Origin of the sequence: Acinetobacter sp. 1294243, assembly GCF_000588015.1 — a bacterium.
In the GTDB taxonomy this organism is placed as follows: Bacteria; Pseudomonadota; Gammaproteobacteria; order Pseudomonadales; family Moraxellaceae; genus Acinetobacter; species Acinetobacter pittii.
This window is the reverse complement of the sequence record NZ_JFXG01000014.1, coordinates 1-57,671: the sequence shown is the minus strand read 5'-3', so window position 1 is coordinate 57,671 and position 57,671 is coordinate 1. Positions and strand designations below refer to the sequence as shown.

General features: G+C 38.6%; 51 protein-coding genes and 2 pseudogenes. 41 read left to right on the top strand and 12 right to left on the bottom strand.

Features of this window, described 5'->3' with window-relative positions; translation table 11 throughout:
* Positions 1–50 precede the first annotated feature (50 nt).
* Positions 51–668, top strand: coding sequence for a thiol:disulfide interchange protein DsbA/DsbL (locus J655_RS19380; RefSeq protein ID WP_005804825.1), 618 nt, complete (start codon positions 51–53; stop codon positions 666–668).
* Positions 669–757: 89 nt separating this feature from the next.
* On the opposite strand, the gene J655_RS19375 is transcribed toward J655_RS19380, so the two are convergent.
* Together J655_RS19375 and J655_RS19370 are read right to left on the bottom strand one after the other, a co-directional pair.
* Complete coding sequence (locus tag J655_RS19375; protein WP_002120773.1) at positions 758–1,405, bottom strand: TetR/AcrR family transcriptional regulator; 648 nt, start codon at positions 1,403–1,405, stop codon at positions 758–760.
* Between the two features lie 138 nt (positions 1,406–1,543).
* A complete protein-coding gene (locus J655_RS19370; protein ID WP_000027531.1) occupies positions 1,544–2,182 on the bottom strand; it encodes a TetR family transcriptional regulator in 639 nt (212 codons plus the stop codon).
* A gap of 173 nt (positions 2,183–2,355) precedes the next feature.
* Here J655_RS19370 and J655_RS19365 point away from each other — a divergent pair, with 173 nt between their 5' ends.
* The 6 genes from J655_RS19365 (at position 2,356) to J655_RS24760 (ending at position 8,490) form a co-directional block, all read left to right on the top strand.
* Positions 2,356–3,381, top strand: coding sequence for a ferredoxin reductase (locus tag J655_RS19365; protein ID WP_032052798.1), 1,026 nt, complete (start codon positions 2,356–2,358; stop codon positions 3,379–3,381).
* A 30-nt stretch (positions 3,382–3,411) separates the two neighbouring features.
* Positions 3,412–4,554: a fatty acid desaturase family protein gene (locus tag J655_RS19360; protein ID WP_081035525.1), complete on the top strand. Its 1,143-nt coding sequence runs from the start codon at positions 3,412–3,414 to the stop codon at positions 4,552–4,554.
* Positions 4,555–4,713: 159 nt separating this feature from the next.
* Complete coding sequence (gene rph, locus J655_RS19355; RefSeq protein ID WP_002120794.1) at positions 4,714–5,430, top strand: ribonuclease PH; 717 nt, start codon at positions 4,714–4,716, stop codon at positions 5,428–5,430.
* A 133-nt stretch (positions 5,431–5,563) separates the two neighbouring features.
* On the top strand, positions 5,564–5,698 hold the full coding sequence (locus J655_RS25670) for a hypothetical protein (RefSeq protein WP_255787789.1): 135 nt from the start codon (positions 5,564–5,566) through the stop codon (positions 5,696–5,698).
* Between the two features lie 21 nt (positions 5,699–5,719).
* A complete protein-coding gene (locus J655_RS19350; protein ID WP_031968841.1) occupies positions 5,720–7,888 on the top strand; it encodes a phosphocholine-specific phospholipase C in 2,169 nt (722 codons plus the stop codon).
* A gap of 434 nt (positions 7,889–8,322) precedes the next feature.
* A complete protein-coding gene (locus J655_RS24760) occupies positions 8,323–8,490 on the top strand; it encodes a hypothetical protein (protein ID WP_000938938.1) in 168 nt (55 codons plus the stop codon).
* Here the strand turns inward: J655_RS24760 and nadC are convergent.
* Positions 8,487–9,332, bottom strand: coding sequence for a carboxylating nicotinate-nucleotide diphosphorylase (gene nadC / locus J655_RS19340; RefSeq protein ID WP_017400303.1), 846 nt, complete (start codon positions 9,330–9,332; stop codon positions 8,487–8,489). The two genes, J655_RS24760 and nadC, sit on opposite strands and share 4 nt — an antisense overlap.
* A 171-nt stretch (positions 9,333–9,503) precedes the next feature.
* Here nadC and ampD point away from each other — a divergent pair, with 171 nt between their 5' ends.
* Positions 9,504–10,073: a 1,6-anhydro-N-acetylmuramyl-L-alanine amidase AmpD gene (gene ampD / locus J655_RS19335; RefSeq protein WP_032052796.1), complete on the top strand. Its 570-nt coding sequence runs from the start codon at positions 9,504–9,506 to the stop codon at positions 10,071–10,073.
* A 72-nt stretch (positions 10,074–10,145) separates the two neighbouring features.
* The gene (murJ, locus tag J655_RS19330) at positions 10,146–11,696 is read left to right on the top strand and encodes a murein biosynthesis integral membrane protein MurJ (protein WP_005804817.1); all 1,551 of its coding nucleotides are present in this window, start codon (positions 10,146–10,148) and stop codon (positions 11,694–11,696) included.
* A gap of 48 nt (positions 11,697–11,744) precedes the next feature.
* On the opposite strand, the gene J655_RS19325 is transcribed toward murJ, so the two are convergent.
* The 5 genes from J655_RS19325 to J655_RS19305 form a co-directional block, all read right to left on the bottom strand.
* Positions 11,745–12,440, bottom strand: a complete 696-nt coding sequence (locus tag J655_RS19325; RefSeq protein WP_032052795.1) for an FKBP-type peptidyl-prolyl cis-trans isomerase — start codon at positions 12,438–12,440, stop codon at positions 11,745–11,747.
* Between the two features lie 49 nt (positions 12,441–12,489).
* A complete protein-coding gene (locus tag J655_RS19320; protein ID WP_032052794.1) occupies positions 12,490–13,215 on the bottom strand; it encodes an FKBP-type peptidyl-prolyl cis-trans isomerase in 726 nt (241 codons plus the stop codon).
* A gap of 191 nt (positions 13,216–13,406) precedes the next feature.
* Positions 13,407–15,596, bottom strand: coding sequence for a polysaccharide biosynthesis tyrosine autokinase (locus J655_RS19315; RefSeq protein WP_032052792.1), 2,190 nt, complete (start codon positions 15,594–15,596; stop codon positions 13,407–13,409).
* A gap of 18 nt (positions 15,597–15,614) precedes the next feature.
* Positions 15,615–16,043, bottom strand: coding sequence for a low molecular weight protein-tyrosine-phosphatase (locus tag J655_RS19310; protein WP_032012578.1), 429 nt, complete (start codon positions 16,041–16,043; stop codon positions 15,615–15,617).
* Positions 16,044–16,047: 4 nt separating this feature from the next.
* Complete coding sequence (locus J655_RS19305) at positions 16,048–17,148, bottom strand: polysaccharide biosynthesis/export family protein (protein ID WP_032052791.1); 1,101 nt, start codon at positions 17,146–17,148, stop codon at positions 16,048–16,050.
* Between the two features lie 355 nt (positions 17,149–17,503).
* On the opposite strand from J655_RS19305, the gene tviB reads away from it, so the two are divergent.
* From tviB to pgi, 18 genes are all read left to right on the top strand, one after another.
* Positions 17,504–18,778 carry a Vi polysaccharide biosynthesis UDP-N-acetylglucosamine C-6 dehydrogenase TviB gene (gene tviB / locus J655_RS19300; protein ID WP_032052790.1) on the top strand — a complete coding sequence of 425 codons (1,275 nt, stop codon included), beginning with the start codon at positions 17,504–17,506 and terminating at the stop codon, positions 18,776–18,778.
* A gap of 197 nt (positions 18,779–18,975) precedes the next feature.
* The gene (locus tag J655_RS19295; protein ID WP_050675393.1) at positions 18,976–20,079 is read left to right on the top strand and encodes a DegT/DnrJ/EryC1/StrS family aminotransferase; all 1,104 of its coding nucleotides are present in this window, start codon (positions 18,976–18,978) and stop codon (positions 20,077–20,079) included.
* Between the two features lie 8 nt (positions 20,080–20,087).
* Positions 20,088–20,717, top strand: a complete 630-nt coding sequence (locus tag J655_RS19290; RefSeq protein WP_032052788.1) for an acetyltransferase — start codon at positions 20,088–20,090, stop codon at positions 20,715–20,717.
* A 46-nt stretch (positions 20,718–20,763) separates the two neighbouring features.
* On the top strand, positions 20,764–21,912 hold the full coding sequence (locus J655_RS19285; protein ID WP_050675392.1) for a TDP-N-acetylfucosamine:lipid II N-acetylfucosaminyltransferase: 1,149 nt from the start codon (positions 20,764–20,766) through the stop codon (positions 21,910–21,912).
* Entirely contained in the window at positions 21,909–23,300 is a 1,392-nt protein-coding gene (locus J655_RS19280) for an oligosaccharide flippase family protein (RefSeq protein WP_032052786.1), read from the top strand. The genes J655_RS19285 and J655_RS19280 overlap by 4 nt, the downstream gene beginning before the upstream one ends.
* Before the next feature lie 52 nt (positions 23,301–23,352).
* Positions 23,353–24,516 (top strand): nucleotide sugar dehydrogenase, encoded by a 1,164-nt coding sequence (locus J655_RS19275; RefSeq protein WP_032052785.1) that lies wholly within the window; start codon positions 23,353–23,355, stop codon positions 24,514–24,516.
* Between the two features lie 18 nt (positions 24,517–24,534).
* Positions 24,535–25,602 (top strand): dTDP-glucose 4,6-dehydratase, encoded by a 1,068-nt coding sequence (rfbB, locus tag J655_RS19270; protein WP_005079630.1) that lies wholly within the window; start codon positions 24,535–24,537, stop codon positions 25,600–25,602.
* A 2-nt stretch (positions 25,603–25,604) separates the two neighbouring features.
* A complete protein-coding gene (gene rfbD, locus J655_RS19265) occupies positions 25,605–26,498 on the top strand; it encodes a dTDP-4-dehydrorhamnose reductase (protein WP_032052784.1) in 894 nt (297 codons plus the stop codon).
* Positions 26,495–27,385 carry a glucose-1-phosphate thymidylyltransferase RfbA gene (gene rfbA / locus J655_RS19260; protein WP_005079624.1) on the top strand — a complete coding sequence of 297 codons (891 nt, stop codon included), beginning with the start codon at positions 26,495–26,497 and terminating at the stop codon, positions 27,383–27,385. Before rfbD ends, rfbA begins: the two co-directional genes overlap by 4 nt.
* Positions 27,375–27,926 carry a dTDP-4-dehydrorhamnose 3,5-epimerase gene (gene rfbC / locus J655_RS19255; protein WP_005079622.1) on the top strand — a complete coding sequence of 184 codons (552 nt, stop codon included), beginning with the start codon at positions 27,375–27,377 and terminating at the stop codon, positions 27,924–27,926. Before rfbA ends, rfbC begins: the two co-directional genes overlap by 11 nt.
* Positions 27,927–27,929: 3 nt before the next feature.
* Positions 27,930–29,015 (top strand): glycosyltransferase, encoded by a 1,086-nt coding sequence (locus J655_RS19250; protein WP_032052783.1) that lies wholly within the window; start codon positions 27,930–27,932, stop codon positions 29,013–29,015.
* Between the two features lie 29 nt (positions 29,016–29,044).
* Positions 29,045–30,283 carry an EpsG family protein gene (locus J655_RS19245; RefSeq protein WP_032052782.1) on the top strand — a complete coding sequence of 413 codons (1,239 nt, stop codon included), beginning with the start codon at positions 29,045–29,047 and terminating at the stop codon, positions 30,281–30,283.
* A 42-nt stretch (positions 30,284–30,325) separates the two neighbouring features.
* Positions 30,326–31,225: a glycosyltransferase family 2 protein gene (locus J655_RS19240; RefSeq protein WP_032007150.1), complete on the top strand. Its 900-nt coding sequence runs from the start codon at positions 30,326–30,328 to the stop codon at positions 31,223–31,225.
* Positions 31,225–32,040 carry a glycosyltransferase gene (locus tag J655_RS19235; RefSeq protein ID WP_005079614.1) on the top strand — a complete coding sequence of 272 codons (816 nt, stop codon included), beginning with the start codon at positions 31,225–31,227 and terminating at the stop codon, positions 32,038–32,040. Before J655_RS19240 ends, J655_RS19235 begins: the two co-directional genes overlap by 1 nt.
* Before the next feature lie 36 nt (positions 32,041–32,076).
* Positions 32,077–32,679, top strand: coding sequence for a sugar transferase (locus J655_RS19230; RefSeq protein ID WP_032052780.1), 603 nt, complete (start codon positions 32,077–32,079; stop codon positions 32,677–32,679).
* 34 nt (positions 32,680–32,713) lie between these two features.
* Complete coding sequence (gene galU, locus J655_RS19225; protein ID WP_005079612.1) at positions 32,714–33,589, top strand: UTP--glucose-1-phosphate uridylyltransferase GalU; 876 nt, start codon at positions 32,714–32,716, stop codon at positions 33,587–33,589.
* A gap of 17 nt (positions 33,590–33,606) precedes the next feature.
* On the top strand, positions 33,607–34,869 hold the full coding sequence (locus J655_RS19220; protein ID WP_002120822.1) for a nucleotide sugar dehydrogenase: 1,263 nt from the start codon (positions 33,607–33,609) through the stop codon (positions 34,867–34,869).
* Entirely contained in the window at positions 34,866–36,542 is a 1,677-nt protein-coding gene (pgi, locus tag J655_RS19215) for a glucose-6-phosphate isomerase (RefSeq protein WP_005071823.1), read from the top strand. Before J655_RS19220 ends, pgi begins: the two co-directional genes overlap by 4 nt.
* A gap of 241 nt (positions 36,543–36,783) precedes the next feature.
* Here pgi and J655_RS19210 read toward each other — a convergent pair whose 3' ends face one another.
* Positions 36,784–38,154 (bottom strand): phosphomannomutase/phosphoglucomutase, encoded by a 1,371-nt coding sequence (locus tag J655_RS19210; RefSeq protein ID WP_016802479.1) that lies wholly within the window; start codon positions 38,152–38,154, stop codon positions 36,784–36,786.
* A gap of 374 nt (positions 38,155–38,528) precedes the next feature.
* On the opposite strand from J655_RS19210, the gene lldP reads away from it, so the two are divergent.
* The 4 genes from lldP (at position 38,529) to dld (ending at position 44,120) form a co-directional block, all read left to right on the top strand.
* A complete protein-coding gene (gene lldP / locus J655_RS19205) occupies positions 38,529–40,196 on the top strand; it encodes an L-lactate permease (RefSeq protein WP_171073670.1) in 1,668 nt (555 codons plus the stop codon).
* Between the two features lie 19 nt (positions 40,197–40,215).
* Positions 40,216–40,968, top strand: a complete 753-nt coding sequence (gene lldR, locus J655_RS19200; RefSeq protein ID WP_002120807.1) for a transcriptional regulator LldR — start codon at positions 40,216–40,218, stop codon at positions 40,966–40,968.
* On the top strand, positions 40,965–42,116 hold the full coding sequence (gene lldD, locus J655_RS19195; RefSeq protein WP_032052778.1) for an FMN-dependent L-lactate dehydrogenase LldD: 1,152 nt from the start codon (positions 40,965–40,967) through the stop codon (positions 42,114–42,116). The genes lldR and lldD overlap by 4 nt, the downstream gene beginning before the upstream one ends.
* 297 nt (positions 42,117–42,413) lie before the next feature.
* Positions 42,414–44,120 carry a D-lactate dehydrogenase gene (gene dld, locus J655_RS19190; RefSeq protein ID WP_032052777.1) on the top strand — a complete coding sequence of 569 codons (1,707 nt, stop codon included), beginning with the start codon at positions 42,414–42,416 and terminating at the stop codon, positions 44,118–44,120.
* A gap of 48 nt (positions 44,121–44,168) precedes the next feature.
* Here dld and J655_RS19185 read toward each other — a convergent pair whose 3' ends face one another.
* Positions 44,169–45,383, bottom strand: coding sequence for an aromatic amino acid transaminase (locus J655_RS19185; RefSeq protein ID WP_005079597.1), 1,215 nt, complete (start codon positions 45,381–45,383; stop codon positions 44,169–44,171).
* Between the two features lie 335 nt (positions 45,384–45,718).
* A pseudogene (locus J655_RS24755) lies at positions 45,719–45,853 on the bottom strand (hypothetical protein).
* Positions 45,854–45,898: 45 nt separating this feature from the next.
* On the opposite strand from J655_RS24755, the gene J655_RS19180 reads away from it, so the two are divergent.
* From J655_RS19180 to J655_RS19150, 8 genes are all read left to right on the top strand, one after another.
* A complete protein-coding gene (locus tag J655_RS19180; protein WP_002050495.1) occupies positions 45,899–46,609 on the top strand; it encodes a GntR family transcriptional regulator in 711 nt (236 codons plus the stop codon).
* Positions 46,602–47,486, top strand: a complete 885-nt coding sequence (prpB, locus tag J655_RS19175) for a methylisocitrate lyase (protein WP_005071840.1) — start codon at positions 46,602–46,604, stop codon at positions 47,484–47,486. The genes J655_RS19180 and prpB overlap by 8 nt, the downstream gene beginning before the upstream one ends.
* A gap of 269 nt (positions 47,487–47,755) precedes the next feature.
* Complete coding sequence (gene prpC / locus J655_RS19170; protein ID WP_005079594.1) at positions 47,756–48,913, top strand: 2-methylcitrate synthase; 1,158 nt, start codon at positions 47,756–47,758, stop codon at positions 48,911–48,913.
* Positions 48,913–51,519: a Fe/S-dependent 2-methylisocitrate dehydratase AcnD gene (acnD, locus tag J655_RS19165; RefSeq protein WP_005804797.1), complete on the top strand. Its 2,607-nt coding sequence runs from the start codon at positions 48,913–48,915 to the stop codon at positions 51,517–51,519. The genes prpC and acnD overlap by 1 nt, the downstream gene beginning before the upstream one ends.
* A gap of 83 nt (positions 51,520–51,602) precedes the next feature.
* Complete coding sequence (locus tag J655_RS19160) at positions 51,603–53,162, top strand: DUF4365 domain-containing protein (RefSeq protein ID WP_005804796.1); 1,560 nt, start codon at positions 51,603–51,605, stop codon at positions 53,160–53,162.
* A 327-nt stretch (positions 53,163–53,489) separates the two neighbouring features.
* Entirely contained in the window at positions 53,490–53,624 is a 135-nt protein-coding gene (locus tag J655_RS25420) for a zinc ribbon-containing protein (protein WP_001983336.1), read from the top strand.
* Positions 53,625–53,747: 123 nt separating this feature from the next.
* Entirely contained in the window at positions 53,748–54,323 is a 576-nt protein-coding gene (locus J655_RS19155) for a DUF4126 domain-containing protein (RefSeq protein ID WP_032052776.1), read from the top strand.
* Positions 54,324–54,716: 393 nt separating this feature from the next.
* Complete coding sequence (locus J655_RS19150; protein WP_005079583.1) at positions 54,717–55,226, top strand: GNAT family N-acetyltransferase; 510 nt, start codon at positions 54,717–54,719, stop codon at positions 55,224–55,226.
* A 365-nt stretch (positions 55,227–55,591) separates the two neighbouring features.
* Here J655_RS19150 and J655_RS19145 read toward each other — a convergent pair whose 3' ends face one another.
* On the bottom strand, positions 55,592–55,876 hold the full coding sequence (locus tag J655_RS19145) for a hypothetical protein (RefSeq protein WP_005079581.1): 285 nt from the start codon (positions 55,874–55,876) through the stop codon (positions 55,592–55,594).
* A 410-nt stretch (positions 55,877–56,286) separates the two neighbouring features.
* Here J655_RS19145 and J655_RS0104695 point away from each other — a divergent pair.
* A pseudogene (locus J655_RS0104695) lies at positions 56,287–56,795 on the top strand (transposase).
* A gap of 5 nt (positions 56,796–56,800) precedes the next feature.
* On the top strand, positions 56,801–57,670 hold the full coding sequence (locus tag J655_RS19140; RefSeq protein ID WP_106405999.1) for an IS3 family transposase: 870 nt from the start codon (positions 56,801–56,803) through the stop codon (positions 57,668–57,670).
* The last annotated feature ends 1 nt before the right edge of the window (position 57,671 follow it).

Sequence of the window (57,671 nt, the reverse complement as noted above, 5' to 3'; positions counted from 1 at the left end):
TATTTAGGGCATAAGCTAATGCATAACAACTTAGAGGAAAAGCTGTAGCAATGAAAAAATTGGTTTTGGGTGGTTTGAGTGCAGCAATTATGGCCGTATCGGGTGGTGCAATGGCAGCAGATTTTGTTGCTGGTAAAGACTACACCGTGATTGCCAATCCAGGCAAAGTGGAAGTTCCGGGGAAAATCGAAGTTCGAGAGTTCTTTTGGTATGGATGCCCACACTGTTTTAAACTTGAACCGCATATGCAAACGTGGTTAAAACAGATTCCTAAAGATGTACGTTTTGTACGTACACCTGCTGCAATGAATAAAATGTGGGAACAAGGGGCGCGTACGTATTATACATCTGAGGCATTAGGTGTACGTAAACGTACGCATTTACCACTATTCCATGCGATTCAAGTAAACGGTCAACAAATTTTTGATCAGGCTTCTGCTGCGAAATTCTTTACTCGTTATGGCGTACCTGAGCAGAAATTTAATAGTACTTACAACTCGTTTGCTGTGACTGCAAAAGTTGCCGAGTCAAATAAACTTGCTCAACAGTACCAATTAACAGGCGTACCTGCAGTTGTCGTGAATGGTAAATATGTTGTGCAGGGTGAAGATGGTAAAGTCACTCAAGTTCTTAATTATTTAATTGAGAAAGAACGTAAAGCAAAATAAGTTGTTTAGGCTTTACTTCAAAAAAATGGGCTTCATGTGAAGCCCATTTTTATATTTAATTTATCGTTAATTATCACGAAATAATTCAATTAATTTTGCTGATTTTCATCTTCAATCTGAAAATTTAAAACATCAAAATTAGCTGTTTGAGTCGGCAGTGATAATGCCTGATTAATATATAAATTAATTAATTTTTGGCGAGAACCAATCGAACGTTGGTAATAAGTAGAATTTAAAAGCAGTGATGCACCGTAAGTCAGTGACCAGATATAAGACAAATAATCACGAATCGACATATCATAATTCAATGATTTTAAATAATTTTCAGTAATATCTTTAATTGCCAAAATACGCTGTTGGCGAATTTCATAAAGCTCTTCGAAAAGATGCTTCAACTTAGACTCTGTCATCGTCAGATTTTCTTCAAGTTGATGCAATAGAATCGTTTTCCCTGGTGCAAGTAAATGATGAAGCATGTAATGAGGAGCATATTCTTTGAAATCTGTATTATATTTTTTAGAAATTTCTAAAATTTGCTTTTCATTTTGAATAATGAGCTCAAGTAGAAGCTCATTTTTACTTCTAAAATGCTTATAAAGTGTGCCTTTAGCAATATCTAGCTCGGCCACTAACTCATCTAGAGTAATTTCCTGATTGTTTTCTAATAACAACTTTTCTGCCACGCTCAGAATTTTTTCTTTACGCATCAAAAACTGTGTATGACGATCAAGATTCATAGGTATTCCCACACCAGTTTGGCCTAACTAATAGTTTACTTCCTGTAAAAAAGAAAAAGACTTTTCTCGAAATTTTTAGCCTTTTTCTTTCTCTCTTTACGTATTACCACATAACCTGTTTTTTGTCATTTGCCGCTTCTATCGTTCCCAGTTTGCAATGCCTCTAAAGAGTAAGCGAACTTGTGTAGAAGCATTTTCAATAAAGGCTATTTGTTGCAGCTTGAGCTGTTCACCTTGATATTGTTTCGATAGGTTGAGCCACGTCATTGCCCATGTAAATGACATATTAGTCAAAATGGTAGATAAAACATTTAAGTCTTGAGGATTTTGAATATGTTTAAAATTTTCGAGTTTAGTAAGATCAGTTGTTAGATCTTCAATCAGGAATTCAATTTCTCTGGCAATTGCTGCACGAACCGTTTCTGAGCCTCCCCAACGTTCAGCAATCATAAATTGCCATTGCTTAGGGCTATGATTCACCGCCTGCACAAATAGCTCAATACTGGTTTGGGTTTTAGCAGATTTATGTTGTAAATAACTTTGACCTAATTGATGTAAAACGCTTTTTAAATGTAGGGCAACTTGGTCAACCAGTTCTTTGCCGAGTTCATCCATGTCCTGAAAATGACGGTAGAACGCTGTCGGTACTAAACCTACTTCACGTGCAACTTCACGCAAACTGATACTACTGAACGAACGCCCAGACGTGCTTAGATGCAAGGCTGCATCGAGAAGTGCCTGACGACTTTGCTGTTTTCGTTCATCCCGTATCGACATTAAAAGAACCTATTTAAACCGTGAGCCAAAGTCTAACAAAAAAGAGCAAACTTTCATAAAAAAAATAGTGAACAAGTGTTGACTGAGTGAACAGTTATAAATATAGTGTACATATGTTCACTATACGAACATGTGTTCACTCAAATAAATAGCCAGATACAAAAGAGGAACGTATGAACGCAACACTTAGTTATCAGCCACATTGGGTTCGAGAAGATTTCGTTGATTTTGTCTTGCAGAAAATTAACGTGACTTGGGCGTGGAAAAGGGTACTTGCAGAAGTTACTGCAGTTCAGCCACTGCATACCGATATGGTGCTCATTAGACTTAAACCGAATCGTAATTTTAATTTCGATCAGGTCCGCGCAGGTCAAAGTATTTTGCTGACTTTGCTTATCGATGGCGTTTACCAACAACGTAGTTACTCGATTATTGAAGTGACAACGCAAGGTGAAATTGCTTTAGGCATTAAAGTACAAGGTTTGGTGTCTCGTGCAGCTCAACTATTACATGTGGGCGAGTGTGTTGAGATTTCACAGCCACAAGGTGATTTTATTTTGCACCAAGGTCAGCATCCTGCAATTTTGATTGCGTCAGGAAGCGGTATAACTGCAATTTATTCACTCTTGCAGCAAGCTTTGAAACAGCAGCTTGAACAAATTCATGTCATTTATTTTAATCGTGCGGAAATTTTTCATGCTGAATTAAAAGCTTTGGCAGAGCAGTACCCACAGCTTCAATATCATTTTTTTAATACCACCGAGCAAAAGCAGCATTTAACTGAAAGCTTACTGCAAAAGCTGGTTCCAGATTTTGAGCAGACAGCAACTTATGTTTGTGGTCATCATGGCATGATGCAGAAAGCCAATGAAATTTATGCACAAAAAGGTGCTCAGTCGCAGCTTCATCAAGAGTATTTTCAGCCACTTCAAGTGACTGGTACACATGCAGCACAGCCTGTTATTTTCCGCCGTGCTCAACACGAGTTTTTAGCTGAAACAAATTTACTGAGCAGTGCAGAGCAAGCTGGTTTACGCCCACAACATGGTTGCCGTATGGGTGTCTGCAATAAATGCAGCTGTACCAAGGTAAGCGGAGTTACTCAAAACCTATTAACTGGTGAAATTGAAGATCAACCGAACCGCCCAATTAAACTATGCGTGAGCCAGGCATTAAGCCCAGTCACAATTGATCTATAAAAAGAATTAAAGAGGATTAACCCTATGAATATGGCATTAGAACTTTCTACTGTTTCTAAATCTGCTCATTTAACACCTGAACAGACTGAAGAGTTTGGTCGCCGTGTTGAGCAGATTCGCCAAGACGTGATGCAAAGCCTTGGTGAACAAGACGCGAAATATATCTACAAAGTGCGTAATTTTGTTCGCTACACCGAAATCGCTTCACGTGGTATGTTGATGTTTGGTGGTTGGATTCCGCCAGTCTGGCTACTAGGCACAGGCTTATTAGGTATTTCTAAAATTGTAGAAAATATGGAACTTGGTCATAACGTCATGCACGGTCAGTTTGACTGGTTAAATGAACCAAGCCTGAACGGTAATACTTACGATTGGGATACCATTGCCTCTGGTGATGACTGGCGTGAAACACATAACTATGTGCACCACACCTATACCAATATTGTCGGTAAAGACCATGATGTCGGTTATGGTCTTTTGCGAGTAAGTGATCAACAGAAGTGGGAACCTCGCCACCTGTTTAATATTCCACTTGGTCTACAGTTAATGTTTTTCTTTGAGTGGTATGTAGGCGTGCAAAACTTACATCTTGAAGATGCATTAGTTTATAAAACCAAGAGCTGGAAACAGGTGTGGAAAGATTCGGCTAAAGTCCGTAAAAAAGCCACACGCCAAGTCTTAAAAGACTATGTGTTTTTCCCTGTGATCTCTGGTCCTATGTTTTTACCGGTTTTTGCAGGAAATGTAGTTGCGAATATTATTCGTAACTTGTGGTCATCTGCGGTGATTTTTAATGGTCACTTTACTGAAGATGCAGAAACGTTTGAGCCTGATAATACAGACACTGAAACTAAGGCAGAGTGGTACTTACGCCAGATTCGTGGTTCAAGTAATTTTAGTGGTACAGAATGGCTGCATTTTATGAGTGGTAACTTAAGCCATCAGATTGAGCATCATTTATTTCCAGATATGCCAGCTAATCGTTATAAAGAAGTAGCCCCGAAAATTAAGGCACTTTGCGCTGAATATGGTATTAACTATAACGAAGCGAACTTTATGCGTCAGTTCTGGAGTGTATGGGTACGTTTAGCGAAATGTTCACTGCCAAACCATACCACTGGAAAAGTGATGCAGACATTGGAAAAGTTAAAGGCAAAATTTAAATTTGCATAATCTCAGTTAATCCCAAATAGCTCCTTTTTAGGGGCTATTTTTATTTTTGAGTTATGAAACTTGCAGACTTACATTTGAAAGTAGGGAATAAACTCAACCTGTCAAAATCCTTTGCTATACTATGCCCAAGTTTGTATTTAAGAGAAATTAGGAAGGATTATGCGTATTGACCAACGTGCATTAGACCAATTACGTGAAGTGAAAATTACACGAAACTACACCCGTTATGCTGAAGGTTCTGTGCTGGTCGAATTTGGTCACACCAAAGTCCTCTGTACTGCAAGCATTGATAACTCAGTGCCACGCTTTTTAAAAGGCCAAGGCCAAGGCTGGGTAACGGCAGAATATGGCATGTTACCGCGTTCAACACATTCACGTTGTGATCGTGAAGCGGCTCGTGGTAAACAAACTGGTCGTACTCAAGAAATCCAACGTTTGATTGGCCGTAGCTTACGTGCAATGGTTGATTTGAAAAAGCTTGGTGAAAACACGATTACCATCGACTGTGACGTGATTCAGGCTGATGGTGGTACGCGTACTGCTTCAATCACTGGTGCTGCTGTAGCATTAGTTGATGCGATGAATGTTTTATTGTCTCAAAAGAAAATTAAGCATGATCCGCTTAAAGGGTTGGTTGCTGCGATTTCTGTCGGTATGTATCAAGACGAAGTGTTGCTTGACCTTTGCTATGAAGAAGACTCGAACTGTCAAACTGACTTAAATGTAGTAATGACACAAGCTGGCGAGTTTATTGAAATTCAAGGTACTGCCGAAGACAAACCGTTTACCCGCGCTCAAAGCAATGCCATGTTAGAAATGGCTGAAAAAGGGATTGCCGAGCTCATTAAAAAGCAACAAGAAGCTTTAGGCTGGTAATTTTACGCTTTCTGAAAAACGCATCTTCGGATGCGTTTTTTTATGCCTTCATCAAATCGACATAAAAACATCACTTGCCTGTCACTTTAAGGCTTTATTAGTAGTTCGCATTTAAACCGTTTGGAAAAAACCAATGCGAAAACTTTCACTTTTATTAATTACTTCTTTAGCACTCATGCTCAGTGCTTGTAACGATGATAATGACTCAGATAATTCATCGCCAACAACACCGCCCACCAGTAATTGCAAAATGCACTGTGCACCATAATAAGAACTCAGGATAGAACTAATGAATCGTCGCGAATTTCTTTTAAATTCTACAAAAACCATGTTTGGGACAGCTGCTTTAGCGAGTTTCCCGCTGAGTATTCAAAAAGCCTTAGCTATTGATGCCAAAGTTGAAAGTGGAACTATTCAAGATGTTAAACACATCGTGATTTTGACTCAGGAAAACCGTTCTTTCGATAATTATTTCGGAACATTAAAAGGTGTACGTGGTTTTGGTGATCGGTTTACGATTCCAATGACGGAAAGCCGAAAGGTTTGGGAACAATATGATGCGAATAAAAAGAAGGTATTGCCTTACCATTTAGATAGTCGTTTAGGAAATGCTCAGCGTGTTTCAGGTACACCTCACTCATGGTCTGATGGTCAAGCAGCTTGGGACAATGGCCGTATGAGTGATTGGGTCGCTTATAAAAAACCACAGTCGATGGGCTACTATAAAAAACAAGAAGTCGAATATCAGTTTGCTTTAGCGAATGCTTTTACCATTTGTGATGCTTACCACTGTGCTATGCATGCTGGGACCAACCCAAACCGTAAGTTTATTTGGACTGGAACGAATGGTCCTACAGGTGCAGGTGTTGCGAGTGTTGTAAATGAATTTGATGGGATTGGGGCATCAACAGAAGGTTATGAGTGGACGACGTATCCTGAGCGCTTACAGCAAGCTGGCGTGACATGGAAAGTTTATCAAAATATGCCAGATAACTTTACCGATAACCCTTTAGCTGGTTTCAAACAGTATCGCCGTGCAAATGAGCAATCTGGTCAACCTGTTAGTAACGACACACTAACGTGTCCAGCATACGATGAAAAGATTGATGCGACTCAACCACTTTACAAAGGTATTGCCAATACCATGCCGGACGGTGGTTTTTTAGGAACTTTTAAAGCTGATATCGCACAAGGTAAATTACCGCAGGTGAGTTGGTTGGTCGCTCCTGCAACTTACAGTGAACATCCGGGGCCATCTAGTCCTGTACAAGGTGCCTGGTATATTCAAGAAGTATTAAATGCATTAACTGAAAACCCTGAGCTGTGGAGCCAAACTGTTTTATTGGTGAACTTCGATGAAAATGACGGTTTCTTTGACCATATTCCCTCACCAAGTGCACCTTCTAAAGATGTAAACGGTGTTGTATATGGAAAAACGACTTTAAACGATCAGCAAGTATCTTATGAGTACTTTAACCATCCAGCAGTAGCGACTTCAAAATCTCAACCTAAGCCAGATGGTCGAGTGTATGGACCAGGTGTACGCGTTCCAATGTATGTGATTTCGCCGTGGAGCCGTGGAGGATGGGTAAATTCTCAAGTCTTTGACCATACCTCTATTTTACAGTTCTTGGAAAAACGCTTTGGTGTGCAAGAACCTAACATTAGCCCTTACCGCCGTGCTGTATGTGGTGATTTAACGACGGCATTTAATTTTAAAACACCGAATGTTCTGCCTGTTGCTGAACTCGATGGGAAGAAAACCAAAGCCGAAGCCGATGCGATTCGTGTTGCTCAAGCTTTATTGCCACAAGTTCCTGTTCCGAGCCAGCAGCAATTTCCTCAGCAGGAAATGGGAATTAGGCCATCACGTGCTTTGCCATATATTTTGCACACCAGTGCCAAAGTCGATACCACTCAAAAAACGATTAAGCTGATGTTCTCTAATACAGGTAAACAGGCAGCCGTTTTCCATGTCTATAACCGATTTGATCTTACGGCAATTCCACGTCGTTATATGGTTGAGGCAGGTAAACAGCTCGATGATGTATGGAATGCTACAAATGGGCAGTACGATTTGTGGGTACTCGGACCAAATGGTTTCCACCGTGCGTTTAAAGGTAATTTGAGTCAAGCTAACCAGACTCAAGCATTACCGGAAATTAGAGTATGTGTGGAAGAGTGTGATGCGAATTTGTATTTAAAAGTGCGTCATGATGGTAATAAGTCAGTCAAGCTCAACGTCAAAGCAAATGCTTATCTTCCAAACAAGACATGGACGATTGAAACCAATAGTTCTGAAAAAGAACTGGTTTGGGATATGTCTGAATTTGGTGGTTGGTATGACTTCACTGTGACTTTAGCTGATGATGCTACGTTTAGTCGTCGTTTTGCAGGACGTATTGAAACTCAAGAAGATTCAATTTCTGATCCTTATATGGGTTATCTAGAGTCTTAGGTTGGTAAGTTATTTCCCTTAATGTAGGTATCGAAATTTATTCCTCATTAACTGGTGCTAAAAGTCATCTGCAACCTGTCTATAATCTATAAGGATCTTATTTTTGCAACAAAATAGGATAGAGGATGAAAGTGGGCAGGTTTTGCAGATGACAATGCCTTTGCTTACTTTGGGCAAAACCAAAGTAACAGAATGGGCTGTTGGCAAAAAATTCTAAGCGATAAGACTCTTTCGCGTAGGAAAAGATATATCCATGTCACGATAGTAAATAAAGGGAGTTATGCTGTTGATATAAAATATTATGTGGAAATATGCTGTCGTATAGATGAATAATAAAAATAAAGGCTTACCTTTTGTAACAGAATCTCCTAAGCCTGGTCATATTTATCTTTTACCTTGAAACCCTGAATTTTTTAAAGTAATGGGGAAAATTTATGCTACAAGGTTTTATTGTATTACTAGCAGTAGTTACATTTGTTTTAATGGCTGCTGACCCACGTGATGGTGGGGCACAAGCGACTCAGTCAGCGTGGCAAAAAACACAAGCGGCAGACATGACCAAGTCGCAAAAAAACACTAATAATGACGCAGATTTTATCTAAGCATTAAAACGCATAGATAAATCAACAGCTCTAACGTCTTTGGTTAGGACGCCCATAGAAATATAGTCAACGCCAGTAGTGGCTACTTCACGCAAGTTTTCAATAGTGATATTGCCAGATGCTTCGAGTTTACAGCGACCCGCCACGTGTTTTACGGCATCAATCATTTGCTGTTGACTGAAGTTATCGAGCATGACAATGTCAGCACCAGCTTCAAGTGCTTGATTTAGCTCATCCCAAGTTTCAACTTCGACTTCAACAGGTTTGCCTGGTGCAATTTGATGTGCTTTGGTGATTGCTTGAGCAATACCACCCGCTGCCATAATATGGTTTTCTTTAATTAAGAACGCATCAAATAAACCAAGACGATGGTTTTGTCCGCCGCCAATAGCCACAGCATATTTTTGTGCAATACGTAAGCCCGGTAGGGTTTTACGTGTATCGAGAAGTTTTGTATTTAAACCTTCAAGATGCTGAACATATTCAGCAGTTTTTGTAGCAACAGCAGATAAAGTTTGAATAAAGTTTAAAGCAGGGCGCTCTACAGTCAGTAAGCTACGTGCAGAACCTGCAAGCTTTAAAAAGGCTTCGTTTGCAGCAACACGTTCACCTTCTTGTTTTAACCAAATCACCTGTACAGTGTTGTCATAAGCTGAGATGAGCGCATTAACCCACGGTTGGCCAGCTAAGACCATATCTTCGCGGCTAATAATGGTTGCAGTTGCCTGTTCATCTTCAGGTGTGAGCATAGCGGTAATGTCACCGTCCCCAATATCTTCTTGTAATGCTTGTTGAATATTGATTTGAATTGATTGTTCAAGCAAAGACTGAGGTATGCTCATACGGTTTCCATTTTGTCGATGACCCTAAAACTTGCGATATATTAGCACCGTCGACCTGAAAAATAAGCTATTTTATGAGATTAATCGCGATAAACAATCGCATTTACTACTTTGAAAAGCACATAACTGTTTTAAACTAAAACAATTGGCAAGCAATTTATTGGCGTCTCAATGAAGCAAATCACAGCGTATGAAGTTATAGATGGACAATTAAAAGGGGCGAGACAAATCCCTTCTCCAAATTTTAACCAGCGTCCGACTGGCACCGAAATTCAAATGATTGTGGTTCATAATATTAGTTTGCCACCGTCTCAATTTGGAGGTGGCTATATTGAGCAGTTTTTTCAAAACAAGTTAGATTGGTCAGTTCATCCTTATTTTCAGACTATTGAAGGCATGCAGGTTTCTACACATCTGTTAATTTTACGAACAGGTGAAGTCCTACAGTTTGTTAACTTTAATGAGAGAGCATGGCATGCAGGGCGTTCAAATTATTTAGCCAAAGTAGAATGCAATGATTATTCAATTGGTATAGAACTTGAAGGAAGTGATGATTTACCTTTTGAAGACGTACAATATGAAGTGCTAACTGACGTTGTTACCGCTATCCGTCAGGCTTATCCTGAAATTAAAAACCATATTGCAGGGCATTCAGACATTGCACCAGGCCGAAAAACCGATCCGGGGCCTTATTTTAAATGGCAACACTTTAGACAACTGTTAGCACAGAAAAAAACTTGAGTTCATTCATCATTTCACAACGAAAAGATTTTCTAGTTTCATTACAATAGCGTCTTTCGAATATAGCTGTAGGTGAGTGCGATGGCATTGTGGCGATCGACTTTTATTGTCAGTGCAATGACGATGTTGTCACGAGTGTTAGGGCTCGTGCGTGACGTCGTATTGCTCAACGTGTTTGGTGCAGGTAAAGATTTTGATACCTTCGTCGTCGCTTTTCGTATTCCCAACTTCTTTCGACGACTATTTGCTGAAGGCGCCTTTTCTCAGGCCTTTATCCCAGTCTTAACTGAATATAAAACGGGTCGAGCACACGCTGAAGTACAGATCTTAATTAGTCGGGTATTTGGCTGTTTGCTAACAGTTATGACCTTACTCACTTTTGTGGCTATGGTTTTAGCACCTGCAATCATCTATATGTACGCACCGGGCTTCCACAGTGATCCAGAAAAGTTCGATTTAGCCGTCAGCATGTTCCGTTTGACTATTCCATATCTAATGTTTATGTCGCTCACGGCTTTTGCTAGCAGCATCTTAAATAGTTATGGCTCCTTTGCCTCACCAGCTTTTTCACCAGTTTTGTTAAATGTAGCGATGATCGCAGGAGCGTGGTGGCTTACGCCGTATATGGCTGAGCCAATCAAAGCATTAGGCTGGTCAGTTGTTGCGGCTGGGGTATTACAGTTAGCGATACAAATTCCTGAATTGTGGCGTAAAAACCTACTGATTCCACCTAAAGTTGATTTTAAACATGAGGGTGTAGAGCGTATTTTAAAATTAATGCTTCCAGCATTATTTGGTGTATCGGTGACTCAGATTAACCTATTGCTAAATACGATTTGGGCATCTTTCATGCAAGATGGTTCAGTGTCTTGGCTCTATAGTGCCGAACGCATGACTGAGCTACCTTTAGGTTTAATTGGTGTTGCGATTGGTACAGTAATTTTGCCTTCGCTTTCTGCCCGTCATGCAGAGCAGGATCAAGCAAAGTTCCGCGGTATGATCGACTGGGCTGCAAAAGTCATTGTATTGGTAGGATTGCCTGCAAGTATTGCTTTATTTATGCTTTCAACACCGATTATTCAAGCATTATTCCAGCGTGGTGAGTTTGATCTACGTGATACACAAATGACAGCTCTAGCATTGCAATGTATGAGTGCTGGTGTAATTTCTTTCATGCTTATTAAAGTATTTGCACCCGGTTTCTATGCACAACAAGACACAAAAACACCAGTGCGTGTAGGCTTAATGTCAGTTGCAGCTAATGCGATTTTAAACGTTGTATTTATTGGTTTCTTTAAGCTTATTGATTGGCATGCAGAACATATGGCACTTGCACTAGCATCTTCAGGTTCAGCGTTAGTAAATGCCGGTTTACTCTACTTCTATTTGCATAAGCGTAATATTTTCCGATTTGGTCCGCATTGGAAGAAATTAGGACTTCAATATGGTTTAGCAAACCTCGCTATGATTGCAGCGCTTTGGTTTGGGCTCAATTGGTATAACGGAGAGCTTTCACAGTGGTTACGTGTTGCCGAAGTCGTAGGGCTATGCGTAGTTGGGATAATTGCTTACCTGATCGGTTTAATCCTTACGGGTTTTCGACCTAGAGATTTAAAACACTAAAAATAAAAAAAGCGATCTTAAATGATCGCTTTTTTTATAATAATACATTTATTTTTGCAAAACTTGTAGCAATTCGATATCGAAAATTAAAGTGCTATTTGGACCAATCGTGTCACCTGCACCGACTTCACCGTAAGCGAGATTTGCAGGGATAAAGAAACGAGTTTTACCGCCTTCTTTCATGGTTTGTAGACCTTCAGTCCAGCCTGCAATCACTTGGCTAAGCTGAAATTCAACTGGATGATTACGTGCGATTGAGCTGTCAAATACAGTTCCGTCGAGTAAACGACCTTCATAATTCACTTTAACACGTGATACAGCTTTCGGTTTTTTACCTGTACCTTCTTTTAATACTTGGTACTGGAGACCTGATTTAGTCGTGATTACACCCGATTTTTTTGCATTATCAGCAAGAAATGCAGCACCTGCTTGAGCATTTTGTTGACCTACTTTTTGAAATTCAACAAGCTGCTTAGCTTCTAAAGTTTTTTTATAATCATTAATCGCTTTCGACATTTCTTCGTCAGTTAAGCGTGCGGTTTTGTTCTGAGCACCTTCTTGTAAACCCTGATAAAAAATATCAAGATTTAGATCTGTTAAAGCATCAGTATTATTACGGCCCATTAAATAGCCATAGCTATAGCTAAATTGTTCTTTCGCCGGGCTTTTATTTGTAATAGGTGCAGCAGCAAAAACAGATAAACTTATCGTTGATGTTGCAATAATTAAACCAATTTTTTTCATGCCGTTTTCCAAAAAAAAGGAGAGTACTGTTTTACTCTCCTGAATGTTTTTATTTCACTGAAATGAGTTCTACATCAAAAATCAGCGTACTGTTTGCTGGAATACCAGGAAGTTCCTGAGGGCCATAAGCAAGATTAGATGGAATGAAGAACGTCGCTTTACCACCTTCTTTCATGAGCTGAAGTCCTTCAGTCCAGCCTGGAATAACCTGATTGAGAGGAAACTCAACAGGCTCACCGCGCTTATACGAACTATCAAATACTTGACCATTAATTAATCGGCCTTCGTAATGTACTTTAACCATAGACTGCGCAGTTGGTTGTTTACCTGTGCCTTCTTTAGTAATGATGTATTGCAAACCAGACGCTGTAGTTTTTACACCAGCTTTTGTTTTATTTTCTGCAAGGAATTGAACATCTGCAGATTCAGACGCTGCACCAGCGGCTTGCTGTGGTTTATCTTGTTGTTGCATTTTTTGCTGCAATTCTTTTTCATAAGCAGCAACAGCAGCTTTTAACTCTTCTTGAGTATAAGCACTTGGTTGCTTATTACGAGCATCATGAATCCCTTTCACAAATGATTTTGTGTCAAGTTCAGGTGGAGTTTGCTGAGCAACTTCGTACCCAAGAACATAACTGATTTTTTCAATTGGAGAGGCATTTTTATTTGCTTTGCTTCCGACTTCTGTGGCCGGATGTTGGCTTGCATAATAAACTGGTACAAGTGCAGCACCGCCTAAAACTACAGCGACAGCAATGGGTAAGGCTTTACTCATAAAAGGTTCCAAAAATAATCATTTGAGTCTAAAAAAGCTGCTTTTGATCTTAGCATGCTTAAGCATAGATTGTTTAAGAAAAAAAACGAGTGGTTTTTTATATATTTTAGTTAGTTTTAGTTGGAATAAACTTAAAAAATCTTAAATAAAAAAACCGGATCATTTGATCCGGTTCTCTTATCATTTTACGATTAATCTTCTTTTTGTGCTTTATAAGCATAGGCATAGTTATAGCCATAACCATAACCATAACCCGCGCTCGCACGTTGAATATCGTTAAGGATAAAGCCGTTGACTTTAACACCTGCTTGTTCAAAGCGATTAAGCGTTAATTCAAGTTCTTTCATTTGCGACTTAGCATAACGCGCAACAATTAAGTTCACACCAGTATATTGTGAAATAATAATACCATCGGTTACTGCAAGCACTGGTGGAGTATCGATAATGATGTGGTCATATTGACTTTGTAGCTGTTCAAGTAACTCTTTAAATTGATTAGAACTTAAAATCTCTGAAGGATTTGTTGGGCTTTTACCACGAGTAATCACATCAAGGTTAACAACTTGAGTTTTGTGTAATACTTTTTGTAGATTAGCTTGTCCTCTTAACAATTCAGAAAGACCTGGTTTTACATCAACATCGAAGTATTTATGCATATAACCACGGCGCATATCGGCATCAATGAGTAGTACTCGTTTGTCACCTTGCGCAAAAATTGTTGCAAGGTTGGTCGATATAAATGATTTACCTACTTCTGGAGAAGGTCCTGCAATCATAATGATATTATTTTTTGCATTTGCTAATGCAAAGTGAATCGCGGTACGGATACTACGTAAGCTCTCAATTGCGATGTCATCACCATTTTTAACTGCAAGGATAGGAATACTCTTCTTCTTCTTTAAAATCTTGATGCGGCTTTCTTGAATTGGAGAACGAGGTACGGTTGCATAAACTGGTAAATCCAATTCATTTTCAATTTGACCCGAATCTTTAATACCTGTACGTAGCATATTACGCAATAGAGCAATCAAAGTTCCAATAAAACCACCCACAAATAAAGATAAAATAAGAACTAACAGCTTTCTAGGTTTAATTGGCTTAACTGGTTCGACTGCAGTGTCAACAACACGTACGTTACCTATTTCACCTGCTTTGGCGATACGAAGTTGTTGGTACGAGTTGAGAAGCGCTGTGTAGAGCTGAGTTTTCACTTCTACTTCACGATACAATTGTAAATATTGGCGCTGTACATCAGGTAATTGTTTTAAGGTGCTATTAAGTTCGCCAATTTGTTTATTAATGGCAGCTAGCTGTCCATTAATTTCCCGCATTGCTGGGTGCTCAGCCGTATATTTTGCAGCCATTTCAGCTTGCTTTTGTTCAAGTTCAGCTTTTTTAGTTTCTAAAGTAATGCTTTGAGTTAAATACAGCTCAGATTCTTTTGTGACATCAACTGTGTTGTATTGTTGACGGAACTTATTAAATTGACGTTCTGCATCATCCAGTTGTTTTTTAAGGTCTGGTAATTGTTCATCCAAAAACTTTAAAGTTTGAGCAGACTCAGCCGAACGGCGTTCAATATTTTGTGCACTATAAGTTGCTAAAATTGCATTTAAAACTTTAGTAATATGTTCTTTATCTTGGCCTTGATAATTTAGACCTAAAACACCTGTAAGTTTGCCACGTTCTGCGACAGAATAATTTACGCTAAGTGCATTTACAGCAGCAGGTAAGGACAAATTAGTAATATTATAGGTCGCATCGAGTTGATCTTTGGTAAAAATTGCAACCTTCCAGAGTCCATGTGGCCCAGTAACATGGTTAGCCCGGTTCAACGGAACTGTTAATATTACCTCTTCAGTTTCTGGGTCAGTTAAAGTTAAAGATTGTTTATCAAAATTAAGAAGTAAGTTTTTGTCTAGATAATAATTCGGAACTTCAAATTCACGCACTTCAAAACTTTTAAGGTCATCTTGAAATAAAACCGATTTTTTTGTGTACTCGGTTTTATATTCCGTGTCGCTTAATAATCGGTGAGTGAGCGTATCTTCTGTACTGGAAACTTGTATATTCAGATGTAGCTCTTTAATTACAGAGCCCAAAACCAGACGTGATTTTAAAATTTCAATTTCTGCTTGAGCAGGCGATTTTTGCTCAATCATTTGTGACAAATCGCCTAAAAGTGCTGCAGAGGCCCCTTTACTATCTTCCACCTGAACCAAAGCATCAACCGAATAGGTATCTGGTGTTACACGTAAATAGAGCAGGGCGCATACAAGGCTCAAAATAATACAGAGCGCGATCAGCTTCCATTGAGCAATGAGTGAAAAAAACAATTCTTTTAAATCAATTGTATCTTCAATGTTTGTATTTTGGTTCATAAGCTTAAAATCTTGGCGTTAAATATAAGGTTTCCAGTCAGCAACACATTGCTGTATGAGTTGGCAGGTTTCATCAAAAACAGCTTGATCGTGCTGATATGGGTCTGGCACGTTTTTGTTTTGCCAATGCCCTAAGCGGTAGGTTTTACCTTTTGCAAAGGGCCAAGCTTGCTCAATATGCTTTTGCTGGTTGTTACTCATGACCAAAATAAGGTCGGCTTTTTTAATATGTTCAGCGCTAAGCTTACGTGCCACATGTGGTTGCATGTCGATACCTAAGCGCTGCATACAAAGTTGTGCTTTATTGTCTGCCTTATGCCCCACGAGCCCTGAAATGCCAGCAGACTCAATATTTAATTGGGGATATTTCTGTTTTAAAAAATATTCTGCCATAGGGCTACGGCAGATATTTCCAATGCAAACAACCAAAATATTTTTAATTTGCATAATATTATTGGCCCAAGCGGTCTATATTATATAAAGCATTTGAGAATGGAATAATCTGGTTAATCACACGCTGCCAGCGAGTTAAGCCAGTCGCATCAACATAGACAATATCATTACTACGTAGTCTAAACTGATTGGCTAAACCAAAGTCACCAATACTCATTAAATTTAAATGATAAATTTCTGTTGTGTGATCATTTGGGTTTGTACGTACCACATAAATACGACTGGCACTTGCCGAGTTCGGGTTAATCCCTAAACTTTCACCTAAAGCATCGGTTAAGGTCATGCCCTGATCGCGCATAGGTAACGCTTGGTTTTTACCTGACTCACCCATGACATAGATTTTCTGGTTTTCGCGTGTGCTCACATAAATCGTGTCATTGGGTTGAATCAAGAGTTTATGTAATGAATAGCCAGCTTTTTCTAAATCAATTGTGTTTAGGTTGTATGTTTGACCATTACGAATCAGTTGAATATAAGTGTTATCACCTGTAGTGGTGACACCACCCGCCATACCAAGAGCTGAATAGACACTTACTGGTTGATCACTTAAATAAAACTGACCACCTTTAGTGACACTGCCTTGCACAGAGAAGCGTTGACCCTCATAAGACAATACGCGAACTATCACATCAGGGTTTTTTAAGAAGCGAGAAAGTTGACTACGAAGTTCACGGTTGACTTGAGCGAGTGACTTACCAGCAGCTTTATAACGCCCCACTAGAGGAAATTGGATGTAACCGTTTTGATCAATTGGATAGCCATTGGCTTGAATTGATTGCTCATTACTAATGTTATTTACAGGTGGGGGAATTTCAGGATAAGCCCAAAGTTGAATAGAAAGAACGTCTCCAGGGCTTAGGCGGTAAATAGACTGCTGATTTTTAAATAATTTTGAATAATCACGTTGGTAATCAATTTGAGCGGGCTGGATGGCTGGTAGTGTTTCTTGAGAAATTTTAACAACATTAACCGTAGTTCCAAGGTCGGTTCTATAAACACCTTCATTTGGAATATCGTAAGTTTGTAAACCTGAAGTGACTGCACAGCTAGCGGCACTCAAACTTAAGGCAAGAACAGAAAAAAACTGGCAATACTTCACACGCAACCCTTTGTGTATTTATCTTTAATTGATATTGGCTACTGCTTAGTGACAAGTGTCTATTAAACGCAGGCTGAAATGATTCTAGCTGAAAAGGAATGAAAAAACACCGAAAAAATCACAGGGCTTTGTATGTTTAGTTTATCTGGGGCGGGCTTTTAAGCAGTAGTCACAGTGCAGAAATATTAAAATTGTATAATTTTGGCTAAGAGGGAAAAGGTTGTTTATAAATGTTGTAAACACATTTATACAATTGGCATACGGCGGTAAATGAAAATCTGATATAGTACGCAGCACAGTTAGTGCCAAAAGCATGATTTATTAGATATAAACTCTAAGGAAAAGGCTCGTTTGTATGCAAATTGCCAATTTAAAAATAGCAATTATTGGGTTAGGCTATGTTGGCCTGCCGTTGGCAGTTGAGTTTGGGAAAAAAGTATCTGTTGTCGGTTTTGATATCTATCAAAAACGTATAGATGAGCTTAAGAGTGGTCAAGATCATACCTTAGAAGTCTCTTCAGAGGAGCTGAAGCAAGCAGTTCAATTGACTTATAGTGCTGACCTTAATGATTTAAAAGGTTGTAATTTTTTTATTGTGACTGTTCCAACACCAATTGATGACTTTAAACAACCAGATTTAACACCTTTAATTAAAGCATCGACCAGTATTGGTCAGGTGCTTAAAAAGGGTGACATAGTCGTATATGAATCTACTGTGTATCCGGGTGCAACAGAAGAAGTATGTATTCCTGTTTTAGAAAAAGTTTCAGGTTTAAAATTTAACCAAGACTTTTTTTCAGGTTATAGTCCCGAGCGTATCAATCCTGGTGACAAACAGCACCGTGTAACTAATATTTTAAAAATCACCTCAGGTTCAACCCCTGAAGTGGCGGATTATGTTGATGACGTTTATAACTTGATTATTGAAGCGGGGACACATAAAGCACCTAGTATTAAGGTGGCAGAAGCTGCTAAGGTCATTGAAAACACCCAGCGTGATGTAAATATTGCTCTGATTAATGAATTAGCGCTTATTTTTAATAAATTAAATATCGATACGGAAGATGTGCTCAAGGCGGCAGGTACGAAGTGGAACTTTTTACCTTATCGTCCAGGATTAGTCGGTGGGCACTGTATTGGTGTAGATCCATATTATCTGACCCATAAAGCTCAATCGATTGGGTTACATCCAGAAATTATTTTGGCTGCCCGTCGTTTAAATGATCGTATGGGTGAATATGTAGCAACTCAGCTCATTAAAGAAATGGTGAAGCAACGTATCCAAGTTGTTGGGGCACGCATTTTGGTGATGGGGCTTAGCTTTAAAGAAAACTGTCCAGATATCCGTAATACAAAAATTGTCGACTTTATTAAAGCCCTTAAAGAGTATGATTTAGACTTAGACATCTATGACCCTTGGGTAGATGATACAGAAGTACAACACGAATATGGTTTAGGACCAATTAAAGAACTGCAACAAGGCTTGTATGATGCGATCGTTATTGCTGTAGCACATAACCAATTTAAATCTATGAGTGTGGAAGAGTTTCATGCTTTAGGTAAAGAGAAGCACGTGCTATATGATTTGAAATATGTTTTAGATAAAGGTAAGAGTAATATTCGGTTGTGACGGGCATTTGGCACACAATAACAGATAAAATATTATTTTCTATCAAAAAGCAGTGGCATTTCTGAAAATACATACTGAGAGGATGTCTAATAATGTCACAAATAAAAAGGATGTGGCTAGTTATTGAAGTAGTTCTAGATTTAAATTATTCCTTCGAGTAAATCCGTATTTAATAATATAATTGGTGAAACATCTGTATGAAAACCCCGATTTATGTAACACAACCAGTTTTGCCAGAATTGGATGATTTTATTCCGTATTTAAAAGAAATATGGGACAACAAGATATTAACAAATGGTGGTCCAGTTCATCAGCGCCTTGAGCAAGAGCTGAGTAAGTTTTTAGGTGTAGAATATGTTTCATTGTTTAATAATGGAACTATTGCTTTAATGGCAGCAATTCAAAGTTTGGGATTGCCTAAAGGTGGTGAGATTATTACTACGCCTTATAGCTTTGTTGCAACAGCACATTCTATTGTATGGAATAACTATACCCCTGTATTTGTTGATATTAATCCGATAACATCAAATTTAGACCCTAAAAACGTAGAGCGAGCTATTACTGAAAAAACGGCAGCAATTTTACCAGTTCATTGTTATGGTATTCCATGTGATGTATATGGTTTACAAGCGATTGCAGAAAAGTATCAATTAAAACTCATTTACGATGCTGCTCATGCTTTTGGTGTTAAAGCACATGGTAAAAGTGTGTTGAGTTATGGTGACTTAAGTGTCGTTAGTTTCCATGCAACAAAAGTGTTTAATACCTTTGAAGGTGGTGCCATTATTTGTCATGACTTAGAAACTAAAGTAAAAATTGATCAGCTAAAAAACTTTGGTATTGTCAATGAAACAGTAGTTGATAGTGTTGGACTGAATGGGAAGTTAAGTGAAATTCATTCTGCTTTAGGTTTGTTACAGTTAAAATCATTAAAAGAAACATTGACCGCTAGAAAAACAGTATATGAGCTATACCGATCTTTATTGGATGGTGTAGAGGGAATTAAATGTTTAGAGAGACCATCGGTTGATGAAGATAACTATGCATATTTTCCGATTATTGTAGAAGATGGTTTTGCTCTAGATAGAGATGCACTTTGTGAAAAATTAAAAGAGAATAATATCTATGCTCGAAAATATTTTTATCCGTTGATTAGTGAGTTTCCAGTTTATCAGGCTTATTACGCAGAAACACCAATCGCAAAAGAGTTATCTGATAAGGTTTTATGTTTGCCTATGTACCCGCATCTTCAACCTGAGGTTTGTGAGTATATTGCTAATGTAATAAAAAGCATAAAATAAGGTTCAATATGAAAGAGATTGTGATTATTGGTGCTGGTGGTCATGGAAAAGAGGTTGCATGGTTAGCAAAAAGATGTGGCCGCCTAGTTAAAGGGTTTTTAGATAATACTCCTGAAAAGCAAGGTACTTTAATTTCTAATCTCCCAGTGTTAGGTTTTTTAGATACTTGTCAGCAATATAGTGACTGTGAATTTATTATTGCAATTGGTTCACCAAGAGCAAGGAAAAAGATCTTAGAAACATATTTCACTAATACAGGCTTTTTTTTTGCAACATTAATCGATCCTACAGCTATTGTTGGTGATAATATTAATATTCAAGAAGGCGTGATGATTTGTGCTGGGAGTATATTAACTGTTGATGTGCAAGTAGGGCGGCATTGTATAGTGAATACGAATGCTGTTCTATCGCATGGGGTAACCTTAGGTGACTTTGTGACAATAGCACCAAATACTTCAATTTCTGGTGATGTGACTATTGGTAACATGGTTGAAATTGGGGCAAATGCTACTGTGCGAGAAAAAATACGTATTGCAGATGGTGCAATGGTGGGGATGGGAGCTGTTGTTACTAAACATGTGCTAGATGCACAAATGATGGCTGGTAATCCTGCAAGGCTATTAAGAATAATAGAATGATCTTCAGTTATAGCTTCATAAGCACAAAATTTCGAGATAGTTAGTAATGGTTGGTATAAAAATACTTCATTTATCTTTGGATGATAAGTTTGTAGATATTGGTATACAAAGCTTTGAAAAAGTTGCACCTGAGAGTACTTCTTTATTTGTATATGGTCAGGGAGAATTAAAATTTGTAAAAAGCCCTTGTAGTGTTGTAAATAAAAAAGACCCTATTATTAATAAGGTTAATCCTAATGATTATGATCTTATAGTAGTTCATGCATTGGTCGATGTTTGGTATACATTCCTTTTGTCTGTACCTGATAACATCCCTATTGTTTGGCTAGGTTGGGGGTTCGATTATTATGATCTTATTCCTAAGCAACTTCTATTGAAGGATACGATTAAACTAGTTCCAAAAAATAGAATAAATATATTTTTTATTAAGAGGCTTTTTCATAGTTTAAAAAGAAGAGTTAGGACATTGTTGTTGCCAAAAAAAACAAAAGTAATGCAACGGATTAATTATTTTTCTCCAGTTTTAGAGTCGGAATATTATATAGTAAAAAACAATTTAAAAAATCTGTTTAATTTTCCGAAATATATCCCATTTAATTATGGGAGTTTGGAAGCTAATTACATTAAAGGGTATGAGGACAAGATTGTTCAAAACAAAGATTTATTAGTTGGTAATAGTGCAACTTATACAAACAATCATTTAGAAGCATTTAAGCTAGTCAGAAATTATGAAAAAATAAACCCAAATGGAAAAATTGTCTGCCCACTTAGTTATGGAGAGAATTCTTATCAACAAATAATAATAGAAACAGGTCGTGAAATTTTTGGTGATAAGTTTTTGCCAGTTGTTGATTATATGCCAATACAACAATATGTCGGTATTCTCATAAACTGTGGTTTTGTGATCATGAATCATGTTCGTCAGCAAGCTTTAGGTAATATCTTAATTATGCTTTATTTAGGTGCTAAAGTGTTTTTGAGAGAAGAAAATCCTGTTTATACGTTCTTAAAAAATCATGGGGCGATTCTTTTTTCTATTCAAACTTTAGAGGAGGATAAGAGTTTGCTATCCGAAGGATTGTCAGTTGAGGATATCCATATAAATAGAAAAGTACTCATGTCAATATGGTCAGAGCAAGTTGTTACGGATATGACAAAGAGCCTTATTGCTACAGCCTTGAGCTCTAAGTCATGAACATAAAAAAAATAGCTCAATTTGCTATTGGTCCTTTAGGAGCTGCGGCGCTAGGGTTTATCACATTACCTATTACGGTTTGGTATTTTACACCAGAAGATATAGGTCGGATTTCTATGCTTCAGGTGATGATCAGTTTTTGCGTACTATTATTTAGTTTAGGACTTGATCAGGCTTATGTGCGAGAGTTTCATGAGGTTGATGATACACCTGCTTTATTTAAATTTGCATTGCTTCCTGGTTTGAGTTTGCTTTTTTTGATAAGTATTGTATTTCTTATTTTTCCAACACTGATTTCTAGTCTTCTTTTTGAAGTGAAGAGTGCAGTTTTGAGCTGGTTAGTACTGGTATGTATCATTAGTTCATTTGTATCTCGCTTTTTATCTTTGATTCTTCGAATGCAAGAAAAGGGTTTAGCCTATTCAATGAGTCAGGTTTTGCCAAAACTATTATTTTTGGTAATTATTGGATTTTATATTTTATTTTACCCAAGATTTAATCTAATGGAGTTGGTGTTGGCAAATACACTATCCATTGTTTTGGTTTTAATTATTCTAACTATTAATACATACAAAGAATGGCTTATGGCATTTACATGCCAAATTAATTTTAACAAGGTCAGAGAAATGCTGATCTTTGGGATGCCTCTAATTTTAGGAAGTGTTGCATTCTGGGGGTTGACGGCAATGGATAAGATTTTTTTAAAAAAATATTCTACATATACAGAGTTAGGTATTTATTCTGTTGCTGTTAGTTTTGCCTCGGCGGCAACCATTTTGCAAAGTATTTTTTCTACAGTATGGGCACCTATCGTTTATAAATGGGTGCGTGATAATGAAAATATAGAAAAAGTTAATAAAGTTACAGAATATATTCTGTTGGCAGTCATTTTTATGTTTTCTGCTGCTGGCATGTTGTCTTGGATACTTGATTATATTTTACCAAAACAATATTCCGCTGTGAAATATATTGTTGTTTCATGTTTGGGTGCTCCATTACTTTATACACTATCTGAAACTACCGTTATCGGAATTAGTGTTATGCGTAAAACAGGCTACGCTATGTTAGCTGCATTGGTCGCATTGGGTGTAAATTTATTTTGTAACTACCAGTTTATTCCACATTATGGGGCGATAGGTGCTGCAATAAGTACAAGTATTGCATTTTTTGTTTTCTTTATCTTGAGGACAGAGTTCTCAATACGGGTATGGAAACCACTTCCACGTCTTAAGCTCTATGTATGGACAACATTAGTGGTTTCTCTTGCAGTATTTACTTCATTATCACAAGGTAAATTTTCATTTTATCTTAATGGCATTTGGATTTTAATTTTTACATTTGTGGTAAGGGCTATTTTGAAGGCGCGGAAAGCTTATAGTGTTCATTAATTTTTTCATAAAATTTTTGTAATGTACTTATCATGGTTTTAATAGGTTTTATATGAAAATAACAGTAGTTGGTACAGGTTACGTGGGCTTATCGAATGCGATGCTGTTTTCTAAACAGCATGAAGTGACGGCCCTCGATATTGATGCCACAAAAATTGATAAACTTAATCAAGGCATATCTCCTATTCATGATGACCTTATTCAAGAATATTTGATTGATAATTCAAACTTTAAAGCAACATTAGATAAACATTCTGCATATGTGGATGCGGAAGTCATTATTATTGCTACACCGACCAATTACGATGAAGCAAGCAATTATTTCGATACGAGTTCGATTGAATCTGTGCTTGAAGATTTAAACCAACTAAAAAGCGATGCGATTATTGTGGTGAAGTCTACAATTCCTGTCGGTTTTACTGAGCGTATGAAGGAGACTTTTTCAGCATTGAAAGTTGTTTTTTCTCCGGAATTTTTACGTGAAGGCAAGGCATTATACGACAACTTGTATCCGTCAAGGATCGTGGTGGGTAATACCTCGGAAGTTGGTGCATTAGTTGGACAATTATTTAAAAATGCTAGTTTAAGACCTGATGTAGATGTACTACAAATGGATGCAACGGAAGCTGAAGCTGTAAAGCTTTTCTCAAATACTTATTTGGCAATGCGTGTTGCCTATTTTAATGAATTAGACTCATATTGTGCATCACGTGGACTAAACTCAAAAGATATTATTCAGGCTGTAGGATTAGATCCACGTATTGGGGCGCATTATAACAATCCATCGTTTGGCTATGGTGGATACTGTTTACCAAAAGACACAAAGCAATTGCTAGCCAATTATCAAGATGTCCCGCAAAATTTGATCGGAGCAATTATACAGTCAAATACAACACGAAAAGATTTTATTGCCGAGCAAATTTTGGCAAGAAAACCCAAAGTGGTTGGTGTGTATCGTTTAGTAATGAAACAGGGTTCAGATAACTTTAGACAATCTGCGATTCAAGGTGTGATGAAGCGCCTTAAAGCCAAAGGTGTTGAAGTCGTCGTGTTTGAGCCAAGTTTAAATGAGTCAACATTTTTTAACTCACGTGTGTTGAGCGATTTTGATAGCTTTAAGCAAGAGTCGGATGTGATTATTGCAAACCGTATGGTGAGTGAACTCGAAGACGTCATTGACAAAGTTTATACTCGTGATTTATTTGGTGAAAATTAATTATACTTAGGTAGTTGTATGAAAATTTTAATTACTGGTGGCGCTGGTTTTATTGGTTCAGCGGTTGTTCGTCATATTATCCAGAATACAGAAAATGAAGTATTAAATGTTGATAAACTGACTTATGCAGGAAATTTAGAATCTTTAATTTCTGTGGCAGATAATCCACGTTATCAGTTTTCTCAAACAGACATTTGTGATCGAGCTGCTTTAGATAAGTTGTTTGAAACATTCCAGCCAGATGCAGTTATGCATCTTGCGGCAGAGTCACATGTAGATCGTTCTATTACTGGTCCTTATGCGTTTATTGAAACCAATGTGATTGGTACTTATCAAATGTTAGAAGCTAGCCGTGCTTATTGGTTAGGTCTAAGCGATGAAAAGAAAGCAGCTTTCCGTTTTCACCATATTTCAACTGATGAAGTTTATGGTGACCTAGAAGGCACAACGGATTTATTTACCGAAACTACATCGTATTCACCAAGCTCACCATATTCAGCAAGTAAAGCAAGTTCAGACCATTTGGTACGTGCATGGAATCGTACTTATGGTTTACCTGTATTAGTGACTAACTGCTCAAATAATTATGGCCCATTTCATTTCCCGGAAAAGCTTATTCCACTAATGATCTTAAATGCGTTACAAGCAAAACCATTACCAGTTTATGGCAATGGTCAGCAAATTCGTGACTGGTTATTTGTAGAAGACCATGCGCGTGCGCTTTATACGGTAGTGACTCAAGGTGTGGTAGGTGAAACATACAACATTGGTGGACATAACGAAAAAGCTAACCTTGATGTTGTATACGCGATTTGTGATCTGCTTGAAGAACTTGCACCAAATAAACCGGAAGGTGTAGCACAGTATAAAGATCTGATTACGTACGTGAAAGACCGTCCAGGCCATGACGTGCGTTATGCAATTGATGCAACCAAAATCAAAGAAGAACTCAACTGGGTACCGGAAGAGTCATTTGAAACTGGTTTACGTAAAACTGTTGAATGGTATTTAAATAACAAAGAGTGGGTTGAGCACGTACAAAGTGGTGAATATCAGTCTTGGTTAAACAAGCAATATCAAGGATAGCTATGAAAATCTTATTGCTTGGTAAAAATGGACAAGTGGGGTGGGAGTTGCAACGGGCGCTTGCACCTTTAGGGGATATCATTGCTTTAGACCGCCATGGTTTAAACGGCTTGTCTGGTGATATGACCCAACCACAGGCGATTTATGACACGATTTTGGCAGTACAACCGGATGTTGTGGTCAATGCTTCTGCTTATACGGCTGTCGATTTGGCGGAAACTGAGCAAGAACAAGCTGATATCGTCAATCATCAAACTGTAAAAGCTGCAGCTGAAGCCTGTTTGAAAACGAATGCTTTATTGGTGCATTACTCAACAGACTATGTTTTTGAAGGTATGGGAACAACAGCCTTTGTTGAAACTGATGTAATTGCGCCATTAAATATTTATGGGAAAACCAAAGCTTTGGGTGAGCAAGCGATTGTTGATAGTGGCTGTCGCTATTTAATATTCAGAACTTCGTGGGTATATGCTTCAAGAGCGAAAAATTTTTTGAAAACCATGTTAAGCCTAGCTCAACAACGCGAAGAATTGTCAATTATCGATGATCAGATTGGTGCACCAACTTCAGCTGAATTGATTGCAGACATCACCGCGCAGGCTATTCCACAAACTGTGGCAGACGCAAACAAAGTTGGTATTTATCACTTGGTGGCAAGTGGTGAGACTTCTTGGTTTGGCTACGCAAACTATGCATTTACACAAGCACGTACTTTGGGGCAAGAGTTGGCGATACAAAAGATTAACCCGATCCCAACAAGTGCTTACCCAACGCCTGCAACACGACCACACAATTCACGATTAGATAATCAGAAAATACAACGCACTTTTGGATTGACTCTACCAGTCTGGCAAGAAGGTGTTAAACGCGCATTAATGGAGCTTTTAAACAAATGAGCTTAAAACGTAAAGGTATTATTTTAGCGGGCGGTTCAGGTACACGCTTGCACCCAATTACTAAAGGTGTTTCAAAACAGCTTTTGCCGATTTATGATAAACCAATGATTTACTATCCGCTTTCAGTACTTATGCTCGCGGGTATTCGTGAAGTATTGATTATTTCAACTCCGGAAGACTTACCAAACTTTGAAAAACTTTTGGGTGATGGTTCGCAATTTGGTATTGAACTCAGCTATAAAGTGCAACCTTCTCCAGATGGTTTGGCCCAAGCTTTCTTAATTGGTGAAGAGTTTATTGGGCAAGACAATGTTTGCTTGATCTTGGGAGATAATATTTACCATGGTCAGCACTTCAGTCATCAATTAGAGGCTGCTTCTGCACGTGAATATGGAGCAACGGTATTTGGTTATCATGTGACAGATCCCGAGCGTTTTGGTGTTGTTGAATTTGATAAGACTGGTAAAGTGCTAAGTATTGAAGAAAAGCCAACCCAACCAAAATCGCCTTATGCAGTAACAGGTTTATATTTCTATGATAACCGTGTCGTTGAGTTTGCAAAACAGGTGAAACCATCTGCACGTGGTGAGCTGGAAATTACAGATATTAATAACGCTTACTTACAAGATGGTTCACTGAATGTTGAATTACTTGGCCGTGGTTTTGCATGGTTAGATACAGGCACACATGAATCTTTGCTTGAAGCGGGTCATTTCATTTATACCATTGAAAAGCGTCAGTCTTTTAAAGTGGCATGTCTGGAAGAAATTGGCTTCCACCAAGGCTGGATTAGTAAAGAACAGCTTTTAGATAGTGCGGAAGCATTGAAAAAAACTGAATATGGCCAATATTTGAAAAAAGTTTGGGAAGAATCAAATGAAGGTTGAAACGACTAAAATTGAAGGGCTTTTGATTCTTCATCCAAGTGTTTTTGGTGATGACCGTGGTTGGTTTATGGAAAGTTTTAATCAACAACGCTTTGCTCAAGCGCTTGAAGATTTAAATTTACCGGTTCCAACTTTTGTGCAAGATAACCATTCATTGTCACAAAAAGGTGTGTTGCGTGGTTTACACTATCAAAACGCACCTTATGCACAAGGAAAACTGGTACGTGTTGTACAGGGTCGCGTTTGGGATGTGGCTGTAGATATTCGCCCAGACTCAAAAACCTATGGTGAATGGGTTGGGGTAGAACTCAGTGCAGAGAACAAAACTATGTTTTGGATTCCTGAAGGATTTGCCCATGGTTTTATCTCTTTAGAAGATAATACACAGTTCTTGTATAAAACCACAAACTACTACAACAAAGAAAGTGAAGGGGCCATTATTTGGAATGACCCGACACTTGCAATTGAATGGCCTTTAACGGAAGTTGATGAAGTGTTGGTGAGTGATAAAGATCAGGTTGCAAAGGAATTTAAGAAATAAACAATGAAGAAGGTCTTCTTTTTAACCAATGCGGTAGATTTAGCTAATTCAAGTGATGGATTGGCTAAAAAGATACATGCACAAACTAAAGCCTTTCAAGACTGTGGGTATGCAACAGAACTAGCGGGTTGTTCAGGAGACTTTTATAAAATTGGAGAGCACCAGTTTTCAATTCAAGAATCTGGTGTTTTTAAGAAAACTGATGAAATATTAAAAAAAGTTGAGAAATATATTCTTGAACAAGAGAGTTATGAGATCCTCTATATACGGAAGTTCTATTTTACTCCGAAATTTTTATCCTTTTTAAAAAATATTCGACAAAAATTCAAATCTATTTTATTAGAGTTGCCAACTTATCCATATTATGGTGAATTACAAACGATCAAAGCAAAAATTGGATTTTGGATAGAGTGTTTTTTAGTCATTAGAAAACTATATAAATATATTGATAAAGTTGTAACCTTTTCAAGTGATAAGAAAATATATGGTATTGATTGTATAAAAATATCCAATGGTATTGATTCTTCAGAGCAAATATATTTTGAAGAACCAAGTAGAGATGTAATTCATTTTATTAGTGTATCTTCTATTAGTTTTTGGCATGGAATAGACCGGTTTATCTTGGCACTAAAAAATCATGGTGAAGATAATGTGCATTTTCACGTGGTTGGTGGAGATAATGAAGTTTCGTTATCACTGCAAAGTATGGTAAGTGAATATAGTTTAAAAGATAAAGTAACTTTTCATGGGCATAAAAGTGGGGAGGAGTTAAAAGCTATATATGCTATAAGCCATATTGGTGTAGGAAGTTTAGGGCGACATAGAAGTAATATTTACTACTTAAATTCTTTAAAAAATAGAGAGTATATTGCAAAAGGTTTACCTGTTATTTATTCGGAAATAGATGATGGGTTGGAGAACCTTTCTTATGTATATAAAGCTACTCCAAATGAAGAACCTATTGTCATTAGTGATATTATTTCATGGTTTAAAACCTCAAGTATTAATCGAATAGAAGTTTTAAAAGATTCAGATAGGTTTCTTTGGAAAGGGCAAATACAGAGTATTCTAATGAATTTGGAAAGATAAGCTTTTAAGGAAATTATTGGTATCTGATTATGTATGCTGAATTGCGATATGATATTAGAAATGCTATTTTTTATTTAGCAAGTGTAATGATTTTTATCATTGCTTTTTTTTTAATTGGTTTTTCTCCTGTTCTTGGTTTTATTTATTGTTTAATCACATTGTCTTTAGGAATAGGTAAAACATTAGTCATAAGGAGTCTGTATTCATTAGGTGCAGTATTTAGTTGTGCTGTGATGGCAGCCTCAAAAAATTATGCAACTTATAACCCATCTGATGATTTTTCTAATAATTATTGGCCTGTATATCAGGATTTGGTGCACAGTAAATCTTTTTTTGACAATGTGTTTGCAGATAATTATGAGTACTTTTTAGGTTTCTATTTAAAAACTTTAACGTATATAAATGGTGCACCATTTAACCAAACCCAATTAATGTTTGTTATTTGCTTTAGTGTCCTTGTTTTATTTTATATTTGGCTTGAAACTTTAGGCTTAAAGAGAATACCTTCAGACAAAAAGTCCTTCTGTGTCGCGATGTCTATTGGGTTGTTTCAATTTTTAATTACATTACAATATGTTAGACAGATTTTTGCATTAATCTTTCTTTTATATGCTATAACTTTTCTTCTCGATAAGAAAAAAAGACAAACTTTAGTTTTTTTTATATTAGCCTGTTTTTCTCATACTACCTCAATTATATTATTTCCTTTATATGTCTTAATAATGAAAAAGGGAAAGCGATTTACAATAAATGTTGCAATCCTTGGTGGTATAATGGCAATTTTGTTCTTTGGTATTGTAAATTTCTTATCAGCATTATCTTTTGGTGCAGAGTTTTTCTATAAACTTAGTTATTATCTCCAAGTGGGGGATAGGGCGAATTCTCTTGCCGGATTTAAGTTTTTAATACCAAGTTTAATTTTATCTTGTTTTTTCTTTGCTAAGAATGAGTATCTTGAATCTTGGAAAGCATTTCAGATAAATGGGGCAATATTATTTTCAGCATTATTTTTTATACCTGAATTACCTTTAAGGCTTTTTGGTCTTTTAATTATGGTTCTTCCTGGGTATTTATTGTTCCTTTCTTCATATAGGATTGGTAATTTTTTCAGAATTATTTTAATTTTATATTTTGTATTCTATGGGTATAGGTTGGTTATTAGAGACTATATTAGTTTGAGTGGAACAGAAGGTGATTTTATGGGTTTGTGGTATAGTTATCCATGGATAGGAGATCACCTCTTTTATTATATGCGTAGTTTACTTTGATTAATAATCCATTTCATTCTTTTACTAATTTAGAGTTTTTTTATGAATAGTGCAATAATAGTTTTATTTAATCCTGATCTGACGCATCTTAATAACTTTATAGGCCAGCTAAGTGGGCAAATCGACAAAATTATTTTAGTTGATAATACTCCATACTCTTTAAAGCAATATGGTAACGATGAGTTTTCTGAAGAAAATATTATCTATATTGATTTAAAAGATAACTTAGGTATTGCCACTGCACATAATGCAGGTATTAAAAAAGCAATAGAAATTGATTCTGAATATGTCATTATATTTGATCAGGATTCATCTGTACCAGAAGGCTTTGTCAACTCTTTAGTTAGTGTCGATAAAATATTACGGAGCGAAGGAAAAAAAATTGCAGCAGTTGGCCCCTCTTATATCGATATTAAAACTAATACGATGGCCCCAGTAATTCAGTTTAATGGTTTGAAGGTTAATAGAATAATTCCTAAAGAAGAGGAATTATATACTTCAGCAGATTACATTATCTCGTCCGGTACACTCATCCATGTTGATGCTTTTAAAACAGTTGGATTGATGATGGAAGAGTTATTTATTGATTATGTTGATTTGGAATGGGGGTTGCGTGCCAAGAAAATGGGGTATCACTGCTTTGTGGCGAATCATGTTGTTATGAAACATTCGATTGGTGATCGTTCAATAAAAGTTCCTTTTTCAAATAAACACGTTAATATTCATTCTGATTTTAGAAAGTATTTTATTATTAGAAATGCATTTTTCTTGATTCTATATTCAAATTTACAGGCAAATTGGCGTATTGTGCAAATACCTAAAACCTTTATGTACTTTGGTTTTTTATGTTTATTTGTGTCACCAAGATTAAATAATGTGAAGATATTCTTTCAGGCATTCAGAGATGCAGTAACAAAAAAAATGGGTAAAGGAAGTATGTAATGGTAGATAACATGCCTAAGACCATTGCTTCGATCGTTTTATATAAACATAGCTATGCTGAGTTAAAAGCAACACTCGACAGTTTATTTGCCACTCCAAGCATTGAAAAAGTTATTTTGGTAGATAATCATTCAAGTAACTGGGCTGCAACATTTCAACATCCTAAAGTTGTTTATGAAAAATCAGAGGGTAACTTTGGTTTTGGTTATGGGCATAATGTCGCCATTCGTAAATATGCGCCAAAAAGCGATTATTTTCTCATTTGTAACCCTGATATTTACTTTGATGCTGAGCAATTTGCCCAATTGCTAGACTTTGCTCAAAGCCGACCTGAAGGTTTGTTTTTACCAAAAATTGTCTATGATACTGGTGAAGACCAACATGGTGCGCGGTTAATACCAACTCCCTTGAACCTGTTTGCTCGTCGTTTTTCCCCATCTTTTGCCAAAAAGCTTGATCAACAATATTTGTTAAAAGATTATTCACTTAATCAGCCATATTTTGTGCCTTATCTTTCAGGTTGTTTTATGTTATTTGATGCGGCGAAACTTTTAGCAATTAATGGTTTTGATGAACGTTTTTTTATGTATATGGAAGATGTGGATTTATCTCGTCGTTGTGCAGACCAATTTGGTGCTGTGTACTATCCATTAGTACAAGTAGTGCATGTTCACGAACAAGCATCATATAAAAACAAACAATTACTTAAAGCACACTTAAAAAGCGCGATACAATACTTCAATAAATGGGGATGGATTTATGATATGGGGCGTAGTAGGCTTAACGCAAAATGTTTAAATCAATTTTCTAAATAATGAAGCATTTAAAATGAAATTCGTAGGTATATTCAGATGTTAAAAAGGCTTGTAGATATCATGATTGCCCTATCTGCCTTAATTCTTCTAATGCCTGTTTTTTTGATTGTAATTTATAAAGTTAGGAAAAACCTAGGTTCCCCTGTCTTTTTCTTACAAGAACGTCCGGGCAAAGATGGTAAATTATTTAAAATGATTAAATTCCGCTCTATGAAGGATGCGGTTGATCAACATGGCAATATTTTACCAGATGAAGAGCGAATTACCCCTTTTGGGCAAAAGTTGCGTTCTACCACACTCGATGAAATGCCTCAGCTAATTAATGTGCTTAAAGGTGATATGAGCATTGTAGGGCCACGTCCACAGTTGCCAGATTTTTTGGAGTATTACACGCCAGAGCAGATGCGTCGTCATGAAGTTCGACCGGGTATGACTGGTCTAGCGCAGGTAAGTGGACGTAATAATTTGAGTTGGGAAGAAAAGTTCGATCTAGATGTGCAGTATGTCAATACACAAAGCCTTTGGCTCGATTTTAAAATTATGTTTAAAACAGCAGAAGTCATGCTAAAAAAAGAAGGAATTAATGCTCCAGATCAAGCTGTAGGAGCAAGTCGTTTCACTGGTTCACGCGATAAATAAATTTTTGTAATTAAATATAGTTGGTAACAGTTCAATGATTAAAAAAGCAGTTTTGCCAGTTGCGGGTTTAGGTACCCGGTTTTTACCAGCGAGTAAATCGATTCCCAAAGAAATGGTTACAGTTGTTGACCGCCCTGCCATTGAGTATGTGGTACGTGAGGCAGTTGAAGCAGGTATAAAGCAAATTATTTTTGTGACTCATTCTGCGAAGGTTGCTATTGAAGATTATTTTGATCATGACTTTGAATTGGAAACAACATTAGAACAAAAACAAAAATATGATTTGCTTAAAGAAATTACTGATATTTTACCTAAAGATGTCAGTATTGTGAGTGTACGTCAACCAAAGCCTTTAGGCTTAGGGCATGCGGTACTCTGTGCTAAGAGTATAGTAGGTGATAATGATTTTGCTGTACTTTTACCTGATGTGTTGGTTAAAAATAAATCTGAAAAAAATGATTTGGCTCGTATGATAGAGCGTTACGAAACAGTACATGCTGCCCAAATTATGGTTGAAGCTGTGCCAGAACATTTGGTTGATCAGTATGGTATCGTCGATGTGTCACATTCACCTGCTGCTGGTGAAAGTATCGTCATGCAAGGCATTGTAGAAAAGCCTGCTATAGGCACCGCACCGTCAAATTTATCAGTAGTTGGACGCTATATTTTACCCGCAAAAATTATGCAACTTTTAGAACAAACCCCTAAAGGTGCTGGCAATGAAATTCAATTGACTGATGCGATTGCTTTATTACAGCAAACAGACCATGTAGAAGCTTATTGTATGCAAGGTCAAACTTTTGACTGTGGTAGTAAGTTAGGCTATTTAAAGGCTGTGTTGCACTATGGGGTTGAACACCCGCAATTAGGACAAGCATTTAAAACGATGATTGCTGAGTTAGAACAATAAGAGATTGTAGGTATAAAATGAAAATTGCGGTTTTTGGTGCAACTTTACATGCCGGAGTAATGGCAGCATTGTTGGCTGAGTATGGTAATCAGGTATTTTGGTGTACCAGCCCTGCCTGTGAGGAACAAGCTTGTATCTTGACGTTTCAAGATAAAGAAGTAAATTCCTATTTAGATAAACAACGCCAAGCTGGTTTTTTAGAAGAATGTTCTTTTTCAGCAATTCCGTTAGACGCTGAAGTTTATTTATTCTGTTATAGTCCAACGCAATTGCAGCTTGCTTTAAATACAGTAGAAAAACTTAGCCAGCGTCCAATTATTCATCCTCGTTTAATGATTAATGGTTCAACTTTTGGCTTACAAGGAACCCAAAAACTTAAACAGTATTTACCAAAAGATGAGTGGGTGTATTTTCCTGATGTAATCCAGGAAGGCAATGCTATCAATAGTGTCCTTAATGTAAAACATGTAATCGTTGGCGCAGAAACTGAATATGCATGCGATATTATGCGCGAATTATTACGACCGTTTTTCCGTTTTAGTTATCAATATCTTTTTATGCCAATACTAGACGCGGAGTTTACCAAGCTGAGCATTTCGGGCATGTTGGCAACGCGCGTTAGTTATATGAATGACTTGGCTGTAGTTGCGGAAAAATTGGGTATTGATATTGCCAATGTTAAACATGGTATTGCAGCAGATACACGTATTGGTGCAGCGTATTTATCCGCTGGTGCGGGGTTTGGTGGCGAAAACTTTTCTCATGATATTCTGACTTTATCGAGTACTGTATCAAAAACTGGGATAAAAAGTCGATTGTTAGAACAGGTTTGGGAAATTAATGAGCAACAAAAAGAAATTTTATTCCGTAAATTATGGAATTATTATCATTGTGATTTAAATGGAAAAACCGTTGCAATTTGGGGGGCGGCCTTTAAGGAAAATACCTCAAGTACACATAATTCGCCAATTCATGTCTTGTTAACGGCGTTGTGGGCGCAGGGGGTAAGAGTGCGTTTACATGACCCACTAGCGTTAAATGAAATTGAAAAAAAATATGGCAAACGTGATGATTTAATATTATGCGCTGATCAATATGATGCAGTTAATGGCGCTCATGCGCTTTGTTTAGTGACGGCATGGAAGCAATATTGGGGGCCAGATTTTAAACGGTTACAACAAAACATGAAACATCCACTCATTTTGGATGGGCGTAATATTTATGACCCTGCATATGTCAAGGCCCGAGGTTTTGCATATGAAGGAGTAGGTCGTTTATGAGTAAAAATATAGAGCAATTCCCAAAAGAAAAGCTGCCAAGCTCAATGCTGATGTCACAGTTAAAGTTATTAGGGAAACAGTATGAACATCTTCACTTAAATGAGTTGTTTGCTGCGGAGCCAGAACGTTTTCAGAAGTATTCCGTTCATTTTGATCAACTTCTTTTTGATTATAGTAAACATCGTGTAAATCAAACTGTTTTAGATCAGTTGGTGACTTTGGCTAATGCCAAGCAATTAAAACCATGGATTGAACGTTTATTTTCACAAGAAAAAGTAAACTGTACAGAGCAACGTGCAGCGATGCATTGGGCATTACGTTTACCAGAGGGACATGCACAGTTTCCTGAACTGACCAAACAAGTTCATTTACAGCTTGAACGAATGTATGCGTTGGTTGAAAAAATCCATGCTGGACAATATCGTGGTGCAACTGGTGAAGTTATTCAGGATGTAGTAAATATTGGAGTAGGTGGGTCCGACTTGGGGCCACTTATGGTAACTCATGCATTGTCTGACTTTAAAGTGCAAACAGAAAAGCCTTTAAATGTACATTTTGTTTCAACAATGGATGGTAGTCAGCTTTCTGAAAAGCTACATAGACTACGCCCAGAAACAACATTATTTATTATTTCCTCTAAGTCATTTGGTACGATTGACACGTTATCAAATGCACATACAGCTCGTCAGTGGTTAGAAAAAGCATTAGGGGAATGTACTCGTGTATTGAAGAGTCATTTTATTGGAGTATCGACCAAAGCTAATAAAATGACCGAATGGGGAATTGCTCCTGAAAACCAGTTATTGCTGTGGGACTGGGTAGGAGGGCGTTACTCACTATGGTCTTGTATTGGGTTACCAATTGCTTTATTGATCGGTGTAGATGGTTTTAAACAGCTTTTAGCTGGTGCTCACGCTGTTGATGAACATTTCCAACAAGCACCATTTGAGCGGAATATACCAGTTCTAATGGCATTATTGGGGATCTGGAATAATAATTTCTTAAATATGCAAACTCATGCAGTTTTACCTTACGATGGCCGTTTGAAATATTTTGCTGCTTATTTGCAGCAGCTTGAAATGGAGTCTAACGGTAAATCAGTACAACGTGATGGTCAAAAAGTTGAATTAGATACATGTCCTATAGTTTGGGGTGAAGTTGGTCCAAATGCACAGCACGCATTTTACCAGTTATTACACCAAGGATCATTCTCGGTAACTTGTGATTTTATTGCTCCAATCCACCGATATAATGCAGACCATTTTACATATGCTGATAGTGCTGAAGCATTGGTTGAGCAGCATCATTTAGCTTTGTCCAACTGTTTGGCTCAGTCGAGATTACTTGCATTTGGTAATCAGGCGCTGAATACTGCTGAGTTAGAAACTTTGCCAATTTATAAACAGTATGAAGGTAATCAGCCAAGCTCAACATTGTTACTTCAAGAGCTTAACCCTTATAGCTTAGGTATGCTCATTGCTCTGTATGAGCATAAAGTATTTGTCCAGTCAGTGATATGGAACATTAACCCATTCGATCAATGGGGAGTTGAAAAAGGGAAGCAAATTGCTGATCAGCTTTTACCAATTTTAAATCGTAAGCAAAGCGATTTATCAGCATTTGATGCCTCGACACGTGGTTTGTTGAAAATTTTGTTAGGGAAAAGCGAATAAATAATAAAGATGAATATTGGGTTATTATAATAAATGATATATCAATATTCTAACCTATTTAAAAAGGCTTCTCGATATGACGAGAAGCCTTTTTCGTGGCTGTACTGTGATTGATCAAAAATAGTATAAGCACCTGAATCATGATTTATTGGATGGCACTAATCTTACTTATGGGATGTTTTAGAAGTGATAAAAAATAGGAGGACTATAGTGTCCTCCTATTCTATTTGTATGACTTAAACTAAGACTGAATCAACCTAGTCAACTCATCTACATAACGCTGCATTGGCTGAGCTTGACGGTCTGCACGACTTTCAATATTGAGACGTAATAATGGTTCAGTATTTGAAGCACGGACGTTAAAACGCCATGCGCCAAAGTCGAGGCTTACACCATCGGTACGGTCAATTTGTGGATTTTGATCGGCATAAAAATCAAAAATCTTTTGAATAGTGATCTGTGTATCAGCTACTTTAAAGTTGATTTCACCACTGCAAGGGAACTTGGTAATCATGTTTTCAACTAAGGTTGAAAGTGATTGTCCTGTTTCAGAAAGTAGGGCAATAGTGAGTAACCAAGGAATCATACCGCTGTCGCAGTAAGCAAAGTCACGGAAATAGTGATGGGCACTCATTTCGCCGCCATATACCGCATTGTGTTCACGCATCACATCTTTAATGAACGCATGACCAGATTTTGACTGTACAGCGACACCTTTGTATTCATCTACGATATCAAATGTGTTCCACACTAAACGCGGGTCATGCACAATTTTCTCGCCTGATTGCTTAATCAAGAAAGCTTGAGCCAATAGACCAACAATATAGTAGCCTTCAATGAACTGACCTTTTTCATCAAATAAGAAGCAGCGGTCAAAGTCGCCGTCCCAGGCAATTCCCATATCTGCTTTATGCTCAATTACAGCATTACGGGTACTGTCACGGTTCTCAATTAAAATTGGGTTGGGAATCCCATTTGGGAAAGTACCATCTGCTTCATGGTGAATTTTAATAAATTCAATAGGTACGTTAAGCGTTTTAAATTTTTCTTCAATGGCATCAATGACATGACCCGCAGCCCCATTACCTGCGTTTACCACCAATTTAAGGGGGCGGATTTTTACAGGTTCAATGTAGGTGATTAAGTGATCAACGAACTCAGGTAAAATGTTATAACTTTGCGTTGTACCTTTTTGACTAACTTCTTCAAAGTTATTGGTTTCTGCTAAAGCCTGAATTTCTTTTAAACCGGTATCAGCACTAATTGGACGAGCATTTTCTCGAACCAATTTCATACCGTTATAGTCCATTGGGTTATGACTCGCAGTTACTTCAATACCACCTTGTACATCTAAATGGAAAGCGGCGAAATAGACTTCTTCAGTTCCTGTCATGCCTAAATCAAGCACATTCACACCCGCATCATTTAAACCGCGGATGGTCGCTTGTTTTAAAGATTCACTGCTTAGACGAACATCACAACCTACAACCACGGTCTTTGGTTTATAGATTTGTCCATATGCGCGGCCAATTTTATAGGCGATTTCTTCATTCAATTCGGTGCCGAGTTTACCTCGGATATCATAAGCTTTAAAACACGTTAAAGTAGTCATTATTCAATTCAATACAAGTGGTTTGAGTTGTGTGCACATTATACATAGATCATGAAACAGGTATGTTTATAGTTTTTATATTCAAATTTTTCACTTCATTTCTGTAAGTCATATTTAAGTTTATAAGAAAGTATTTTTAAGACTTTAGTCTAATAAGAAAATTTCTAAATTAGAAAGAGCTTGATTTTACTTAGTACTATTGGTCTTACCAATTATGGTGACTATTTAATGATTGATCTTGCTAATATCTGCATTTATGATGTCTCCTGTGGTTTAAGGAACAACATTTGCACTTAATTTTTAATTGGTCATACCAATTGTGTTGAATGTTTAAGAATTTAAGGTACAAAAATTCGCCCCGGCATTTCAAGGAGATGACAATGCTCAATATGTGGCAACAACTTTATGACCCTTTAAATAATATTTGGCTGTCCAGTGCGGTTGCATTAATCCCGATTATTTTCTTCTTTTTAGCATTAGCAGTTTTTCGTTTAAAAGGTAGTATCGCGGGTACGGGCACAGTCATTATTGCATTATTGATTGCGCTCTTTTTCTATCAAATGCCGGGTCAAATGGCCTTTGCATCCATTATTTACGGTTTCTTCTACGGTCTATGGCCAATTTCATGGATCATTATCGGGGCAGTTTTTCTATACAAAATTTCAGTAAAAACAGGCCAGTTTGAGATTATTCGGTCAAGCATTTTGTCAATTACCGAAGACCAACGTTTGCAAATGCTATTGGTTGGTTTTGCATTTGGTACTTTCCTTGAAGGGGCGGCTGGCTTTGGTGCTCCTGTAGCAATTACTGCTGCACTCCTTGTCGGTTTAGGGTTTAAGCCACTTTATGCTGCTGGTTTATGTTTAATTGTAAATACAGCGCCAGTGGCTTTTGGTGCAATGGGTATTCCAATTATTGTGGCGGGGCAGGTGTCAGGCGTAGACACTATGGAAATTAGCCAGATGGTGGGTCGTCAGTTGCCGTTTTTAACGCTGATCGTGCTGTTCTGGATTATGGCGATTATGGACGGTTGGCGTGGTGTTAAAGAAACTTGGCCTGCGGTAGTTGTCGGTGGTGGTTCGTTTGCGATTGCTCAGTATCTCACTTCTAACTTCATTGGTCCTGAGTTACCAGATATTACCGCAGCAATTGCATCATTGGTGAGCTTAACTTTACTGTTCCGTGTTTGGAAACCAAAACATATTTTCCGTTTTGAACCTGAAGCTGGCCAAACTTTAACTCAGCAACCAACCACGGTTCAACGTTATAGCATTGGCAAAATTGCTAAGGCATGGTCTCCATTTGCAATCTTAACCGTGATGGTGACGATCTGGAGCGTTAAGCCATTTAAAGCATTATTTGCAAAAGATGGTGCTCTTGAACACTGGATTTTTAAACTTGAAGTGCCGTATTTACACAAATTGGTCGAGAAAATGCCACCGATTGTGGCAGAGATGAAGCCATACGAAGCGATTTATAAGTTTGACTGGTTCTCTGCAACAGGTACGGCAATTTTTATTGCTGCAATCATCACTGCTATTTTCTTGAAAATGAAAGCAAGTGAGGCCGTAACAACTTTTGGTGAAACACTCAATGAGTTAAAAACACCGATTTATTCAATTGGTATGGTGTTGGCTTTTGCTTTTATTGCGAACTATTCAGGTTTATCTGCAACTTTGGCTTTGGCTCTATCGCATACGGGTCATGCGTTTACTTTCTTCTCGCCATTTTTGGGTTGGCTTGGTGTGTTCCTTACAGGTTCAGATACATCTTCAAATGCTTTGTTCTCGGCACTACAGGCAACTACAGCGCAGCAAATTGGTATTCCGGAAGTATTATTGGTGGCTGCTAATACCAGTGGTGGCGTGACAGGTAAGATGATTTCTCCGCAGTCGATTGCCATTGCTTGTGCAGCGGTGGGCTTAGTTGGAAAAGAGTCTGACTTGTTCCGTTTCACGGTAAAACATAGCATCATATTCACTGTCTTTGTTGGCATCATTATTACGGTTCAGGCTTATCTTGTTCCGTGGATGATTCCATAACTCCAGTGAAGGAAACGCGATGAGAATCTCCGATCAAGTGGTCATGAAATTGCAGGCATTAATTGAAGAGCGTCACATGAAAAAAGGTGACCGCTTGCCTGCCGAGCGCCAGCTTGCAACTAGCTTAGGGGTTTCTCGTCCATCTTTGCGTGAAGCGATTCAACAGCTCAATAGTCAAGGGGTGCTCAGTAGTCGCCGCGGCGATGGGACTTATATTCAGCAGTTACCTGAACAGTGGCCACAACAACTGATTGTGAACCCGATTAGCAACCTGATTGAAGAAGATCCACTCTACCGTTTTGATGTGCAAGAGGCGCGGTTATTGCTTGAGGGTGGCACTGCTTGGTATGCCGCATTACGCTCAACGCCTGAAGATCGCGCCAAAATCCATCATTATTTTAATGAAATTAGTCGCCATCAAAATGCGGGTGACTCAGCACAGGCTGCGGTCGCGGATGCTGAATTCCACTTGGCGATTGCTGAAGCATCTCACAATGTGGTGCTGATTCAAATGATGCGAAGTCTATTTGATTTGCTGCAATACAACGTCTTGTTAGGGCGTAAAAAAGTTTATAACGACCCCGTAAATGGTGACTTGCTTAGCGAGCAGCATTTTCAGGTAATGGATGCTATTGATCGTAAAGATCCCGAGGCCGCACGCCAAGCTGTCTGCGGTCATATTGAATTTGTGATTAATCATGTGCGTTCTCTGGATGAAGATGAAGCTCGCCAGAAACGTGCAAATCGTTTAAATAGAGTTGATTCAAAATGATTATTTCTTCTGGCAATGATTATCGTGCTGCGGCACAACGTCGCTTACCACCATTTTTATTTCATTACATTGATGGTGGAGCGTATTCAGAATATACCTTAAAGCGTAACGTACAAGATTTGTCAGAAATTGCATTGCGTCAACGTGTGCTGAATGACATGTCCGCGTTAAGTTTAGAGACAAAACTGTTTAATGAAACGCTGTCGATGCCAGTTGCTTTGGCGCCTGTAGGTTTAACAGGTATGTATGCACGCCGTGGTGAAGTGCAAGCCGCAATGGCAGCCGATAAAAAGGGCATTCCATTTACGCTTTCAACAGTTTCTGTCTGTCCGATTGAAGAAGTTGCACCTGCAATTAACCGCCCAATGTGGTTCCAGCTTTATGTATTACGTGACCGTGGTTTTATGCGTAATGCTTTGGAACGTGCAAAAGCAGCAGGCTGTTCAACACTTGTGTTTACTGTAGATATGCCTGTGCCAGGGGCGCGTTACCGTGATGCCCATTCTGGTATGAGTGGGCCAAATGCTGCGATGCGCCGATATATGCAGTCAGTGTTTCATCCGCACTGGTCATGGAATGTGGGCTTAATGGGTCGTCCGCACGACTTGGGTAATATCTCTAAATATTTAGGCAAACCGACTGGGCTTGAAGATTATATTGGTTGGTTAGGCTCAAACTTTGACCCATCAATTTCATGGAAAGACCTTGAGTGGATTCGTGAATTTTGGGATGGCCCAATGGTAATTAAGGGTATTTTAGACCCTGAAGACGCCAAAGATGCTGTGCGTTTTGGTGCAGATGGGATTGTGGTATCAAATCATGGTGGTCGTCAGTTAGATGGTGTGATGTCGTCTGCTCGTGCATTGCCTGCAATTGCCGATGCCGTCAAAGGTGATTTAGCGATTTTGGCTGACTCAGGCATTCGTAATGGCCTGGATGTGGTGCGTATGTTGGCACTCGGTGCGGATACAGTTTTACTTGGCCGTGCGTTTGTGTATGCCTTGGCAGCAGCAGGTGGGCAAGGTGTGTCGAACTTGCTTGATTTAATTGATAAGGAAATGCGTGTTGCGATGACGCTTACGGGTGCTAAGTCGATTTCGGATATTAATGAGGATTGTTTAGTACAGGCGATGAAACAAGGTTTTTAAGAAATAACTTTTTAAGTGAAGCAATAAGCACAGCCTCAAAATTTGGTAACTTGCTAATGTTTTACGTATAGGCATTTGTCACTTTTGAAAGGTCAAAAGTAACCAAAAACCTTTTGTTGAGCAAACCGTACTTCCTTGTACAGTTGCTCAACAGGCGGCATCCATGCCGCCAACCACGATAGTAAATACAGGGCTGATTCACATTAGGGAATGAGCTAATTAAATTATAAATTACAAACGGTAAGATTCCGTCGTGTTGGTCTAATTTGATAAATGGATGACCAAAAGGAAACCATCATGCAAACATTTTCCCCTCAAGCAGTGATCGAACGCATACAAAATATTGTAGGGCGTTCTTATGTTTTGACCGATGACCAAAGCACGCGTCAGTACCGCCAAGGTCGTCGTTTTGGTGACGGGAAAGTGCTTGCTGTGGTGGTGCCGGGCACATTACTAGAGCAATGGCAGGTACTCCAAGCTGCGATTGACGCAGACTGTATTGTGATTATGCAGGCGGCAAATACAGGACTCACTGGTGGTTCAACCCCATATGGCGATGATTATGACCGTCCTGTTTTGGTGATGAGTACGCGCCGCTTAAAGGGCATTCAGGTCATTCATGACGGTAAGCAAGTGATCTGCTTACCGGGTGCGACCTTAGATAATTTAGAGCAAATTTTAAAGGGCTACGACCGTGAACCTCATTCGGTGATTGGTTCATCTTGTATTGGGGCATCAGTACTAGGCGGTGTTTGTAATAACTCGGGCGGTGCATTGGTACGTCGTGGACCGGCGTATACTGAACTGGCGTTATATGCTCAGGTCAATGCTGCTGGTCAATTAAAACTGGTGAACCATTTAGGGGTGAATTTAGGTTCGACACCCGAAGAAATTTTGACTCGTTTAGAGAAGCAGCAATATCAAGCCGTAGATATTCTAGATGACAGCGAAAAACAGGCATCGGACCATCGCTATGCCCACGATGTGACCCAAGTTGATGAAGATACACCTGCTCGTTTTAATGCAGACCCGTCACGTTTGTTTGAAGCATCGGGTTCGGCAGGGAAAGTTTGTGTGTTTGCCGTGCGCCTTGATACCTATGAAAAAGTAGAAAGTAATGTCTTTTATATTGGTACTAATGATGCTGATGATTTAACAGCCATTCGCCGTTATTTACTGACCTCACTGCCAAGCTTGCCGATTGCAGGTGAGTATATTCACCGAGATGCTTATTTAATTGGTGAAAAGTACGGAAAAGACACGTTCTTATTTATTGAAAAATTTGGCACAGCCAATGTTCCAAAAGCTTTTGCGATGAAAGATAAAGTCGATGGCTTTTTAGAAAGATTTAAAATTAAAGGCTTAACGGATCATATTTTACAAGCGATTACGTTCTTTTTACCGAGTCATTTGCCGAAGCGTATGACCGAATATCGAGACCGTTACGAGCACCATTTAGTACTACGCGTTGAAAATAATTCAAAAGCACAGACCGAGCAGTTTCTAAAAGAATATTTTGCGGTGCATCAGTCAGGTCACTATTTCGTATGTAGTGAAGAGGAAGGCCGAAAGGCGTTCTTGCACCGCTTTGCGATTGCGGGGGCGGCAATTCGTTATCGTGATACGCACCGTAGTGAAGTTGAAGATATTGTGGCGCTTGATATTGCTCTACGCCGTAATGACCGTGAATGGGTAGAGCAACTACCAGCCGAGATGGAAAATAAAATCATCCATAAACTTTATTATGGGCATTTCTTTTGTCATGTGTTCCATCAAGACTATATTCTTAAAAAGGGCAATGACCCGTTAGAAATGGAACACCAAATGTGGAAGTTACTCGATGCGCGCCGTGCTGAATATCCGGCAGAGCATAATGTCGGGCATCTCTACATTGCCAAACCTGCATTAGCCAATTTCTATCAAAAACTTGACCCAACCAATAGCTTTAATGTGGGTATTGGACATACCTCAAAACTGAAATATTGGGGCAAAGCTAAATCGTAATATTGAGACATAAAAAAAGGCGCCGAAGCGCCTTTTTTAATAGATGTATTATGCCGCTTCTGTTGATTTAGCAAGCACTTCTGCAACTGCTTTAGCAACAGTGTAAACATTGTTCATGTTTAAACCTGCTACACAAATACGGCCACTACGTACTAAGTAGATTGCATATTCTTCACGCAAGATATCAACTTGCTCAGCAGTTAAACCTGTGTAACTGAACATACCTTTTTGGTTTACAAGGTAGCTAAAGTCACGGTCTGGTAATGCTTTAGTCAGTTCGTCTTTCAAGATGCTACGCATTTTGATAATACGCTCACGCATCTCTTTTACTTCACCTTGCCATTGTTGGTTAAGTTCAGCGTCATTTAACACTTCATCAACTAACCAAGCGCCTGTAGTAGGAGGGCTAGAGTAAATACGGCGTACAGTCGCTTTTAACTGACCGAATGTACACTGAGCAGCTTCTGCATCGTCACATACGAAAGTTAAGCCGCCAACGCGTTCGCCATATAAAGAGAAGATTTTAGAGAAAGAGTTGCTCACAATGAAGTTTAGACCCGCTTGGTCTAAAGCACGAATTGCATACGCATCTTCTTCCATACCGTCACCAAAACCTTGGTAAGCGATGTCTAGGAATGGAATAAGGTTACGGTCTTTTAATGCTGCAATCACTTGGTCCCATTGTGCTGGGTTTAAGTCAGCACCAGTTGGGTTATGGCAGCATGGGTGCAATAACACAATGCTTTGCTCAGGCAAAGTTTTAAGTGTAGAAAGCATACCGTCAAAATCTACACCACGCGTTTCGTTATCGAAATATGGGTAGAAATGAGTTTTGATACCAGCGCCATTGAAAATCGCAACGTGGTTATCCCAAGTTGGTTGGCTTACCCAAACGTCTGAATTTGGGAAATAAGTTTTTAAAAAATCTGCACCAACTTTTAATGCACCTGAACCACCAAGTGTTTGGATGGTTACAGCACGGCCAGCTTTAACTGCCGGGCTGTTTGCACCAAATAAAAGTGCTTGAATTGCTTCACGGTAAGGTTTGAAGCCTTCCATTGGCAAATAAAGTTTGGTTTTACCGTTTTTAGGCTCAATACGCTTTTGCGCCTCGATAATGGTCTCTAACTGAGGAACAATGCTGTCTTCGTTATAATAAAGACCAATACTCAAGTTCACTTTTCCAGAACGAGTGTCAGCATTGAACTGTTCCATTAAAGAGAGAATTGGATCGCCTGCGTATGGGGGGATATGTTGAAACATCAAAAAAGTCCTTTCATTCAACAATATGCATAGTGCTGGGTTTTTTCTGTCTCGAAAAATACGCCACAACTATGTCGATGCTCAATAATGTATCAATAAAGCTACCGTGAAGCACCTGATAATTTCACTAATATCGATATTTTCTGGATGAAAATGATAAAAAGATTTAAAAGAAATTACGGTAAATAGAAACTAATTTCTAACTCATGCTTTCATTCAAGCAGATTGTCTACAATCTTGCTGTAATACATTGGTTGTAGACTAAAGTTTGAAACAAAAGATTAGAGGTCGAAAAGCAACTAAAAAAGTATCATAAATTTATAGGTAAAATAATATTAAATATCTGTTTTATAAAGACTAATTTGTAAGTGGTTTAATGCTTTAAATATAAGGTGATATAAGCGGTCAGGCTATAAAAATTGACCTGATGCGTTCTGTAAAGTGTCAACAATCACCTTGATTTTTTTCATTCATACCGCTATAAAACTCATAATTGATTAAAAATTGTCGACAATATGCAAGATTTGACCTACGCACCAGAGCCATTACAAAGTCAGGGAAGAACACTGACCGAGCATGTATTTAAACAAATACAGACGGCGATTGTTTTGGGTCAAATTCCGGCAGGTAGCAAGATTTCTGAGCCTGAGCTGGCACGCACTTATGGAATTAGCCGTGGGCCATTACGTGAAGCGATTCATCGCCTTGAAGGGCAACGTTTGGTTGAGCGTACTGCACACGTGGGTGCGCGCGTGGTTTCGCTTTCACTGCAACAGTTTAAAGAGCTTTACCAGATTCGTGCGTCTTTAGAAGGTTTGGCTTGCAAACTTGCGGCACAGCATATTGATAAAAAGCAAATTTTGGCGCTACGTGATGTATTACGTATGCATGCCGAAGATGAAAACTTTAAAGCAGGTAAGGGATATTACTTGCAAGAAGGGCAGGACGATTTTCACTACTGCATTATCAAAAGTAGTGGCAATAAAACGCTAGAAAAAATGCTATGTGATGAGCTTTATCACCTCATCCGTATGTACCGAATTCAATTTTCAAACACACCCGATCGACCTAGCAAAGCTTGGGACGAACATATCCGTATTTTAGATGCAATTGCAGAAGGTGATGGTGAACTTGCCGAGCTGCTCATGCATCGACATATCAATGCTTCTTACAAAATTATTGAGCAAACACTGCTACAAGCACAAGGAGAACATAACAATGGCTAAACAATCCGCAGGTCAGCTATTTCGCGATGCAGTAGCCCAAGAAAAGCCATTACAAGTGGTTGGAACCATCAATGCCAATCATGCACTTTTGGCAAAACGTGCAGGTTATAAAGCGATTTACTTATCAGGTGGTGGTGTAGCAGCTGGTTCTTTAGGCTTACCTGATTTGGGAATCAGTAACCTTGATGATGTGTTGACAGACGTACGCCGTATTACTGATGTATGTGATCTTCCGTTATTGGTCGATGCGGACACAGGTTTTGGTGCTTCTGCATTTAACATTGCCCGTACGACAAAAGCACTCATCAAGTTTGGTGCTGCGGCAATGCACATTGAAGACCAAGTGGGCGCAAAACGTTGTGGTCACCGTCCGAACAAAGCCATTGTGACTCAAGAAGAAATGGTTGACCGTATTAAAGCTGCGGTTGATGCGCGTGGTGATGACAGCTTCGTGATTATGGCACGTACCGACGCATTGGCAGTAGATGGCTTACAAGCTGCAATTGACCGTGCGGGTGCCTACATCGAAGCGGGCGCAGACATGTTGTTCCCTGAAGCAATTACTGAGCTTGATATGTACAAGCAATTTGCTCAGAAGACTGGCGCACCGATTTTAGCAAACATCACAGAGTTTGGTTCTACACCACTGTTTACCACTGAAGAGTTAGCATCTGCCGATGTAAGCCTTGCGCTTTATCCGCTTTCTGCTTTCCGTGCCATGAACAAGGCAGCCGAAACTGTGTATGAAACCTTACGTAAAGAAGGCACGCAAAAGAACGTGATTGATATTATGCAAACGCGTAAAGAGCTATATGAACGCATTAATTACTATGCGTTTGAAGACTACTTAGACAACGCATTTGCTAAAAAGAAGTAATAAATTAAAAAGTTGATTAATTGGAATCTGATACTCGGAGGCGTCATCTGCAACTGTTTGAGGCAGGACTACATTTTTTAAAATTGATTCTGCGATAGATAGGATATTCGATGGTTGTGGACGAGTTTTGCAGATGACAATCGTTTTGCCTACTTTTCCCGAAAAAAAAGTAGGTCGAACCGAAGGTTAATCCTGAAATAAGAAGTGAAAATGGTACGACTCCGTCGTGCTTAATAAATAAATTCAGATAGATAGGAAAGGACAATCTTATGAGCTCAAATGAAACAACAACAGGCTTCAAACCAAAAAAATCAGTTGCACTTAGCGGACAAGTTGCAGGCAACACAGCACTTTGTACCGTAGGACGTAGCGGTAACGACTTGCACTACCGTGGCTATGACATTCTTGACCTTGCAGCAGGTAGCCAGTTTGAAGAAGTTGCTCACTTGCTCGTACATGGCAAATTACCAAACAAAGCTGAACTCAAAGCCTATAAAGCAAAATTAAAAGCACTTCGTGGCTTACCAGCAGCGCTTAAAACAGCACTTGAACAATTACCACCGTCTGCACACCCAATGGACGTGATGCGTACAGGTGTTTCAGTGCTAGGTTGTTTAACACCAGAACACGAAGACCACAACGAAGCGGGCGCAAAAGACATTGCTGATAAATTAATGGCATGCCTAGGCTCAATGCTGCTTTATTGGTATCACTTCAGCAATAACGGTCGTCGTATTGAAGTTGAAACAGATGACGACTCAATTGCAGCGCATTTCTTACATTTGCTTCATGGCGAAAAACCATCTGAAGAATGGATTCAAGCAATGCATACCTCTCTTATTTTGTATGCTGAGCATGAGTTCAACGCATCTACATTTACCTCACGTGTGGTTGCAGGTACAGGTTCTGACATGTACTCGGCAATTACAGGCGGTATTGGTGCACTTCGCGGACCTAAGCACGGTGGTGCAAACGAAGTTGCATTCGTGATTCAACAACGTTACGACAACGCAGACGAAGCAGAAGCTGACATCCGTAAACGTGTTGAAAATAAAGAAGTTGTGATCGGTTTTGGTCACCCTGTCTATACAGTTTCTGACCCACGTAACGAAGTGATCAAGAAAGTTGCGCACGACTTGGCACAAGCGCAAGAAAACACCAAAATGTACCTCATCGCTGAGCGTTTAGAAGCAGTGATGAAAGAAGTGAAAAACATGTTCCCGAACCTCGACTGGTTCAGTGCGGTGAGCTATCACTTGATGGGTGTTCCAACTGCAATGTTTACACCGTTATTCGTAATTGCACGTACAGCAGGTTGGTCAGCGCACGTGATTGAACAACGCCAAGATGGCAAAATCATTCGTCCAAGCGCGAACTACACAGGCCCTGAAAACCTCGAATTTAAACCATTGGCGGAGCGTGGTTAATGAACACAAAATACCGTAAACCGCTGGCAGGAACCCAGCTTGAATATTACGACGTGCGTCAGGCCGTTGAAGATATTCAGCCAGGCGCATACGAAAAACTGCCTTACACCTCTAAAGTACTCGCTGAGCAATTGGTACGCCGTGCCGATGCCGAGAACTTAACTGCTTATTTAACACAGTTGATTGAACGCCGTCAGGACTTGGACTTTCCTTGGTATCCTGCGCGCGTAGTGTGTCATGACATCTTGGGTCAAACTGCTTTGGTTGACCTTGCAGGTTTACGTGATGCGATTGCTGACAAAGGCGGTGACCCATCTAAAGTCAACCCAGTTGTGCCGACTCAGCTGATTGTTGACCACTCTTTAGCGGTGGAATACGGTGGTGCTGACCCAGACGCTTTTGCAAAAAACCGTGCTGTTGAAGACCGCCGTAACGAAGACCGTTTCCACTTTATTGAGTGGACCAAAACAGCATTTAAAAATGTCGATGTGATCCCTGCGGGGAACGGCATTATGCACCAGATTAACCTAGAGAAAATGTCTCCGGTGATTCAGGCGCGTGATGGCGTAGCATTCCCAGACACATGCGTAGGTACAGACTCACACACGCCACATACAGACGCTTTAGGCGTAATTTCTGTGGGTGTTGGTGGCTTAGAAGCTGAAAACGTAATGTTAGGCCGTGCATCTTGGATGCGTCTGCCAGACATTATTGGTGTTGAGTTTGTAGGTCAGCGTCAGGCAGGCATTACTGCAACGGATATCGTACTTGCTTTAACTGAATTCTTGCGTAAAGAGCGCGTAGTGGGTGCTTACCTTGAGTTCTTTGGTGAAGGTGCTGACAGCATGTCTGTGGGCGACCGTGCAACCATTTCGAACATGACTCCAGAATATGGTGCTACGGCTGCGATGTTCTACATCGACCAAAACACAATCGACTACTTACGCCTAACAGGCCGTGAAGATACTCAAGTGGCATTGGTTGAACAGTACGCAAAAGAAATCGGCCTTTGGGCATCTGACATGACCAAAGCAGAGTACCCACGTGTACTTCGTTTTGACCTATCGACAGTCACACGTAACATTGCTGGCCCATCAAACCCACATGCACGTGTTTCAACTGCCGACCTAAAAGAGAAAGGCATTGCGGGTGTCGTTGAAAACCGTTCTGATGGCTTAATGCCAGATGGTGCAATCATTATTGCTGCCATTACTTCATGTACCAATACTTCTAACCCACGTAACACTGTGGCGGCAGGTTTATTGGCACGTAAGGCAAATGAGCTAGGTTTAGTTCGTAAACCTTGGGTGAAATCATCATTTGCACCGGGTTCAAAAGCAGCTGCACTTTACCTTGAAGAAGCAGGCGTTCTAAAAGACTTAGAGCAACTTGGTTTTGGTATTGTGGCTTATGCTTGTACAACGTGTAACGGTATGTCGGGTGCGTTAGATCCGGTTATTCAACAAGAAATTATTGACCGTGACTTGTACGCAACAGCAGTACTGTCTGGTAACCGTAACTTCGATGGCCGTATCCATCCATATGCAAAACAGGCGTTCTTGGCATCTCCACCATTAGTTGTGGCATATGCAATTGCAGGTACGATCCGTTTCGACATCGAAAAAGATGCGTTAGGTCATGACAAAGACGGTAACCCGATTTACCTCAAAGACATCTGGCCATCTGATGCTGAAATTGATGCGCTAGTTAAAGAAGCTGTGAAGCCTGAACAGTTCCGTAAAGTCTACATTCCAATGTTTGACTTGGGCGAAGTTGAGCAAGCGAAGAGCCCACTTTACGACTGGCGTCCGCAAAGTACTTACATCCGCCGTCCACCATATTGGGAAGGGGCGTTGGCTGCACCACGTACTTTGGCGAACATGCGTCCACTTGCGATTTTGGGTGACAACATCACCACTGACCACTTGTCGCCTTCAAATGCGATTTTGATGGACTCGGCTGCGGGTGAATACCTTCACAAAATGGGCGTACCAGAAGAAGACTTCAACTCATACGCAACGCACCGTGGTGACCATTTGACTGCACAACGTGCAACATTTGCCAACCCGAAACTGTATAACGAAATGGTGGTTCGCTCAGACGGCACCATTAAGCAAGGTTCAAAAGCGCGTGTAGAGCCAGAAGGCGAAGTAATGCGTATGTGGGAAGCGATTGAAACCTACATGAACCGTAAGCAACCGTTAATTATTATTGCGGGTGCTGACTACGGTCAGGGTTCAAGCCGTGACTGGGCTGCAAAAGGTGTACGCCTTGCTGGTGTTGAAGCGATTGTGGCAGAAGGTTTTGAGCGTATTCACCGTACCAACTTGGTGGGTATGGGCGTGTTACCACTTGAGTTTAAACCGGGTGTAAACCGCAAGACGTTAAAACTAGATGGCACAGAGCTTTATAGCGTGATTGGTAATATCGCGCCGCGTTCGACTTTAACTTTAGTGATTGAACGTGCTACAGCGGATGGTAAAGAAGAGATTCTTGAAGTGCCTGTGACTTGCCGTTTAGATACAGAAGAAGAAGTTTCTGTATATGAAGCGGGCGGTGTATTACAGCGTTTTGCGCAAGACTTTTTAGAAGGCCAAGTGGCTTAATTTAGTCTATAGCTGATTGAAAATTATTCAAAAGAACCCTATCTTGATGATGGGGTTTTTTTATAGCTTATATTTGAGTGTATATGCGAGATTTAGGACAATTAGGTGAAAGCACCTTTGCAATGTGGTGTGCTCAAGTTGGATTAATTGCTAATGGTTCGGCAATTGATAAAACAGGATGGGACTACTATGTAGAATTCCCAATATCTTCAAATATAACTACTCATGAATTACATAAATCAGCTTTTGAATGTAAAGTTCAAGTTAAAGCAACAGATAAAAAGGATAGAAAACTCGCTATTACAGTATCAAATCTTAGACGGATGGCAACTGTGCAAATGCCAGCATTTTACGTTTTTCTAGAATTTGATGGGAAGAATGAAGCACAAAATGCATTTGTTTTACATATAGATAATGAGTTGGTTTATAAAATTCTTAAAAGAGTTCATCAAATAGAACAAAGTGAAAAAAATAAGGATTTAAATAAAAAGACAATTACTCTTACTTATAGTGAACAGCACAGACTTGAAAAATTAGATGGGGAAAATCTAAAACAAAATTTGTTGAAATATATCGGTGAAAACTATTCTGATTACATAGCTAGTAAAAATAAATATTTACAAGAGTGTGGTTTTGAGGATGGGTATGGAACAGTTCAATTTTCCCTTGAAGGTGAAGAGGGTATTCAGAGAATCATTGATGTTTCTTTAGGATTAGAAGAGGATTTAGATGTCCAAAACTTAGTTAATATTGAAAAGCGATTTGGTATCCCATCTAAAAAGTCGAATTTTGAAATACCTAAAGCAAAACTAAGTTTGAGTGTGCAACCACCAAAAAAAGGAAAAATTAGATTTAAAGAAGATAGTCTCTCTACTGGCTTAGTTTTTGATATAGATTTTTATAACTCACCTTTTAGTTTTAATGAGTTTAGGAAATTTTCAAAATTTCGAGTTGTTGGCGATTTCTTTGATATGACTTTTGAGCCATATAAAAAACAATCTAATTATAAGTTTAACTTAGGTGACGATAGGAGATTTGAGTTAAAGAAACTAAAAGATGCTATTGGCTTAATTGAATTGATGAGCAGAGATAACCAAGAATTCATTATTGAACTAATCATAGAAAATTTTGAAACTGTAGTTTCTTCATCTAAAAGTAAATTTATAAAAAGAGAGCTAAGTATATTTGATGATCTATTGAACAAGGCATTAGAAATATGTTTTCAAAGCAAAATTTATGATGAAATATTTATTTCTATTCAGGAGTTATATAATTATAGAGAAGAAATTGAACAGTTCCATACTATAATTACTAAAACAAATAAGTGTGATTTTAGAGTCGAGTGTGAGGTAGACAGTAATCACATATTCGAATTTGAGAAAACAAGTTCGACTTCGGCTATATTTTGCAGATTAGGTAGTCATGCCATAGGAGCAATTCTAACAATTATTGGTAAACCTGAGAAAATATCAAAAAATAAATTTAGGATTGATAAAGGTGAACTAATGATAGATAGAACTCTTATATTTACTCGAAGTAATGAAAATATTAATGAAGAAATTAGTAGAGTAATACAAAATACGATAAGTAAATATGCAGATGAATACGATGTTTTCTATAACTGGGATACAGATGTTGTATAAAATAAAAACATAAAAAAAGCCCGACATCCTGTCGGGCTTTTTCGTATTTGGTTGCTAGATATGACTCCTGTCGTATCTCACGCTCCTGGTGCTTGAACCTATTATTGTTGTTTTGTGTTCCGGAACATCCTGTTCCTGTATGAGTTCATATTAGAAAAAAAGCAGAGGATAGCCAATCGGCTAAATCCCTAAATCTATGTAAGATAAATCGTACAAATAACATTTTTTGCATTTATGCCATCATCATCGGGCGAAATGGACAATTGACATTCACTTTAAGTGGGTTATATTCCTGTTTAATATATATACGATTATAGGAATGTAATCATGGTAACAGCTGGCGAAAAACCCGGAACAGGCTTCTACTTCTGTGCTCAGTGCGGACATAGAGTGTTTTTAGAAATTAATACCGACCCTTTACCACCTTGCACGAAATGCTACTGCACGCAATTTAAACGTTAAGAATGAAATAATATTTGCGTTCGCATTTAACAAAAAGCCCTGTCACCTGATGGGGCTTTTTTGTTAATTTAAAAATAAGACTTACATAACAAGACCCGTGATGGGCATGAAAAGGAAACCGTTATGGAAACAATATTGGGTTTATGTATTGGCTTGGGGCTGAGCGCTGCCTGCGGTTTTCGCGTGTTTGTGCCGCTACTGGTTATGAGCATTGCAACCATGATGGGATGGTTTGAACCATCAAAAGGTTTTGAATGGTTAGCTCTGCCATCGGTGTGTTTAGCTTTAGGTGTGGCAACGGTGTGTGAAGTTGCAGCCTACTATATTCCGTGGGTCGATAATGCCTTAGACACAGTCGCGACTCCTGCGGCGATGATTGCGGGTACATTAGCGACAATGGCGGTGAGTAGCGGAGAAATGTCTCAGTTTGCCAGTTGGGCGGCAGCGATTATTGTGGGCGGTGGTACGGCAGGGGTGGGGCAAATGAGTACCGTTGCTGCACGCGGGGTTTCAACTGCAACTACGGGTGGTTTAGGGAATTTTGTCGTTGCGACAGGTGAGTGGATTGGAGCGATCTTACTTTCGGTTTCGGCCATGTTAGTGCCTGCACTTGTTGCGGTAGTAGTGCTGATTGCGATTATTTTAGCGGTACGTTGGATCCGCCATAAAAAGCAAGAACAGGCGCATAGTCCTCTATAGGCTTAGCATAAACATATTTTTAAACAGCAATAAAAAAAGCCCAACATCCTGTTGGGCTTTTTCGTATTTGGGTACTAGATATGACTCCTGTCGTATCTCACGCTCCTGGTGCTTGAACCTATTATTGTTGTTTTATGTTCCGGAACATCCTGTTCCTGTATGAACTCATCATAGGAAAAAAGAAGGAAGTCGCCAATCCGCAAAATCCCTAAAAGTTTGTAGGATAAAACGTACATTGAAACATGGTGTGAGGCGTTTTGTAGTTACAGAGGGGGCTTACTTTTATACCTAATCATTTAAGATGTTGAGAAGTATAAGAGTTGCTATTGATAACAATATGTTATGTTTAAGTTTGGTTGTAAAAAGAACAATTTTATCGGGAGTAATCAATAAATGACCGTTATGTTGGTAAAACCTCATTTAAGGTTTAAAGAGAGCTATAACAACTATATTAATGAATTGGCAGATGAAGATCGTCACCCTTTGACAACGGAGTTTGACCATACAAATTTTGAATCATTTTTGAATAAACTGAGAGATTATGAAAATGGGGAATCCCTAGAAGAAGGGCATGTTCCCAACATTACATATTGGTTAGTAGAGGATAATGAAATTATTGGCGCGTCTAACTTGCGACTTAAACTCAATGAACAGATTGAATATTGTGGTGGACATATTGGTTTAGGTATTCGTCCTTCTAAACGTGGACAGAATTTTGGCTCGAAATTGTTAGAGCTTACAATTCAGGAGGCATGGAAGCTAGGCCTAACGGAGTTACATATACATTGTTATAAATCTAATTTAGCTTCTGCAAAAACTATTCAAGCAAACAATGGTCGTCTTGATTCCGAAATTACTCTCAACCAAGTAGTTCAAAGGTATGTTGTGCATAAAACAATATAAGAATTTTCTTTAAGTTGTTTTTAAATGAACATAAAAAAAGCCCGACATCCTGTCGAGCTTTTTCGTATTTGGTTGCTAGATATGACTCCTGTCGTATCTCACGCTCCTGGTGCATGAACCTATTATTGTTGTTTTGTGTTCCGGAACATCCTGTTCCTGTATGAGTTCATATTAGGAAAAAAGCAGGGTGTCGCCAATCCGCAAAATCCTTAAAAGCTTGTAGGAAAAAACGTACAAGATCGCTTTCGATATATATTATTTTGAATTCAACTTTAGGCCCCTGTGCCGCAACAGACTTTAATCTTTTGCGCTGATTTAAAGTAATAAACCATTGCAACACAGAGATAAAGAGCTAAGCCAAACGCTTAGCCCAGACTACTTTTGTCACACCGCTGCATGACGCTAAAGAAAGTAGGGGCAAAGTCCCGTGGGAGAACAGGACTTTGCAAACTGACATGTTTAAGCTGCTGCATGAGCTTAGGGGAGTAGGTTTGTTCAAGTCGCTGATAAATACATCCACAACTGGTCTTAGTGTGTCCACCCGACAGGCAAATTTTTTCAAACTCCTGCTGAGTATGTAAGTTACAACCCGAAATTCCCAAGCTCGCTACAACCAAACTTAAAGCCATAATAGATTTATAAATTGTCATATTATTCTCATAATGATTTATATCTATGAGTAGAATAAAAATATAATTTGTTTTAAGGCTTAAAATAATTTTTGGGTAATAGTTAATCCTCCAATGTATGTAGGAAAATAAAATAATTAAATTTTTAAAATAAAAATAATTTATAAATTTAAAAACTAGGCAATAAAAAACCTAAATTTTAAATAAATAAAATGATTAAGCAGGAGAGGGAATAAGTTTGAAAAGTGTCATGGTCAACTCCTTATAATTTATGGAGTCCTACCACCAGATTACCGCGAATTAATTTATGGTGGTAGAACGAAAGGGGGTTGACAGACTGGACTCGTAGAACCAGCACGCACGGGGCGTCCCCCTCCCGTCCTGAACTGCACCCCATAAGTTAGACTTTTAAAACTTATGAGGTGTGCTCTATGCCAATTCCGAAGCATTCAAAAGAGTTAAAATTAAAAGTCATTCAAGCTTATTTAGAGGGAAGTAAAGGATATAAAATCCTTTCACAAGAATTTAATGTAGATCTCCAAACCATCCGCTTATGGATTGAAAACTATAAGGCACAAGGTGAAGATGGCCTGAATGTTAAAACTAAAAAAACCTACACTCTTCCGAATTTAAAATCAAGGCTGTACAAATGCTTCTTGATAAGATACCGGTAAGAGAAGTTAGAAGACGGTTAAATCTGAGCGGGACGTCAATTTTAAGAAGGTGGCTAGCTCAGTATCATAAAGAAGGGATTGCTGGGTTTAATACCACGAGGATTTATACCAATATGCTTAAACAAGATAAAACTAAAATAACCAAGTCTGTAAAAGATGACAAAGATAAATCTCAGCAGGAGCTCATTGATGAAGTGACCGCTTTACGAGCAGAGGTTGCCTTTTTAAAAAAGCTAAAAGCCTTAAAACTGAAGCAACGTACCTAAATTCAATTTCTACTGCAGACAGTGTTCAAGTTATTTCAGAATTAAGGCAAATTTATCCATTAAAGCTCTTACTCAGTATTGCCAAGATCGCTCGTAGTACTTATTTCTATCACATGAAAGCTGTACGCTCTAAGGATAAATATACTGAGTTAAAACAGCAGATCAAGTCCATATATCACAAGCATAAGGGATGCTATGGCTATCGTAGAATTACTCTTGCTCTGAAAAGTACAGGAATAATAATCAACCATAAATGTGTATATCGTCTTATGAAAACTATGGGACTTAAATCACGTATCAGAGCACTAAAATATCGCTCATATAAAAGTGGTTGTGTCGGGATGGTGGCCGATAACATTATGCAACGGCAATTTAAAGCGAACCGTCCCAACCAGAAATGGGCAACTGATGTGACGGAATTTAATGTTAACGGTGAAAAACTTTATCTATCACCAATTATAGATTTATTTAATGGGGAAATTATTACCTTCCGGATCCAACGTAAACTCAATTATGAGTTAGTGAAAGATATGCTCATTCATGCTTTAGCTAAACTTAAGCGACATGAGAAACCAATTCTCCATTCAGATCAAGGATGGCAATATCAAATGGCTCATTATCAACAGCAATTAAAGCAACATGGTTTAATTCAAAGTATGTCTCGTAAAGGAAATTGCTTAGATAATGCTGTAATAGAAAGCTTCTTTGGAATATTAAAATCGGAGTGCTTTCATGGTGAAAAATTTCAATCAACTGATGAGTTAGAGAAAACTATACGAGAGTACATTCATTATTATAATCATGAGAGAATCAAGGTGAAGCTACAAGGTTTATCCCCTGTACAATATAGAAACCAGTTTTTAAAAACTGCTTAAC

Excerpts from the sequence above, each read along its gene's own strand:
- J655_RS19380 (WP_005804825.1), top strand. The coding sequence starts at position 51 with ATGAAAAAATTGGTTTTGGGTGGTTTGAGTGCAGCAATTATGGCCGTA.
- J655_RS19375 (WP_002120773.1), bottom strand. The coding sequence starts at position 1,405 with ATGAATCTTGATCGTCATACACAGTTTTTGATGCGTAAAGAAAAAATT.
- J655_RS19370 (WP_000027531.1), bottom strand. The coding sequence starts at position 2,182 with ATGTCGATACGGGATGAACGAAAACAGCAAAGTCGTCAGGCACTTCTC.
- J655_RS19365 (WP_032052798.1), top strand. The coding sequence starts at position 2,356 with ATGAACGCAACACTTAGTTATCAGCCACATTGGGTTCGAGAAGATTTC.
- J655_RS19360 (WP_081035525.1), top strand. The coding sequence starts at position 3,412 with ATGGCATTAGAACTTTCTACTGTTTCTAAATCTGCTCATTTAACACCT.
- rph (WP_002120794.1), top strand. The coding sequence starts at position 4,714 with ATGCGTATTGACCAACGTGCATTAGACCAATTACGTGAAGTGAAAATT.
- J655_RS25670 (WP_255787789.1), top strand. The coding sequence starts at position 5,564 with ATGCGAAAACTTTCACTTTTATTAATTACTTCTTTAGCACTCATGCTC.
- J655_RS19350 (WP_031968841.1), top strand. The coding sequence starts at position 5,720 with ATGAATCGTCGCGAATTTCTTTTAAATTCTACAAAAACCATGTTTGGG.
- J655_RS24760 (WP_000938938.1), top strand. The coding sequence starts at position 8,323 with ATGCTACAAGGTTTTATTGTATTACTAGCAGTAGTTACATTTGTTTTA.
- nadC (WP_017400303.1), bottom strand. The coding sequence starts at position 9,332 with ATGAGCATACCTCAGTCTTTGCTTGAACAATCAATTCAAATCAATATT.
- ampD (WP_032052796.1), top strand. The coding sequence starts at position 9,504 with ATGAAGCAAATCACAGCGTATGAAGTTATAGATGGACAATTAAAAGGG.
- J655_RS19325 (WP_032052795.1), bottom strand. The coding sequence starts at position 12,440 with ATGAAAAAAATTGGTTTAATTATTGCAACATCAACGATAAGTTTATCT.
- J655_RS19320 (WP_032052794.1), bottom strand. The coding sequence starts at position 13,215 with ATGAGTAAAGCCTTACCCATTGCTGTCGCTGTAGTTTTAGGCGGTGCT.
- J655_RS19315 (WP_032052792.1), bottom strand. The coding sequence starts at position 15,596 with ATGAACCAAAATACAAACATTGAAGATACAATTGATTTAAAAGAATTG.
- J655_RS19310 (WP_032012578.1), bottom strand. The coding sequence starts at position 16,043 with ATGCAAATTAAAAATATTTTGGTTGTTTGCATTGGAAATATCTGCCGT.
- tviB (WP_032052790.1), top strand. The coding sequence starts at position 17,504 with ATGCAAATTGCCAATTTAAAAATAGCAATTATTGGGTTAGGCTATGTT.
- J655_RS19295 (WP_050675393.1), top strand. The coding sequence starts at position 18,976 with ATGAAAACCCCGATTTATGTAACACAACCAGTTTTGCCAGAATTGGAT.
- J655_RS19290 (WP_032052788.1), top strand. The coding sequence starts at position 20,088 with ATGAAAGAGATTGTGATTATTGGTGCTGGTGGTCATGGAAAAGAGGTT.
- J655_RS19285 (WP_050675392.1), top strand. The coding sequence starts at position 20,764 with ATGGTTGGTATAAAAATACTTCATTTATCTTTGGATGATAAGTTTGTA.
- J655_RS19280 (WP_032052786.1), top strand. The coding sequence starts at position 21,909 with ATGAACATAAAAAAAATAGCTCAATTTGCTATTGGTCCTTTAGGAGCT.
- J655_RS19275 (WP_032052785.1), top strand. The coding sequence starts at position 23,353 with ATGAAAATAACAGTAGTTGGTACAGGTTACGTGGGCTTATCGAATGCG.
- rfbB (WP_005079630.1), top strand. The coding sequence starts at position 24,535 with ATGAAAATTTTAATTACTGGTGGCGCTGGTTTTATTGGTTCAGCGGTT.
- rfbD (WP_032052784.1), top strand. The coding sequence starts at position 25,605 with ATGAAAATCTTATTGCTTGGTAAAAATGGACAAGTGGGGTGGGAGTTG.
- rfbA (WP_005079624.1), top strand. The coding sequence starts at position 26,495 with ATGAGCTTAAAACGTAAAGGTATTATTTTAGCGGGCGGTTCAGGTACA.
- rfbC (WP_005079622.1), top strand. The coding sequence starts at position 27,375 with ATGAAGGTTGAAACGACTAAAATTGAAGGGCTTTTGATTCTTCATCCA.
- J655_RS19250 (WP_032052783.1), top strand. The coding sequence starts at position 27,930 with ATGAAGAAGGTCTTCTTTTTAACCAATGCGGTAGATTTAGCTAATTCA.
- J655_RS19245 (WP_032052782.1), top strand. The coding sequence starts at position 29,045 with ATGTATGCTGAATTGCGATATGATATTAGAAATGCTATTTTTTATTTA.
- J655_RS19240 (WP_032007150.1), top strand. The coding sequence starts at position 30,326 with ATGAATAGTGCAATAATAGTTTTATTTAATCCTGATCTGACGCATCTT.
- J655_RS19235 (WP_005079614.1), top strand. The coding sequence starts at position 31,225 with ATGGTAGATAACATGCCTAAGACCATTGCTTCGATCGTTTTATATAAA.
- J655_RS19230 (WP_032052780.1), top strand. The coding sequence starts at position 32,077 with ATGTTAAAAAGGCTTGTAGATATCATGATTGCCCTATCTGCCTTAATT.
- galU (WP_005079612.1), top strand. The coding sequence starts at position 32,714 with ATGATTAAAAAAGCAGTTTTGCCAGTTGCGGGTTTAGGTACCCGGTTT.
- J655_RS19220 (WP_002120822.1), top strand. The coding sequence starts at position 33,607 with ATGAAAATTGCGGTTTTTGGTGCAACTTTACATGCCGGAGTAATGGCA.
- pgi (WP_005071823.1), top strand. The coding sequence starts at position 34,866 with ATGAGTAAAAATATAGAGCAATTCCCAAAAGAAAAGCTGCCAAGCTCA.
- J655_RS19210 (WP_016802479.1), bottom strand. The coding sequence starts at position 38,154 with ATGACTACTTTAACGTGTTTTAAAGCTTATGATATCCGAGGTAAACTC.
- lldP (WP_171073670.1), top strand. The coding sequence starts at position 38,529 with ATGACAATGCTCAATATGTGGCAACAACTTTATGACCCTTTAAATAAT.
- lldR (WP_002120807.1), top strand. The coding sequence starts at position 40,216 with ATGAGAATCTCCGATCAAGTGGTCATGAAATTGCAGGCATTAATTGAA.
- lldD (WP_032052778.1), top strand. The coding sequence starts at position 40,965 with ATGATTATTTCTTCTGGCAATGATTATCGTGCTGCGGCACAACGTCGC.
- dld (WP_032052777.1), top strand. The coding sequence starts at position 42,414 with ATGCAAACATTTTCCCCTCAAGCAGTGATCGAACGCATACAAAATATT.
- J655_RS19185 (WP_005079597.1), bottom strand. The coding sequence starts at position 45,383 with ATGTTTCAACATATCCCCCCATACGCAGGCGATCCAATTCTCTCTTTA.
- J655_RS19180 (WP_002050495.1), top strand. The coding sequence starts at position 45,899 with ATGCAAGATTTGACCTACGCACCAGAGCCATTACAAAGTCAGGGAAGA.
- prpB (WP_005071840.1), top strand. The coding sequence starts at position 46,602 with ATGGCTAAACAATCCGCAGGTCAGCTATTTCGCGATGCAGTAGCCCAA.
- prpC (WP_005079594.1), top strand. The coding sequence starts at position 47,756 with ATGAGCTCAAATGAAACAACAACAGGCTTCAAACCAAAAAAATCAGTT.
- acnD (WP_005804797.1), top strand. The coding sequence starts at position 48,913 with ATGAACACAAAATACCGTAAACCGCTGGCAGGAACCCAGCTTGAATAT.
- J655_RS19160 (WP_005804796.1), top strand. The coding sequence starts at position 51,603 with ATGCGAGATTTAGGACAATTAGGTGAAAGCACCTTTGCAATGTGGTGT.
- J655_RS25420 (WP_001983336.1), top strand. The coding sequence starts at position 53,490 with ATGGTAACAGCTGGCGAAAAACCCGGAACAGGCTTCTACTTCTGTGCT.
- J655_RS19155 (WP_032052776.1), top strand. The coding sequence starts at position 53,748 with ATGGAAACAATATTGGGTTTATGTATTGGCTTGGGGCTGAGCGCTGCC.
- J655_RS19150 (WP_005079583.1), top strand. The coding sequence starts at position 54,717 with ATGACCGTTATGTTGGTAAAACCTCATTTAAGGTTTAAAGAGAGCTAT.
- J655_RS19145 (WP_005079581.1), bottom strand. The coding sequence starts at position 55,876 with ATGACAATTTATAAATCTATTATGGCTTTAAGTTTGGTTGTAGCGAGC.